At 30.1% G+C, this 54,706-nt stretch carries 52 protein-coding genes (1 of these 52 only partly in view); 49 read left to right on the top strand and 3 right to left on the bottom strand.

Annotated elements, in window-relative coordinates:
* Positions 1-587: 587 nt before the first annotated feature.
* From LQK79_RS00945 to LQK79_RS00740, 42 genes are all read left to right on the top strand, one after another.
* Positions 588-1,271, top strand: coding sequence for an HAD family hydrolase (locus tag LQK79_RS00945; RefSeq protein ID WP_231015108.1), 684 nt, complete (start codon positions 588-590; stop codon positions 1,269-1,271).
* Positions 1,272-1,431: 160 nt separating this feature from the next.
* Complete coding sequence (locus tag LQK79_RS00940; RefSeq protein WP_231015106.1) at positions 1,432-2,988, top strand: GxxExxY protein; 1,557 nt, start codon at positions 1,432-1,434, stop codon at positions 2,986-2,988.
* 142 nt (positions 2,989-3,130) lie between these two features.
* On the top strand, positions 3,131-3,898 hold the full coding sequence (locus LQK79_RS00935) for a glycosyltransferase family protein (RefSeq protein WP_231015287.1): 768 nt from the start codon (positions 3,131-3,133) through the stop codon (positions 3,896-3,898).
* 430 nt (positions 3,899-4,328) lie between these two features.
* The gene (locus tag LQK79_RS00930; protein WP_231015104.1) at positions 4,329-5,270 is read left to right on the top strand and encodes an ATP-grasp domain-containing protein; all 942 of its coding nucleotides are present in this window, start codon (positions 4,329-4,331) and stop codon (positions 5,268-5,270) included.
* 19 nt (positions 5,271-5,289) lie between these two features.
* Positions 5,290-6,342, top strand: a complete 1,053-nt coding sequence (gene pseI, locus LQK79_RS00925; RefSeq protein WP_231015102.1) for a pseudaminic acid synthase — start codon at positions 5,290-5,292, stop codon at positions 6,340-6,342.
* A gap of 165 nt (positions 6,343-6,507) precedes the next feature.
* Positions 6,508-6,876, top strand: a complete 369-nt coding sequence (locus LQK79_RS00920; RefSeq protein WP_231015100.1) for a four helix bundle protein — start codon at positions 6,508-6,510, stop codon at positions 6,874-6,876.
* Between the two features lie 346 nt (positions 6,877-7,222).
* Positions 7,223-8,215, top strand: coding sequence for a UDP-2,4-diacetamido-2,4,6-trideoxy-beta-L-altropyranose hydrolase (gene pseG, locus LQK79_RS00915; protein WP_231015099.1), 993 nt, complete (start codon positions 7,223-7,225; stop codon positions 8,213-8,215).
* 191 nt (positions 8,216-8,406) lie between these two features.
* A complete protein-coding gene (locus tag LQK79_RS00910) occupies positions 8,407-10,179 on the top strand; it encodes a glycosyltransferase (protein WP_231015096.1) in 1,773 nt (590 codons plus the stop codon).
* A 20-nt stretch (positions 10,180-10,199) separates the two neighbouring features.
* Complete coding sequence (locus tag LQK79_RS00905) at positions 10,200-11,210, top strand: glycosyltransferase (RefSeq protein WP_231015095.1); 1,011 nt, start codon at positions 10,200-10,202, stop codon at positions 11,208-11,210.
* A gap of 31 nt (positions 11,211-11,241) precedes the next feature.
* Positions 11,242-12,708, top strand: a complete 1,467-nt coding sequence (locus LQK79_RS00900) for a glycosyltransferase (protein ID WP_231015094.1) — start codon at positions 11,242-11,244, stop codon at positions 12,706-12,708.
* A 16-nt stretch (positions 12,709-12,724) separates the two neighbouring features.
* The gene (locus LQK79_RS00895; protein WP_231015093.1) at positions 12,725-13,888 is read left to right on the top strand and encodes a glycosyltransferase family 2 protein; all 1,164 of its coding nucleotides are present in this window, start codon (positions 12,725-12,727) and stop codon (positions 13,886-13,888) included.
* Between the two features lie 47 nt (positions 13,889-13,935).
* A complete protein-coding gene (locus tag LQK79_RS00890; protein ID WP_231015286.1) occupies positions 13,936-14,949 on the top strand; it encodes an SDR family NAD(P)-dependent oxidoreductase in 1,014 nt (337 codons plus the stop codon).
* 27 nt (positions 14,950-14,976) lie between these two features.
* Positions 14,977-16,743 carry a motility associated factor glycosyltransferase family protein gene (locus LQK79_RS00885; protein WP_231015092.1) on the top strand — a complete coding sequence of 589 codons (1,767 nt, stop codon included), beginning with the start codon at positions 14,977-14,979 and terminating at the stop codon, positions 16,741-16,743.
* On the top strand, positions 16,744-17,052 hold the full coding sequence (locus LQK79_RS00880) for a hypothetical protein (RefSeq protein WP_231015091.1): 309 nt from the start codon (positions 16,744-16,746) through the stop codon (positions 17,050-17,052).
* 38 nt (positions 17,053-17,090) lie between these two features.
* Positions 17,091-18,098 (top strand): GDP-mannose 4,6-dehydratase, encoded by a 1,008-nt coding sequence (locus LQK79_RS00875; protein WP_231015090.1) that lies wholly within the window; start codon positions 17,091-17,093, stop codon positions 18,096-18,098.
* Between the two features lie 195 nt (positions 18,099-18,293).
* Positions 18,294-18,695 (top strand): flagellar basal body rod protein FlgB, encoded by a 402-nt coding sequence (gene flgB / locus LQK79_RS00870; protein WP_053240963.1) that lies wholly within the window; start codon positions 18,294-18,296, stop codon positions 18,693-18,695.
* A 27-nt stretch (positions 18,696-18,722) separates the two neighbouring features.
* Positions 18,723-19,154: a flagellar basal body rod protein FlgC gene (flgC, locus tag LQK79_RS00865; protein ID WP_231015089.1), complete on the top strand. Its 432-nt coding sequence runs from the start codon at positions 18,723-18,725 to the stop codon at positions 19,152-19,154.
* A gap of 13 nt (positions 19,155-19,167) precedes the next feature.
* On the top strand, positions 19,168-19,494 hold the full coding sequence (gene fliE, locus LQK79_RS00860; protein ID WP_053240962.1) for a flagellar hook-basal body complex protein FliE: 327 nt from the start codon (positions 19,168-19,170) through the stop codon (positions 19,492-19,494).
* Positions 19,495-19,511: 17 nt separating this feature from the next.
* On the top strand, positions 19,512-21,137 hold the full coding sequence (gene fliF, locus LQK79_RS00855; protein WP_231015088.1) for a flagellar basal-body MS-ring/collar protein FliF: 1,626 nt from the start codon (positions 19,512-19,514) through the stop codon (positions 21,135-21,137).
* Positions 21,138-21,142: 5 nt separating this feature from the next.
* The gene (fliG, locus tag LQK79_RS00850) at positions 21,143-22,159 is read left to right on the top strand and encodes a flagellar motor switch protein FliG (RefSeq protein ID WP_231015087.1); all 1,017 of its coding nucleotides are present in this window, start codon (positions 21,143-21,145) and stop codon (positions 22,157-22,159) included.
* Entirely contained in the window at positions 22,143-22,916 is a 774-nt protein-coding gene (locus LQK79_RS00845; RefSeq protein WP_231015086.1) for a FliH/SctL family protein, read from the top strand. The genes fliG and LQK79_RS00845 overlap by 17 nt, the downstream gene beginning before the upstream one ends.
* Before the next feature lie 13 nt (positions 22,917-22,929).
* Complete coding sequence (gene fliI, locus LQK79_RS00840) at positions 22,930-24,240, top strand: flagellar protein export ATPase FliI (RefSeq protein ID WP_231015085.1); 1,311 nt, start codon at positions 22,930-22,932, stop codon at positions 24,238-24,240.
* Between the two features lie 21 nt (positions 24,241-24,261).
* On the top strand, positions 24,262-24,699 hold the full coding sequence (gene fliJ, locus LQK79_RS00835; protein ID WP_053240958.1) for a flagellar export protein FliJ: 438 nt from the start codon (positions 24,262-24,264) through the stop codon (positions 24,697-24,699).
* 4 nt (positions 24,700-24,703) lie between these two features.
* Complete coding sequence (locus tag LQK79_RS00830) at positions 24,704-26,173, top strand: flagellar hook-length control protein FliK (protein WP_231015084.1); 1,470 nt, start codon at positions 24,704-24,706, stop codon at positions 26,171-26,173.
* Between the two features lie 11 nt (positions 26,174-26,184).
* Positions 26,185-26,820, top strand: coding sequence for a flagellar hook assembly protein FlgD (locus LQK79_RS00825; RefSeq protein ID WP_231015083.1), 636 nt, complete (start codon positions 26,185-26,187; stop codon positions 26,818-26,820).
* A gap of 27 nt (positions 26,821-26,847) precedes the next feature.
* Positions 26,848-27,240 carry a TIGR02530 family flagellar biosynthesis protein gene (locus tag LQK79_RS00820; RefSeq protein ID WP_053240955.1) on the top strand — a complete coding sequence of 131 codons (393 nt, stop codon included), beginning with the start codon at positions 26,848-26,850 and terminating at the stop codon, positions 27,238-27,240.
* Between the two features lie 108 nt (positions 27,241-27,348).
* Positions 27,349-28,590: a flagellar hook-basal body complex protein gene (locus LQK79_RS00815; protein ID WP_053240954.1), complete on the top strand. Its 1,242-nt coding sequence runs from the start codon at positions 27,349-27,351 to the stop codon at positions 28,588-28,590.
* Between the two features lie 176 nt (positions 28,591-28,766).
* On the top strand, positions 28,767-28,961 hold the full coding sequence (locus LQK79_RS00810; RefSeq protein ID WP_053240953.1) for a flagellar FlbD family protein: 195 nt from the start codon (positions 28,767-28,769) through the stop codon (positions 28,959-28,961).
* Positions 28,962-29,016: 55 nt separating this feature from the next.
* Complete coding sequence (locus tag LQK79_RS00805; RefSeq protein ID WP_053240952.1) at positions 29,017-29,559, top strand: flagellar basal body-associated FliL family protein; 543 nt, start codon at positions 29,017-29,019, stop codon at positions 29,557-29,559.
* Between the two features lie 21 nt (positions 29,560-29,580).
* The gene (locus tag LQK79_RS00800; RefSeq protein ID WP_231015082.1) at positions 29,581-29,937 is read left to right on the top strand and encodes a flagellar biosynthetic protein FliO; all 357 of its coding nucleotides are present in this window, start codon (positions 29,581-29,583) and stop codon (positions 29,935-29,937) included.
* 2 nt (positions 29,938-29,939) lie between these two features.
* Positions 29,940-30,719, top strand: coding sequence for a flagellar type III secretion system pore protein FliP (fliP, locus tag LQK79_RS00795; protein WP_231015081.1), 780 nt, complete (start codon positions 29,940-29,942; stop codon positions 30,717-30,719).
* 5 nt (positions 30,720-30,724) lie between these two features.
* Positions 30,725-30,994, top strand: coding sequence for a flagellar biosynthesis protein FliQ (gene fliQ / locus LQK79_RS00790; protein WP_053240950.1), 270 nt, complete (start codon positions 30,725-30,727; stop codon positions 30,992-30,994).
* Positions 30,995-31,003: 9 nt separating this feature from the next.
* The gene (locus LQK79_RS00785; protein WP_231015080.1) at positions 31,004-32,836 is read left to right on the top strand and encodes a fused FliR family export protein/FlhB family type III secretion system protein; all 1,833 of its coding nucleotides are present in this window, start codon (positions 31,004-31,006) and stop codon (positions 32,834-32,836) included.
* 10 nt (positions 32,837-32,846) lie between these two features.
* Positions 32,847-34,913: a flagellar biosynthesis protein FlhA gene (flhA, locus tag LQK79_RS00780; protein WP_053240949.1), complete on the top strand. Its 2,067-nt coding sequence runs from the start codon at positions 32,847-32,849 to the stop codon at positions 34,911-34,913.
* Positions 34,910-36,064 carry a flagellar biosynthesis protein FlhF gene (gene flhF / locus LQK79_RS00775; RefSeq protein WP_231015079.1) on the top strand — a complete coding sequence of 385 codons (1,155 nt, stop codon included), beginning with the start codon at positions 34,910-34,912 and terminating at the stop codon, positions 36,062-36,064. Before flhA ends, flhF begins: the two co-directional genes overlap by 4 nt.
* Positions 36,061-36,924, top strand: a complete 864-nt coding sequence (locus LQK79_RS00770; protein WP_053240947.1) for a MinD/ParA family protein — start codon at positions 36,061-36,063, stop codon at positions 36,922-36,924. Before flhF ends, LQK79_RS00770 begins: the two co-directional genes overlap by 4 nt.
* 12 nt (positions 36,925-36,936) lie before the next feature.
* Positions 36,937-37,599, top strand: a complete 663-nt coding sequence (locus LQK79_RS00765) for a flagellar brake protein (protein WP_053240946.1) — start codon at positions 36,937-36,939, stop codon at positions 37,597-37,599.
* Positions 37,600-37,610: 11 nt separating this feature from the next.
* Positions 37,611-38,336, top strand: coding sequence for a FliA/WhiG family RNA polymerase sigma factor (locus LQK79_RS00760; RefSeq protein ID WP_053240945.1), 726 nt, complete (start codon positions 37,611-37,613; stop codon positions 38,334-38,336).
* 13 nt (positions 38,337-38,349) lie between these two features.
* The gene (locus LQK79_RS00755) at positions 38,350-38,838 is read left to right on the top strand and encodes a DUF6115 domain-containing protein (RefSeq protein WP_231015078.1); all 489 of its coding nucleotides are present in this window, start codon (positions 38,350-38,352) and stop codon (positions 38,836-38,838) included.
* 17 nt (positions 38,839-38,855) lie between these two features.
* Positions 38,856-39,020: a hypothetical protein gene (locus tag LQK79_RS00750; protein WP_231015077.1), complete on the top strand. Its 165-nt coding sequence runs from the start codon at positions 38,856-38,858 to the stop codon at positions 39,018-39,020.
* 17 nt (positions 39,021-39,037) lie between these two features.
* Positions 39,038-39,814, top strand: coding sequence for a flagellar hook-basal body complex protein (locus LQK79_RS00745; RefSeq protein ID WP_053243192.1), 777 nt, complete (start codon positions 39,038-39,040; stop codon positions 39,812-39,814).
* Positions 39,815-39,854: 40 nt separating this feature from the next.
* On the top strand, positions 39,855-40,625 hold the full coding sequence (locus LQK79_RS00740) for a flagellar hook-basal body complex protein (protein ID WP_231015076.1): 771 nt from the start codon (positions 39,855-39,857) through the stop codon (positions 40,623-40,625).
* A gap of 85 nt (positions 40,626-40,710) precedes the next feature.
* Here LQK79_RS00740 and LQK79_RS00735 read toward each other — a convergent pair whose 3' ends face one another.
* The gene (locus tag LQK79_RS00735; RefSeq protein ID WP_231015075.1) at positions 40,711-42,360 is read right to left on the bottom strand and encodes a putative manganese-dependent inorganic diphosphatase; all 1,650 of its coding nucleotides are present in this window, start codon (positions 42,358-42,360) and stop codon (positions 40,711-40,713) included.
* Between the two features lie 240 nt (positions 42,361-42,600).
* Between LQK79_RS00735 and LQK79_RS00730 the strand changes: the two genes are divergently transcribed.
* Complete coding sequence (locus LQK79_RS00730; RefSeq protein ID WP_407928492.1) at positions 42,601-45,138, top strand: calcium-translocating P-type ATPase, PMCA-type; 2,538 nt, start codon at positions 42,601-42,603, stop codon at positions 45,136-45,138.
* A 33-nt stretch (positions 45,139-45,171) separates the two neighbouring features.
* On the opposite strand, the gene LQK79_RS00725 is transcribed toward LQK79_RS00730, so the two are convergent.
* On the bottom strand, positions 45,172-45,591 hold the full coding sequence (locus LQK79_RS00725; RefSeq protein WP_231015074.1) for a hypothetical protein: 420 nt from the start codon (positions 45,589-45,591) through the stop codon (positions 45,172-45,174).
* Positions 45,592-45,826: 235 nt separating this feature from the next.
* Here LQK79_RS00725 and LQK79_RS00720 point away from each other — a divergent pair, with 235 nt between their 5' ends.
* Entirely contained in the window at positions 45,827-48,121 is a 2,295-nt protein-coding gene (locus LQK79_RS00720; RefSeq protein WP_231015073.1) for an AAA family ATPase, read from the top strand.
* 380 nt (positions 48,122-48,501) lie between these two features.
* Here LQK79_RS00720 and ychF read toward each other — a convergent pair whose 3' ends face one another.
* A complete protein-coding gene (gene ychF / locus LQK79_RS00715) occupies positions 48,502-49,599 on the bottom strand; it encodes a redox-regulated ATPase YchF (RefSeq protein ID WP_231015072.1) in 1,098 nt (365 codons plus the stop codon).
* Between the two features lie 238 nt (positions 49,600-49,837).
* Between ychF and mraZ the strand changes: the two genes are divergently transcribed.
* The 5 genes from mraZ to LQK79_RS00690 all read left to right on the top strand — a co-directional run.
* Positions 49,838-50,266, top strand: a complete 429-nt coding sequence (mraZ, locus tag LQK79_RS00710) for a division/cell wall cluster transcriptional repressor MraZ (protein ID WP_231015071.1) — start codon at positions 49,838-49,840, stop codon at positions 50,264-50,266.
* Positions 50,267-50,280: 14 nt separating this feature from the next.
* The gene (gene rsmH, locus LQK79_RS00705) at positions 50,281-51,213 is read left to right on the top strand and encodes a 16S rRNA (cytosine(1402)-N(4))-methyltransferase RsmH (protein ID WP_231015070.1); all 933 of its coding nucleotides are present in this window, start codon (positions 50,281-50,283) and stop codon (positions 51,211-51,213) included.
* Between the two features lie 34 nt (positions 51,214-51,247).
* Entirely contained in the window at positions 51,248-51,757 is a 510-nt protein-coding gene (locus LQK79_RS21015; protein WP_231015069.1) for a septum formation initiator family protein, read from the top strand.
* A 5-nt stretch (positions 51,758-51,762) separates the two neighbouring features.
* On the top strand, positions 51,763-53,958 hold the full coding sequence (locus tag LQK79_RS00695) for a stage V sporulation protein D (protein ID WP_231015068.1): 2,196 nt from the start codon (positions 51,763-51,765) through the stop codon (positions 53,956-53,958).
* 230 nt (positions 53,959-54,188) lie between these two features.
* A protein-coding gene (locus LQK79_RS00690; protein ID WP_231015067.1) for a UDP-N-acetylmuramoyl-L-alanyl-D-glutamate--2,6-diaminopimelate ligase crosses the window boundary here: on the top strand, positions 54,189-54,706 show its beginning. The gene runs 931 nt beyond the window's last position; 518 of the gene's 1,449 nt are visible here — the first part of the coding sequence; its start codon is at positions 54,189-54,191; its stop codon lies off the right edge, out of view.

Below are 54,706 nucleotides of genomic sequence, written 5' to 3'. Positions count from 1 at the left end.
CTATAACCATAAATAAACACTCTGTTGGCAACACAGAAATACTAAGAATTGATGCTAGCTAAGGATACGAGGTTTGGGCTTTGCCCATTATCCTTCTATAACCATAAATAAACACTCTGTTGGCAACACAGAAATACTAAGAATTGATGCTAGCTAAGGATACGAGGTTTGGCAAATATAGAGACATGTTATATATAAGTTAAGAAGGATAATGGGATTACATCCCAAACCTCGCAGATGATCGTTATCCTTCTATAACCATAAATAAACACTCTGTTGGCAACATAAAAATAACTAAGGATTGGCACTAACTAAGGATACGAGGTTTGGCAAATATAGAGACATGTTATATACAAGTTAAGAAGGATAATGGAATTACATCCCAAACCCCGCAGATGATCGTTATCCTTCTATACTATAAGTAAGCACTTTGTTGGTAACATAAAAATACTAAGAAAATTATTGATAACTAAATATTACGAAGAGTACTCTTATTAGTTTTAAAATGGTAATTGGTTAACGCCAAAACGCTATGTATTACAGAGAGTACTCTTTTATTAATTTACTTTTTGTGAGGAACTTTATATATGATAAAATTAATTGTATTTGACCTAGATGATACATTGTATAATGAATTTCAGTTTGTACAGAATGGATTTAAAGCAGTAGCAGAATACTTATCACATAAATATTTAATTGATAGCAAGGAATTGCAAAGCAAAATGCTGAACATTTTAAATGAATATGGCAGGGGTAAGATTTTTAATGTGCTGTGTGAAAAATGTGGATTTATTGAAGCGATGAATGACTTGGTTTTTATATATAGAAATGCTAAGTGTAAACTTAATTTATATGATGACGCATATTATATTTTAGAAAAATTGAGATATAATTATAAACTGGGACTGATAACTGATGGAAAAGCGTCTGTGCAGTGGAATAAAATAAAGTGCTTAGGAGTAGAAAATTACTTTGATAAGATAATTGTGACCGATGATTTTGGAAGAATGTATTGGAAGCCACATGAATATTCCTATAAAAAAATGCTTGAATATTTTAAATGTGAGCCGCAAGAAGCCATATATGTAGGAGATAATCCAACTAAAGATTTTATTGGTGCAAGAAAGGTTGGCTTTTTTACTGTACGAATTATAAGAGAATTTGGTGACAATATGAAACTTAAAGAAGAGAAAGGCTATGAAGCTGACTTTACAATAAATAATTTAAAAGAATTAATAAATATAATTCAACTTTTGCATTTAAAAAAATAGCAACCATAACTCTCAATTCTCCACTTTCCATTTTTAACTAATAAAAGACTGTATGGAATATAAATTTCATGATATACTAATAATAAGAAAATAAAAAAACAATTCTTAAATTGAGAATTGTTTTTTATTTCTCTATTTGTCTTGCATTGAGGTGAATAAGATGAAACGATTTAATACAACTGGTGTTTGTATTCCAGAAAAGGATTTTATGGTAGATGTTACTGGTAAGGTAAATCAAGTTGAAAGTATGATTGATAGAGGGGAATATTTTATAATAAATAGACCAAGGCAGTATGGAAAGACCACCATATTATTTCAATTATATAGGAGACTTAAAAATAAATATTTAATTATTCGAACCAGTTTTGAAGGCTTAGGTGACCTAATTTTTAAGGACGAGGAGATATTTAGTAGCAGAATTTTAGATGTATTTTCAAAAGCATTAAGATTTACAGATAAAGGGAAGTCAGAAGAAATAAAACTCATGAGTAAAAATTCAAGGAATTTAGAAGATGTTTCTGAGGCTATTACAGAATTTGTAGTGAATTCGGAAAAGGAAGTAATTCTTTTTATTGATGAGGTTGATAAAAGCAGTAATAATCAATTATTTTTAAGTTTTTTAGGCATGCTTAGAAATAAATTTTTACTTTCAAGAGATGATTTGGATTATACTTTTAAAAGTGTCATATTAACAGGAGTTTATGATGTTAAAAATTTAAAATTAAAGCTTAGGCCAAGGGAAGAAAGGAAATACAACAGCCATTGGAATATTGCGGTAAATTTTGAAGTGGATTTGAGCTTTAAACCTAAAGAAATTGAATCTATGCTTCATCAGTATAATGAGGAAAGAAATATTACTATGAACTATGACGAAATTGCAAATAAACTTTATTATTATACTAACGGATACCCATTTTTAGTAAGTAGATTATGCCAGATTATAGATGAAAGGATACTGAAGCCTGAAGAAAAATCATGGACTACTCATCATATTGATGAAGCAGTTAAGTGTATTTTGAAGGAAAATAATACTTTATTTGATGATTTGGTAAAGAACCTAGAGAATAATAGCGATTTATATGGGGAAGTTTATAGTATTGTTATAGACGGTGAAGTAAGAGTTTATAATAATTTAAATCCTACTATTAATATAGGAACAATTTATGGAATATTTAAAGAAGATGATAATAAAGTTACTATTCACAATAGAATTTATGAACAAATAATTTATAACTATATGATTTCTAAAATTGAGGCAAAGGTAAAAATGAGCAATTATAATTTTAGAGATAATTTTATTATAGACAATGATGCGCTTGATTTACAAAAGATACTTCTAAAATTTCAGCAATTTATTAAAGAACAATATTCAGAAATTAACACAAGCTTTTTAGAACGAGAAGGTAGACTTATTTTCCTAGCATTTTTAAAGCCAATTATAAATGGAATAGGTTTTGATTTTAAAGAAGTTCAAATTTCCCAGGAAAAGAGATTAGATGTAGTTGTTACTTATGGTAAAAATAAATATGTTATAGAACTTAAAATATGGCATGGAGAAGAATATCATAAAAAAGGATTACAGCAGCTTTATGATTATTTGGAAATTCAAAATTTAGATAAAGGATATTTACTTATCTATAATTTTAATAAGAATAAACAGTATAAAAATTCTAGCGTGAAGTTAAATAATAAAGAAATATTTATGGTATGGGTATAAACGAAAACTAATTTTATACGATAACTTAAATAAGGCGGGAATAGAGGGTTGTTAATTCAACTATGTAGTTCCCGTTTTTTATTTGTGTGTAGAATATAACCTAACTGTGAATTGTGCACTGATTAAAAATGGGGTGATTACTATAAAAATAACATGTATTGTTCAAGCAAGAATGGGCTCAGAAAGACTTCCTGGTAAAGTTATAAGGAAAGTTCTTGATAAACCAATGATAATTACTGTACTGGATAGACTAAAAAAATCAAGATATATAGATGACATAGTATTAGCTACATCAACATCCGAAAAAGAAGAAGTACTGGTGGACAAATGTGAACAATATAACTATAAGGTATTTAGAGGTTCAGAGGCTGATGCACTTGAAAGATATAAAGAAGCAGCAGACATATATAATAAAGAGAAGGATGGTATAATAATAAGAGTTACAGGAGATTGCCCTTTAATTGATGCTGTTATATTAGATAATGTAGTGACTAATTTTATATATAATGATTATGATTACATAAGACTCGATGTTCCAGAAACCTTTGTAAGAGGTTTTGACGTAGAGGTGTTTTCTAAAGCTGCACTTGATAAGGCATATTATGCTGTTCATGAAAATTATAAAGGTATTTCAAAAGAAGAAATAGATATGTATAAGGAACACGTAACTCTTTATATGTATAGAAATCCTGATAGATTTAAAATAGGATATGTTAAAGGAAGCAGCTTTTATAAAAAAAATTACAGATTATGTGTTGACACTGAAGATGATTTTAAACTGATTAGTGAAATATATAATCACTTTAAAGATGAATTTGTATCTTCAAAAGATGTAATTAAATTTTTGGATAACAACAAAGAACTTGCATTAATTAATTCCGACGTAAAACAAAAAAAGGTTTGTAAATGAACAGACTACAATTTGAAAATTATAAATTTCAAGTTAATCTTGATAAATTAGAATTTGTAGAGGACTGCAGTGAAGGGTTTTACGATGCTGTGCACGTAAAAGGTTAACTTTTTTACCTTCGATAAAAAGTTAAGGGTGATTTTCCTCCGTTTTACTGTGGAAAATCTTTAACTTATTTAAATTATTTATTTTTCGTAGTGAAGCGGAGAAAAATATTCCTTAACTTTTTGCTGTGGCAAAACCTTTCACCTTTGACAACCAAAGCTATGTCAAACCCTTCACTTTTCACATAAGTGAAAAAGTTAGTTTTTTAATGAGCAGGGCGAGTTAAAACCCTTCACTCTGTTTTACAAGTTTTAATTTATTAGTATAAGTTTGGTATTTGCAATTTCTATGTTTCAAGTCGTACACATACAGAGAGGAGATTGGTATGAATATACTTTTAACAGCTATAGGCAAGAGAGTACAGCTCATTAAGTGGCTTAAAAATAGCTGTAAAATTATAGGCACAGATGCATCTGAAATGGCACCAGCCAGATACTTTGTAGATAAATTTTACAAGGTAAAGAAATTTAGCGAAGAAGGGTACATAGAGCAAATTTTAAATATATGTGAAAAAGAGAAAGTGGATTTTCTTGTGCCGCTTTATGAAAAAGAATTTTCAATGCTTTGCGATTATAGAACATGCTTTGAAGCAAAAGGAACAAAATTAATTTTAAGCGGTAAAGGCATTATTGAAATTTGCAATGATAAATGGAAAACATACGAATTCTTTAAGAAAAATAATATAGAGTGTCCCAATACATATTTAAAAAATAATATACCTTATGATGTGAAATTTCCTCTTATAATAAAGCCTTTTAATGGTATGGGAAGTCAAAGTGTATTTAAAATAAAAAACCAAAAAGAGCTGGACTTCTTTTTAGAATATGTGGAAAATGCAATAGTACAGGAATTTATTGAAGGCACAGAATTTACTGTAGATGTTCTTTGTGATTTAAAAGGCAGTGTTATTTTTGCAATTCCAAGAGAAAGATTAGAAGTTAGAGCTGGTGAAGTTTCTAAAACAAGAACTGTTAAAAATAAAATAATAATTGAAAAGGTAAATGAATTATGTGAGAAGCTTAAAAAAGAATGTGTAAATGAAAACCTCATGGGACCTTTGACCATGCAGTGCATATTGAATGAGAAAGGTGAGGTATACTTTATAGAAATTAATCCTCGATTTGGTGGAGGGGCACCACTTACCTTTAAAGCCGGTGGTGATTATGGATTATATTTTAATAAGATGAAAGAAGAAGCTCATATAGAGCCAATTGATAACTTTGAGGAAATTACAATGCTTAGATATGATGAAGGAATATACTTATAGAGTTAACTGAGGAGGAAGCATGAATAAGGTTATAGATATAAACGGTATAAAAGTTGGCGAAAATCAAAGAACATTTATAATAGCTGAAATGTCAGCAAATCACAATCAGAGCTTTGATAGGGCAGTAAAAATAATTAAAGCTGCTAAAAAAGCAGGAGCAGATGCTATAAAACTTCAAACCTACACTCCTGATACCATAACATTGGATTCAGATAATGAATATTTTCAGATAAAGCAAGGTACAATATGGGATGGAACTACATTACATAAACTTTACGAAACAGCATATACTCCATGGGATTGGCAGCCAAAACTTAAAAAGATAGCAGAAGAAGAGGGAATTATATGTTTTTCATCACCCTTTGATAATAGCGCAGTAGATTTTTTAGAAGAAATGAATGTTCCAGCATACAAAATAGCTTCTTTTGAGCTTACAGATATACCATTTGTTGAGTATGTTGCATCAAAAGGTAAACCCATTATAATGTCGACTGGAATCGCTGAAATAGGAGAAATTCATGAGGCACTTGAAGCCTGCAAAAGAGTGAATAATGAAAATGTTATTTTATTAAAATGCAGCAGTTCCTATCCAACACCTTTAGAAGATATTAATCTTAAAACAATTCCTAATATGAGGGAAACTTTTAACTGCAGTATAGGACTTTCCGATCATACAATGGGATATTCTGTTTCTACAGCAGCAGTAGCCCTTGGAGCATCCGTTATAGAAAAACATTTCACATTAAGTAGAAGCGATGGTGGTCCTGATTCTGCTTTTTCTATGGAATCTTCTGAATTTGAGGCAATGGTTAAAAGTATAAGAGAAGTTGAAAAAGCACTTGGAACTGTAACTTATGAACTCACTGAAAAACAAAAAAATAGCAGACAGCACTCAAGGTCATTGTTTGTTGTAAAGGATATAAAAAAAGGTGAGAAATTTACAAATGAAAATGTCAGAAGCATAAGACCAGCCTTTGGACTTAAAACGAAATATATTAATGATATTATTGGCAAGGAAGCGAGGACTGACATAAAAAAAGGTACTCCTATCAATTGGAAATTGATAGAATAGATGAAGGGTTTGACGATGCTTTGCACGTCAAAGGTGGATTTTTAAGCTAAAGCCAAAAGTTAAGGTGTATTTTTCTACGTTTTACTACGAAAAATAAATTATAAGATTAAAAATAAATCCCGTGGTTATAATTTAGGTAGTATTTATAATTATGAGGTGAGTATTGTGGAAAAATCTGCTTTATTGAAAGAAAGTTTTAATGTTGCTTTAGAATCTATTAATGTGTATAAATATCTTTCGGCTAAGAATGAATATGTTTTGTCAAAGCAATTTTTTAGAGCTGCTACCAGCATTGGAGCTAATATTAGAGAAGCGAAGTATGCAGAAAGTAAAAATGATTTTATTCACAAGTTTCGCATTGCATTAAAGGAATGCAATGAAACCTTGTATTGGTTAGAACTCATTGAAGTTAGTGAAGGACAGAAAATAAAAGAAGTTGACTATATTCGCAAAAAATGCAATTCTATTTTAAGGATGATAGTATCTTCTATACAAACATGTGAGAAAAATTTAGAAAATGCTAATAGAACTTAAAATCAGAAAAATTTAACATAGATAAATTTAACATAGGAAAATTTAACGTAGTTAAATTTGAAAGACCTAAAATTAAAGTAGATAAATTTAACGCAGTTAAATTTGAAAGACCTAAAATTAAAGTGGATAATTTAACGCAGTTAAATTTGAAATAGTTAAATTTGAAGATTTTCCGCAGCAAGGCGGAGGAAAATCAACCATAGCATTTTATTGCAGATAAAATAATTCACCTTTAACGAGCGAAGCAAAGTTAAACCCTTCACTTTTCGCTTCAGCGAAAAAGTTAGTCTTTTAACGAGCAAGGCGAGTTAAAACCCTTCACTTAATAATAAAAGGGGATAGAAAATTGAAAATTTTAATTAGAGCTGATGGTGGTAACAGCATAGGTATGGGCCATATTATGAGGACACTCACCCTTGCTAAAGAATTAAAAAGATATTTTGATGTAGAATACGTATGTAGAAATGGAAATAAATATTCTGAAGGTATACATAAAGTTCAAGTGTCAGGTTTTAAAATTAATATAGTGGGAGAAAAAAGTTTTTTAGAGGATTTAATCAAGCTAAAAGGAGATATACTTATAACTGATAGTTATGATGTAGATGATGAATATTTTTCAGCAACTAAAAAAATATTTAAAAAAACAATATACATAGACGATATGGGCTTGTATTCTTTTAAAAATGTCGATATTGTTATAAATCAAAACATAAATGCTGAGGATTTAACTTATGATTTAGCTTCTAAAACGCAATTTCTTTTAGGCTGCAAGTATACTATACTCAGGTATGAATTTATAAATTTGAGACATAAATTAATAAAAAGAAAAGTGAAAGATATAATGATTACTTTAGGTGGTTCAGATCCATTTTTGGTAACACTTAAAATGCTTTATTATGTGAAGGATCAGCAGTACAATTTTCATGTTGTTATAGGGCCTGCTTTCAATGAGGATTATGTCAGTAAACTTAAAAGCTATGAAAAATATTCTAATATGCTTTTGTATTACAATGCTGATATGAAATCTCTAATGGAAAAATGTGATATATGCATATCAGCGGCAGGAACAACGCTGTATGAACTTTGCGCAGTTGGAATCCCATCGCTTTCTATAACAATCGCAGAAAATCAAGATAGAGTTGCAGATAAATTTGATGAGCTTAAAATTATAAAAAACTTAGGATGGCATGATGACATAAATAAAGAGAAGATCTTAAGTGAAATAAATTTGTTAAATAAAAATTATAGTATGCGGAAAGAAATATCAGAAAAGTCTAGTAAACTTATAGATGGAAAAGGAACCTTAAGGATAGTTGAAAGAATTTTGGATATGGTATGAAATAATTGTCAAGACATAGCTAATAATACCAATAATTAACTATATTGTATAAGAGTTTCAAATTACAGATAAAAACTAATTTTCATAAATTAATTTAATACACAAGTTTCAATTTTTGAAATTTGTGTATTTTTTTAATATTTCACCAATATTCTGTTATAATAGATTACAAAGGGGTTGAAAATTGTAATATGGAGAGAAAAAAAGCAATAGTATTTGGTGCATCGCGTTTAGGCGAAATTGCTTATAATGTCCTTAAAGATAAATATGAAATATGTTATTTTAGTGATAATGATTTAACTAAATTAGGAAAAAGATTTTGTGGCGTAGAGGTAATTAATCCTAAAGTATTGATTGACTATCCAAATTTTAATATTATAATTGCAAGTATGTATTATGGACCAATATCAGTACAATTAAAAAATTATGGTATAAATGATATTTACATTTTCTTTTATATTGATCCAAGTGACATAACATATAAAAAAGCTTATTGTCTGGAAAAAGCTTGTGATATAGATAATTATAAAAATATTAAAATTGATAGAAAATTTAAAAAAGAATATAGAAATGAATTTAGTCTTATATATGGTAAAAATAACAGTAATGTAAAAAATAAAAATCATATAAATCATAAAAAAAGAGTATTAATAATTTCATATATATTTCCACCAATTGGAGGACCTGGTGTTCAAAGAACTTTGAAGTTTGTAAGATATCTAAATAAATATGGTTGGAAGCCTATAATAATTACTTGTGGAAGGAACTTTTTTCAAGATGGTGAGGACAAAACACTGGTGGATGAAATACCGAATGACACGCAAATAATTAGAGTAGATGATGAATACTTCAATTCTGAGAGATTAAGTAAAATCCAGATTCAGCAAATTGTAAATTTATTATATGGGTTAATAGATAGCGATGAGTTAATGAATGAATTTGTAAATTATATTAAATTAAACAATTGTATGAATAGAAAAGAAATATTAACACCAGATACCTGTATATCGTGGGTAAATTCTGTAATGGAAAAAATAGAACAGGTCATTGATTTTAATAATATTGATATGATATATACAACGTCTGCACCTTGTTCTTCACATATAGCTGGCTATTATCTAAAGAACAAGTATAATTATATACCATGGGTGGCAGATTTTAGGGATGAATGGACATACAATCCCTATTCAAATAGAGATGAAAATGATATAAGGTTTGAATTTGAAAGAGAATTAGAAAAAAGCATATTAAATTGTGCAGATAGAGTAGTTACGGTTACCCCAATGGCAGTAGAAAATTATATTTGTAATTTTAAAATACCTAAAGAAAAAGTTGTTAATATCACTAACGGATTTGATGAAGAAGATTTTTATTTTATGAGCAATAAAAAGGAATACAATGATAAATTTACGATAATTTCAAATGGATCTTTTTATTTGGAAATAACACCATATTCATTTATTACAGCTGTTAATGAATTGATTAGGGAATGTAAAATAAAAAAAGAGGAATTATATATAGAGTTTGTTGGAAAAGTTCAAAGTGAAATTCAAACTAAAATTAATGAATTAAATACATACAATTTAGTGAAAATAAAATCCTATGTTCCGCATATAGAAAGTTTGATTAATGCAAATAAGGCGAATTTGCTTTTATTAGTTGTTGGAAATGATGAAAAGGTTAAAAGAGTATATACTGGAAAAATATTTGAATATTTAAGATTAAAAAAAGATATATTAGCTTTATCTCCACAAGGTAGTGTAATTGAAGGCTTGCTAAATGAAACAAAATGTGGCAAAAACTTTGAATATAATGATATATCAGGTATGAAAAAATATATTTTAGATTGTTATAATTTATGGAAAGAAAATAAAACCTATAATGAGTTTGATGATAGTAAAATTCAAAAGTATAATAGACAAGCACTTACGGGGGATTTGGTAAATGTGTTTGAAAGCTTGTAAAATTTTATGGAGTGATTTATTTGAATGATGTTGAACTATCAGTGTTAATGTGTACATATAACTCCGAAGAATATATTTCGGAAACTATTGAAAGTATTTTAACTCAAACCTTTGATGCGTTTGAGTTTATAATTGTGGATGATGGGTCAACGGATGGAACAGAAGCAGTTATAAAAAGCTTTCAAGACTCAAGAATAAAGTACTATAAGCTTTCAAAAAATGTTGGGGTTGGTAAAGCTTCAAATTATGGGCTTAAAAAAGTTATAGGAAAATATATTGCAAGAGTTGATTCAGATGATAAATATGATAAAAAAAGATTTGAGAAGCAAAAAGATTTTTTAGATAAAAATAAAGATATTTGTATTGTAGGATCATTAAGTGAATATTTTTGCGGTAATAAAAATAGTGAAAGGTATAAATATTGTAAGAACTATATAGAAAAACAAAATAACAGTATTTTAACAGAGAAAGATATGCATGAAAAACTATATTGGTACTGCTGTTTGATTAATTCATCTATAATGGCAAGAGCTGAAGTTATAAAAAAATATGGATATGGTAATTTTAGAATAGGGGAAGATTATAAATTATTTTATGAGTTAAATAAGAAAGGATATAAAATAACTAATATCAATGAAGTTTTGTGTGAAATTCGTGTGAGTGATAAATCTGTATGTTCTACTAGTACGCTGGAAGTATATAAAGTACTTTATGAAATAAAAAAGGAAGAAATTAAAAATTTATTTAAGAGTGATGATCGTGAGATTTATATATGGGGTGCTGGAGGACTAGGAAAGAATTTATATAATATATTTAAAGAAAATGGATTTCAAATTAGTGGATTTGTTGATGGAGCGGAAGAAAAATGGAATACAACGATTTTTAATATGACAGTAAGGTCACCATATGAAGTTATAAATAGCAGTAAAAATATTAAGGTGGTTGTTGCTTCAGAGCCAGGAAGGTTTAGCATAGTAAAATACTTAAAAAGTGTGAAATACAATAATTTGATCGATTATTTAGCATTTTAAATGTTAATGTGGAGAGGATATACTTATTATGATGTATAGTGACAAAAAAATATTAATTTTTGGAGCCTCTAAATCAGGAGAAAGGGCATATGAAATATTAAAAAATTTTAACTTCAAAATAGTTTTTTTTATAGATAATAACGATATCAAGTTTGAAACCTTTTTTTGTGGTATAAAAGTAAAATCTCCTAGTATTTTAAGTGAAATTAATATAGATGAATATTTAATAGTAATTGCAAGTATGTTTTATGACGAAATATCCAGTCAATTAAATAGTTGCGGTTTGGTAAAAGAAAAAAATTATATTGAAATAAATAAATTAATGAAGTATATGCTAAAAGCTAATATGTCGGAAATTACTAAAAGATTAAAAAATACATTAGAGCCATCTTTAACTGAAATGAGTTATGAAAAAATGCAGCTTAAGGATAGCTGTTGTAATATATTGATTACATTGCCTCGTGGACTTATACTTGGAGGCATAGAAAACTGGTCAATTACAGTAAATAGAGGAATAAAAAATCTTAATAAAAATTCGTACTTAGTTAACTTAAAACCGAGTATAACTTCAGAAATTAAGAATGCTTATACTAATAATAAAATTATAAATTTAAATTTTGATAAAATTGATTACTTTGATGCATTAATTAATGCTTGTAATGAGCTAGCAAAATATTTACCTTGTACAATTATAAATAATGATTCATTTGAAATTTTACAAATATCATATATTTTAAAGGAAATGTATACTGACCAAGTAAGGATAATATCAGTTTTACATGGAGATATATTTATGACATATTATCAAAATGATATGTACAGTAAAATAATTAGTAAGTTTGTATGTGTAAGTCAAGAAATAGAAAGCAGTTTAATAAAATGTTTATCTGAAAGAAAAAACGATATATCTAGCAGAACATCTCCTGTAGAGCTTAATAATATAAAAAAGGTTTACTCATATGAGAAAGAACCTATTAAAATTGGATTTGCAGGTAGGCTAGTTAAGGAACAGAAAAGATGTGATTATTTATTAAAGTTAATTGAAAAATTGGAATTGAAAAAGGTGAATTATGAAATTCATATAGCTGGCGTTGGCCCATATTATAGTATAATTAGTGAATTTATTATAAAGCAAAATTTAAAACATAAAGTAAAATTATATGGACTTATCCCACATTATAAAATGAATGATTTTTGGAGTAAACTTGATATATATTTAAATCTTTCAGATTATGAAGGCACAAGTATTTCTATGCTAGAAGCTATGGGGAATGGAGTGATTCCAATTGTTACAAATGTTAGTGGAGTAGATTTATTTGTAAAAAACGAAATAAATGGATTTGTTATAAATAAAAGAGATATAGAGACTGCGGAAAAAATAATTTCGTATGTATATGGGAATAAAAATTTGTTGCATATATATGGAGCTATTAACAAAGAAATAATAAGACAGCAATGTTCAGTAAATAATTATGTGAAATATTTATTAGAACTATAATTTAAGGAATGATAAAATGAAAATTTCAGTTATAATACCGTGCTATAATTGTGAAAGATTTATTCAAGAAACAGTTTATAGTATATTACAACAAAGTGTTTTACCAATTGAAATAATATTAATTAATGACAGTAGTTCAGATGATACACTAAAAATTTTACATGAATTGAGAAAGTCTAATAATATGATAAAAATATTTGATTTTAAGATTAATATGGGCGTCTCATTTTGTAGAAATTATGCTGTTGATAGGTCAAATGGTGATTATGTGATGTTTTTAGATTCAGATGATTTAGCACTGCCAAATTTAATTGAGGAGTCTCAAAGAAAACTTAATAAACTAAATGCCAAATTTAATGATAAATATGTAATGTCATATTGTAGTTATGTTCAAATAGATGAAAATGATAATATAATAAGTGAAGAGATGAGGGGAATACAAACTGAACCGCAAGAAATTTTAGGATACGAATTTTTAAGAAATTATATATCGACTAGTGGTGTGATTTTAAAAAAAGAATCTTTTTATAAAGCATGTAAGTTTAATGAAAAATTAACTTATGCTGAAGATTGGGATTTGTGGCTTAGAATAGCTCAAGTAGGTGGTTTTTGTTATATTGATAAGCCATTAATTAAAGTTAGAAGAAGAAATAGCAGTTTGTCTTCTAATTTGGAAAATATGAAAATTGGTGAAAAGGCAATTTTAAAACAGTACAATATTAATTTTATAGAAGATGCTATTAATAAAAGAAACCTTCCTAAGTATATTAATGTATGTGATTTTGTTTTTATGATGTTTAGATTTGGAAATTACGATGAAGGCTTCAAGAAGTTAAAAGAGCTTAGTAAAAATTATGAATACTATAATATATATTTTTTGCTTGGATTATACTACATAAAAAATAGGAAGATAGACTTATCCATAGATAATTTTTTGAAAACTATAGGGTTAAAGAAGAACCATGGTGCCGCGTTGAATAATATTGGGGCATTATATATGTTAAAAAAAGATTTTATTAGCAGCAAAGATTTTTTAAAAAAGGCATTATTATATTTTCCTAATTATATGGATGCAAATTATAATTTAAGTTTATTAGGTAGTAAAAAAGATAATATAAATTTTGAAGATGTTAAATTTACATGGAGAGAATTAAGAGAAAATTTATTAAAATATTCTTAAGAGTATTTTTTATAATAGAATGTGGCAATAATGGAGGTACTGAGATTTTGGGATACTATACAGATAAAAAAATTTTGATAATTGGTGGAACTGGTACCATAGGAAGAGGTCTTGTTAATGAGATTATAAAACAAAACCCAAAGGTTATCAGAATTTTTAGTAGAGATGAATATAAGCAGTTTGTAATGCAAAATGAAATAACAGATAGAAGCAAATTTAGATTTTTAATTGGGGATGTAAGAGATTATGAAAGAGTTGAAAGGGCGTCTAATGACATAGATGTTATTTTTAACCTTGCTGCAATGAAGCATGTACCTGCTTGTGAGTATAATCCAGATGAAGCTATAAAAACGAATATAATAGGGATGGAGAATGTAATTAAGGCAGGAGCATACCATAATGTAGAAAATGTGATATTTACTAGTTCTGATAAGGCAATTAATCCAGCTAACTCATATGGCGCTACAAAGCTTTTAGCGGAAAAACTTGTACAAGCAGCAAATTATAGCAAGGGTGCAGTAAAGACTAAGTTTGCAGTTGTAAGATTTGGAAATGTCATGGGTTCAAGAGGGTCTGTAATACCGCTTTTTAAAAAGCAAATAGAAGAAAATAAAAGAATTACCATAACTGACCCTAAAATGACTAGGTTTATGATGACTTTAAGTCAAGCTGTTGAACTTATTATGAGAGTAGGAGAAAATGCTAAAGGTGGAGAAGCTTTTGTATTAAAAATGCCTGTTATAAAGCTGTACGATCTCGCTGAAGTTATAATTGAGGAGACTGCTAATAAATTAAATATAAAAAAAGAAGACGTGAATATTACAACCATAGGTTTGAGAGCTGGAGAGAGAAAATATGAGGAACTTATGACTAGGGAAGAATCAGAATTTGCATTTGATTTGGGAAATATGTATGCGGTTTTGCCAACTTACTATGAAAGCATAAAAAATTATTATAGCAAATTTAAAAGTGCTAAAATTGGAAGCTACAATTCAAATGACGTTAAACCAATTGAAAAAGATGAAGTGAGAAAAATTTTAAGAGAAAATAAACTGTTATAAATTGATGAACTTGTGCGAGGTGATACTGTGAGTAAAATATACGATGAAAATTTGAAATACATAAAAATTATAGATGAAATTTTATATAATAAGATGATAACTTTACATAATAAAAGTGCATATATTGAAAGTAGCTTAAATGGTAATTCTAATATAGTGAAATTATATAAAGGAAGAAAGTATAGAATTTACAGTAAGGTAGATCCAATGGAAATGGCAGATTGTATAAGTGATACTGCCTTTAGTGAAGAAGCTGATATTATATTTATTTTTGGATTTGGGCTTGGTTATGAACTAAAAAAAATGCTGGAAAAAGATGAAGAAAGGACTTATATAATTGTTGAACCTGATGAGGATATATTTAGGGTTATGATTGAAAATGTAAACATTGATTTCATGATTAATAGTCCTTATGATATAGGAATTTACGTAGGTAAAGATTTAACACAAATAATGAATTTACTCGATAATGTAATAAACAAATTAAAAAGCCTTAAAATAAAGCTTGTAATTTCACCTATGTATAAAGCTATATATTATCAACTCTATAAAAGAATAATAGAAAGTTTGAGATTAAAATTAAACAGATATATTTCAAATATTAGGTCAATTAATTTAAGCGATAAGGTTTGGTATAAGAATTATGCGAAAAATTTAAATTACATAGGGGATACTTGCCCAGTTAAAGTCTTAGATGGAATATTTAAGGACGTACCAGCTGTAATTTGTGCCGCAGGACCTTCTTTGTCCTACCATATAAAGAAGTTAAGAGAGATCAAAGAAAATGTTTTAATTGTTTCAGTTGGAACTGGAATAACGATTTTGGAGTCCAATGGAATAAAAGCTCATATAGCAGGAGCGATGGATGGTAATGAATCAGAAGGAAAGCTTTTTGAAAATCTTGTACTAAATAAAGATGTGAATTTATTTTATTCTCTTCAAGTGTACGATAAAGTACTAGAGTATACGGGAAAATACAAGTTTGCTATGAATCAAACTAATATGGATTTATATGTAAGTAAACGCTTTGATTGGAATACATATGGAAAATTTAGTGGAAATTCTATTGCTAATGTCATGGCGGAAAACTTGGCTAAATTAGGCTGTAATCCTATTATTTTTTTGGGTCAGGATCTATGTTATAGTAGAAATAAGAATTATGCTGAAGGCGCAGTTTCTCATTATGAAATAAGTAATGAGAAATTTGAAAGTTCTAGTGAATACATAAAAGTTAAAAATAATAAGGGTGAGTATGTGTATACTAAACCATCATTTATTTCCATGCGAGATGTTATGGAAAGAATAATAGCATTAAATCCAAATACAGAATTTTTTAATGGTTCGGAAGATGGATTGAACATAAAAGGTGCGAAAAACATAAATTTCGATGATTATTATGATGAAAAACTTTCTATATTGCCAGAAAAAAACTTTAATAATACTATAAAGTACTTGCATAATAATGCCATTTATGAGAATATAAATAGTGAATTTATAAAATATTTTTTAAAAGAATTAAAAAATACACTTAATAATATTATAATTATTTGTGAAAGTACGATAAATATAATTGAAAGTGATCATATAATAAGTACTAAAGAAAAATATATAAGGGATTTTGAAGATAAACTTAATCAAATAGGTTTTTATAGGGAGGTTTTAAAATTTTCTGTAGAAAACATAGAATTTTTGACTCCAAAATCTTATTTGGAAAGAAAACTCAATGTGTATTTATATGTACTTGATAAATGTTATATAATGCTAAATAATATTCAGGAAGAGGTGCATTCTTAATTGGAAGAGGGTTACCTACAGAATAAAATTAACAATGTTGTTTTAAAGCTAAATGATTCATGGACAATGTTTATAATTTCAAATTTTGATGAAGCTGTTAATGTTTTGAAGAGTGCTATAAATGAAATAAATGAAATTGCTGATTATTCAGTACAAAACAAAGTAGCATTAAATTTAGATTCAAAAAGAATTTCCTATTCACTAAAAAAAATAAATGACTGCCTTAAAAAATCTCAATTTGTAGAGGCGGCGGATATCTTAAAGTATAAATTGCTTGAAGATTTTAAGACAAGTTGTAAACTAAATTAAAGTACTATCCACTAACTAAGGAGAGGAGGCTGATTTGATTGAAGATACTTGTTACTGGTGGCGCTGGATTCATTGGAAGATGGGTTGTCAAAAAACTTGTTGAGGATGGTCATAATGTAACTATATTCGATAATCTTTCAAATGGAAGAATTGAAAACATAAAGGAATTTGATAGAAACAAGGTTAAATTTGTTAAAGGGGATATAATAAATGACTGTGATTTAGATAGTTTATTTAAAGAAAAATACGATATAATATATCACCTTGCTGCATCCATAAATGTTCAAGATAGCATAGATGATCCTCAGAAAACCTTTTTTAATGATACGGTTGGAACTTTTAAAATATTAGAAAAAGCTAAAAAACAAATGTTTGGTGAAAAAGGAATAATGAAAGGGCTAAATTGGAAATCTGATGTAAGACAAAACACTTACCCTTGTAAAGTTGTCTTTATGAGCACATGCATGGTTTATAATATGTCTGATGAGGATGGAATAGATGAAACACATGCTGTTAAACCTGTGTCACCCTATGGGGGAAGTAAAATAGCAGCAGAAAATATGGTCCTTTCATATTATAATGCGTATAAATTACCTACGGTTGTAATAAGACCTTTTAACACATATGGACCATTTCAAAAGACAGGAGGTGAAGGAGGAGTAATATCTATATTTATAAAGAATTCCATTTCTGGTGTTCCTATAAATATATATGGCACAGGGGAACAAACTAGGGATTTTTTATATGTAAAGGATTGTGCAGATTTTGTTGTACTTTCTGGATATAAAAGCGCTGTGAATGGTGAGATAATAAATGCTGGAACTGGAAGGGATATTTCTATAAAAGAACTTTCTAATCTTATATCACAAAATAGGGTGCCAGTTAATTTTGTGGAACATATTCATCCTCAAAGTGAGATATTGAAGCTAAAGTGTAATTATTTAAAAGCAAAACAAATTTTAGGCTGGCAGCCAAAATATTCACTTGAAAAAGGTATAATTGAAACCGAACAATGGATTAAAAAATTTGGTCAAAATTTAACATAAAATGTCTGTAGAATATTTGAAAATATTACTAAATAATAGTATAATATAATGCATATATGAATTTAAGGACAATTTATTACAAAAAACATATTAGATAAAGATTTTTCTCATTTTTAGAAGGATTTTTAAATTTATTGTCAAATAATATTTAATGGGTGGTTAATGGTTAAATAAATATAGGGAGGTATTGAGAAAGTGGATATAAGTGGTATGTCACAAAGTCAATTTACATATGAACTTTTGAAAAAAGGACTTGATGCATCATCTGAGAGACAAAATGTAATATCTAACAATCTAGCAAATATAAATACAAAAGGATATAAGAGATCTTATGTTACTTTTGAGGATAATTTGAAAGATTCTGTGGATAATCTTGAAATGATAAGAACTGATTCAAGACACATAAATGATGGTGCAGAGTATGGGGGTATAGAAGTAAAAACAGATAATACCACCAGCATGAACGAGGATGGAAATAATGTAGATATTGATACGGAAATGACAAATGAAGCTCAAAATACTTTGAAATATTATGCGCTAACAAGTGAAATTAGCAGAAGAATTAGCATGACTGGCAATGTTATTAATGGAAAGTAGTTAATTTAATAGGAGGGAGTTAACGCAATGGGTGCTTTTAATTCATTTAATATAAGCTCAAGTGGTCTTTCAGCAGAAAGATTGAGAATGGACACAATATCATCTAATATAGCTAATATTTCGACAACAAGAACTGAAGATGGTGGACCATATAGGAGAAAAATTGCTACTTTTGAGGAGAATTTTGAAAATGTGTTTAATTCTCAAACCGGCAAATATGAAAAAAAATTATTAGGGGTTAAACCTACTCAAATAGTTGAGGATCAATCTCCATTTGAGGAAAAATATGATCCAGGTAATCCAGATGCTAATGCGCAGGGATATGTTGAAATGCCTAATGTCAATATATTGACAGAAATGGCGGATATGATGGCTTCTACAAGGGCATATGAGGCAAATGTAACGGCTATAAATGATGAAAAGGGTATGTTTACAAAAGCTTTAGAAATTGGTAAATAAGGAGAATTAATTTATGAGAGTAGATGAATTTATACCGGACAATGTAAAAAATGTTCTTCAAACTGGACAAAGTAGTCAAGTTAATTTAAATGGTAGCGATGCTAATAGTGAGAATAATAATGTTGATTTTGCACAAGTACTTGAAGATAAGTTGTCTTCGGTTAATGATAAACAGGTCAGTGCTCAGGAAATTTCAAAACAGTTTGTTGAGGGTGACGATGTAGATGTTCACCAAGTAATGCTTTCAACTGAAGAAGCTCAGCTGTCATTAGAGTTGGCTATCCAAGTGAGAAACAAATTAGTTGACTCATATCAGGAGCTTAGTAAAATGCAGTTATAGAGTTGGGAGTGCTTGTAATGAATAAACTGTTGAATTTTTTTAAAGGCTTATTTAGTAAATGGAAGGCATTGAGCAAAAAGAAAAAGGTGGCATTTATAATCTTAATAGTAGGAATTTTAGCTGCATTGTCTTTAATAATTATGTCGAAAACAACTACTAAATATGGAGTTTTATTTTCAAAGCTGGATTCAAATGATGCTGCTACAGTTATATCCAAATTAGATACATTAAAGGTAGCACATAAGGAGGATTCAAGCACTAATACTATTTATGTTCCTAAGGATAAAGTTGATAATTTAAGATTGCAATTGACTTCTACTTTAACAAATGGAAGTAAAGGGTTTGAACTTTTTGACGCTTCTAATAGTAAATTTGGAACTACAGATGCTGAGTTTAATGTTGAGTACCAAAGAGCACTTCAAGGAGAACTCGAAAAAACAATAAAGAGTTTAGATGGAGTTGATGATGCAAGGGTTACTCTTGTTATGCCCAAAGATTCTGTTTTTGTTAAAGATTCGACAAAAGCAACTGCTTCTGTGACTATTAAAATGAAGACAGGCTCATCTGATTTGAGTAAAAGTCAGGTTATGGCAATTGTTAGCCTTGTGTCAGGCAGCGTAAGCAATCTTCCAAAGGAAAATATTCAAGTTATTGATGATAAAATGAATCTTTTAAGTAAAGATTTATTTAAAAGTGATGACGGTAGTGATAGTTCAGAAACAGCTGAGGACAGGAATAAAGTAGAACAGCAGAAAGATGAATATTATGAGAAAAAAGCTCTTGATGTTCTTGAAGATGCATATGGTAAAGGCAAAGTAAAGGTAAAGGTAAATGTTGAGCTTAATTTTGATGCTTCACAAACTGACTCTGAGACATATTACAATAATCCTACAGATCAAAAGGATACAAAAAATCCAGTAGTTGTAAGTGAACATAATACTAGTAATTCAAGCTCTGGCACAAATGCTGCATCTGGAAGTCCAACAAATAACAATAATTCAAATACCATTACTAATGGTGGAAATAATACTTCTACGAGTACCGATTCTACAAAAAACTATGATGTTAGCAGTGAAAAAACTAAAACAGTAAAATCGCCAGGAGATGTTAAAAGGTTGACTATATCTGTTTTAGTGGATGGAAATGTAGATGCTAATACTCAAGATAAGGTATCTAATATTGTTGGAAATGCTGTTGGCTTTGACACTAAAAGAGGAGATTCTATAAGTGTTGAAGGTATGTCATTTGATAACAGCGCTCAAAAGGCTGCTCAAAAGGCGTTAGATGAGATGAAAGCTGAAGAACAAGCTGCTAAAAATCAAAAAATGTATATTGCTATAGGTATAGCTTCAGCAGTTGTGCTTGCTGCACTTATAGTATTAGGTGTTCGTTTAATTAAAAAGAGAAGAGCTGCTAAACTTCTTGCGGCTGAAGCAGAGGCAGAAGAAGATGAGACTCAAAGTATTGACGTTGTTGTTGATGATGAGGCTGTTAAAGAGAATAAGCAGAAATTTGCACCTATTAATTTTGAGAGAGAAGATGAAAATTCTCATGTTGAAAATGAAATTAAAAAATATGCGGCAAACAAACCTGAACAAGTTGTAGATATAATAAAGGCTTGGCTTGCCAGTGATGAGAGGTGATAGTTTTGGCTAGTAAAGAAGTAAAGCTAACTGGGGTTCAAAAGGCGGCCATACTATTTATCACCCTTGGCCCGGAGGCTTCAGCTAAAATAATAAAAAAACTTCCTGAAAGAGAAATCCAAAGAATAACTTATGAAATAGCAAATATAACTTCCGTTAAATCAGAAGTAAAGCAAGATATACTCAAAGAATTTATAGATATGAATAAGGCTAAGGATTATATTCTTGAAGGTGGCATTGATTATGCAAGAGATTTACTTTCAAAAGCTTTAGGACCACAAAAGGCTATGGAAATTTTAGACCAGGTAGCTGAAGCTACAGAGCAATATAGACCTTTTGCAATTGCAAGAAAAGCTGATGCACATCAATTATTAAATGTAATAACCAATGAACATCCTCAAACAATTGCACTTGTATTATGTTATTTACAGGCTAATAAAGCTGGACAAATTTTGTCCGCGCTTCCAGAAGAAGTTCAAGGTGATGTCGCATTTAGGCTTGCTACTATGAGTAATACTTCTCCTATGGTTATAAAAGAAATAGAAAAAGTTTTGAATAGCAAATTGTCATCTGTTGTAAGGTCTGATGTTACTGTTATTGGTGGTGTTCAAACTCTTGTTGATATATTAAATCAGGTTGATAGAACAACAGAAAAGAATATCAGAGAAGGACTTGAAAGAGAAGATCCAGAACTTGCAGAGAAGGTCAATGAGTCTATGTTTGTATTTGAAGATATTGTTACTCTTGATGATGCATCAATTCAAAGAGTTCTTAGAGAAATTGATACAAAGGATCTTGGTATGGCGCTTAAAGGATGCTCAGAAGATGTTTCAAATGCGATTTATAAAAATCAATCAAAGAGAGCTGCAGCTGCTTTAAAAGAAGACTTGGAATTCCTTGGACCAGTAAGACTTGTGGATGTTGAAAAAGCACAACAGAAGATAGTTAGTGTTATAAGAAGACTTGAAGATGCTGGAGAAATAATAGTTTCGAGAGGTGGAGAAGATGCTATTATCGTCTAGAGTTATAGATAATCTAAGGGTTGTTCAGCAAGATAAGCATCAAGTCATAGCTGTAGAGGATATAAAAATTCCAGAAAAAGAAGAAAAGTCCTCTATAAAGAACGCTGAGAAAAGGTTTCAATATGAACAATATGAGAATATAGCGACTTCTATAATAAAACAGGCAAAGTTAGAAGCTGAAAATATTAGAAAAGCTGCTATAGATGATTCGAGGATTATTGAAGAAAATGCATATAAAGAAGCTTATGAAAGAGGACTCAATGAAGGAAGAAAAAAAGGTTATGAAAATGCTTATAATGAAACTGTCGTAAAGGGAAAAATGGAAATTGAAAATTTAAAATCCCTTGCACAGCAAAATGCTTCGAATATTGTAAAAAGTGCAAGATATGAGTGCGAAAAGTATTATGAAAGTAAAGAAATTGAGATAAAAAGGCTTATTGTTGAAATAGCATCTAAGGTTATAAAGGAAAGAATTAAAAGAAGTGATGCTATAGATAATATGGTATATGAGGCAATAAAACTTTCTAAAGATGCTAAAACTATAATAGTAAAATGCAATGATAAGTATGTAAAAAATGTTAAAAATAATATTTCAACATGGAAAAATGAGCTTCCTTATAATGGAGAAATTTTTGTTATTGAAGATAATGAAAGAAATGATGGCTCTGCAGTTATTGAAAAGGATAATGGCAAAGTTGAGGTTAATGCAGATGATGCTATTGATAAAATTAAAGAAATAATATTGAAATCAGAATAGTATGGGGGATTACATGATTTATATTGATTTTGATGCTTTGACTAAAGAGATTTCTGAATGCAATACAGAATATACAGAAGGCGTTGTTAATAAAGTTATAGGTCTTACTATTGAAGTAGAAGGCATTAAAGCATTTGTAGAAGAAGTATGTGTAATTTACAATGAAAAAAATAGAGCTATCCCATGCGAAGTTGTAGGTTTTAAGGAACAGAGTGTAATACTTATGCCTCTCGGTGAACTTGTAGGAATATCCCCTGGATGCAGGGTTGTTCCTACAGGTAGACCATTAAGCGTTAAGTGTTCTTCGGAACTTTTAGGTAAGGTTTTAGATGGACTTGGAAATTCAATGACTGGTGAGGAGTTTAATAAGGGTGTATTTTATAGACTTGATAAAGAGCCACCAGATCCTTTAAAAAGAAGAAGAATTAAGAGTATAATTGCAACTGGAGTAAGAGCTATAGACGGTTTTTTAACTTGCGGTGAGGGGCAAAGAATAGGTATTTTTGCAGGAAGTGGTGTTGGTAAAAGTACAACCCTTGGTATGATAGCAAGAGAAGCCAAAGCTGATGTAAATGTAATTGCACTTATAGGCGAAAGAGGAAGAGAAGTACGTGACTTTATTGAAAAAGATCTTGGTGAAGAAGGTATGAAAAGATCTGTCATTGTTTGTGCAACCTCTGATAAACCTGCTCTTGTTAGACTAAAAGGTGCTTTTACTGCAACAGCTATTGCTGAGTATTTTCGTGATAAAGGTAAAAAAGTAATACTCATGATGGATTCTGTAACTAGATTTGCCATGGCACAAAGAGAAGTTGGACTAGCTATTGGTGAACCTCCAGCTACAAAAGGGTATACTCCGTCCGTATTTGCTAAGCTCCCAAGACTTATGGAAAGGTCTGGAATGTCTGATAAAGGTTCCATAACAGCATTTTATACAGTGCTTGTTGATGGAGATGATTTTAATGAGCCTATAGCGGATGCGGTAAGAGGTATACTGGATGGACATATTATTCTTTCAAGGGATATAGCTGCTAAAAATCATTATCCTGCTATAGATGTTTTAAAAAGTGTTAGTAGACTTATGTCTGAAATTGCAGATGATGAGCATAAAAATGCAGCAGGTATTGCAAGGGATTTACTTGCAACCTATAAGAATAATGAAGACTTAATAAACATAGGTGCATATGCTAGAGGAAGTAACAAAAAGGTCGATGCAGCAATTGCATATAATGATAAGATAAATTCTTATTTAAAGCAGGGAATAAATGAAAAGGCACCTATTGAGGAAAGTATAGAGAATTTAAAAAATATGTTTACAAGCTAATCTTATGAAAAGAGGGCTGGCATGGGAAAATTCAATTTTAGACTTCAAAAGCTTTTAGATTTAAAATTTCAAAAAGAAGAACAAAGTAAAATTGTATTTAAGAAAGCACAAGAAGAAAAATTGCAGGTGGAAGAAAAACTTAATTTATTAAATGATAATTATAGGAAATATAGTGAAACTATGATGTTTGGCACTGTTATCGAACAAAAAATCACCCATAATTATCTTAATTCACTAGTTTCTTGTATAGATGAAACAAAAATTGAATTATATAAAAAGAATGAAATGCTTGAACAAAAAAGAAAAGAGCTTGTAGAAAAGCAAATTGAGAGAAAAACTGTTGAAACTTTAAAGGAAAAACAAAAAGATAAATTTGAGTTAGAAACTAAATTGGTAGAGCAGAAGTTTAATGATGAACTTGCTCTATACGGATACATAAGAAAACTTGAAAGGGGGTGAGAAATTGGAAGGTATTTATGCTTCAAAAATTATTAATTTAGTAAATGTAAATAATAGCAGCTCTAAAAGTTCATCTGCAAGTGATACTAAACCTAACAGTTTTGATAGCTACTTGAAGAGTTATTCTACTAATAAGGATACTACAAGTGCAGACAATGATAATTCAAATGATGCTAATTTAAATAACGTCAACTCAAGTGATGCAAATTCAAGTAGCACTGAGCCAAGTGATATAAATTCAAATAAAAATGTGCAAGAAAAAAATTCAAATAAAAATGTTTCAAGTGATAAAGCTAAAAATAAAGTTAGTGATAAGAATTCTGAAGCTAAAATCGATTCTGATGTAGATAAATGTAAGGATGATACTACAGGTGAACAAACTAATGTGCAAGCTATACTTACTGCTGTACTAAATTGCTATGATGGCAATTCAATTGATTTTACTAAACTAAAGAGTCAACTTGAAAAATTAAACATTTCACAGGATTTTCAAAAGGATATACTTGATATTGCTTCTAAACTTCAAGATTTATTCAAAGGAAAAAGCAGTAGTGACTTTGTAAGTTTTTTAACTTCTAAGATAAATAACGATACAGCGTCAAATGAACATGACAAGCTTATAAACAATATAATTGACGTTTTAAAATCAAAGTTAAATAAAGATGAAGTAGTAAAAGTAGATAAAAGCAGTAATATTTCTAATTTAGTAAGCCAATCAAGCAATAAACCTATTGCAAATTCTGAAATACAACAAAAAAGTGTAGAAAAAGCTAAGATTAGTACTTCAAACGACAATATAGGAGATACTAAAAGTAATGCTGTAAATGAAAATTTTCAAGATAGTCTTGATATCGATGATGAGAGCAAGGCTTCTCAAAATTATGAAAAAAACGATGATACAAGTAAAAACGAAGATGAATTTTTAAAGAAGTTATTATCACAGGATAAAAGTGATAGTAAAATGTCAAAGATGACTACATTTATGAATCAATTTTCAACCATAAGCAATACAAGCACTCAAGCGCTAAAAGGTGAAGTTCAAGTAATAAATAAGAACAATTTTGCAGCTGATATTGTGAAGTCAGTAACATATATGCAAAATAACAACATTAAAGAACTTACAGTAAAAATAAATCCTAAAGAACTTGGGGAAGTTGTAATAAGACTTTCAATGGAAAATAACATTATGAAAGCAAGTATTTCCGCTGAGAATAAGGAAACTTATGCTCTTTTAAATTCAAGTCTTGGAGATATAAATAATAGTTTAAACAATCAAAATATAAAAATTCAAGCGTTTTCTGTAAATATATACGATGATACTACTTATTTTGGGGGGGGCAGCAGCGAAAAAAATAATGAAAATGATGCAAGAGAACAAAATAAGGGCAATAGCAATAAGGAGAATGTGGCTGAAATTAAAAATGAATCTAACAACATAGATTTGAATGAAGGAAAAGTAAATATATTAGCTTAAGAGGTGAAAATATGTCAAATTCATTTAATGATTTGAATACTATTGATACTAGTAAAATAGCTTCAGGCAGTAGTAGCAGTACTAGAAAAACGTCTAATACTTTAGATCAAGATGCTTTTGTAAGAATACTTACAGCTGAGATGGCAAATCAAAGTCCTGATAACAGCCAGGATGCAACACAATTTGTAGCTCAGATGGCTCAATTTTCAAGTGTGGAGCAGATGCTTAATTTAAATAGAACAATGACATTTAATGGAGCATCATCTCTTATAGGAAAAGTGGTAACCATGAAATCAGCAGATAGTGATGGAAATCCTTATAGAGGTATTGTTGAAAAAGTCACAAGAAATGGTGACAGTATGAAGGTTTATGTAGATTTGCTTGACCAAAATGGCAATCAAATCTATCAAGAAAAGTTTGATGATAAAGGAAATCCTGTAATTAAAGATGGAAAACCTGTATATCTTACTGAAAAAAAAGAGAAGGTTGATTCAGATGGAAAAGTAGTTACAGATCCAACAACTGGACAGCCTGTATATGAAGATGTTCCAATTAATAAGGTTATGACATTTGATTATTCAGATGTAGATAGTGCAAGTGGTATAGCTGTTAACATTGTAGATACAGGTGAAATTCAAAAAAGCTAATTTTAAGATATTGATAGGTGATAACTTATGGTATATAGAGTTGTTAATGGAAAATTAATTAATGTAGAGAGTATTTCTAATAGCTCTAATAATTTCACAAAATATAATTCTAAAAAATCAGATACAACATTTGAAAAGATATTAGATGACAATTTAGGTAAAAATGCAGGATTTAGCATTTCTAATCATGCTGCTGCAAGAATTAAATCAAGAAATATTGAATTTAATGAAGTTGATATGAAAAAAATAAATAAAGGAATAAATGACGCAGATGAAAAAGGTGCTAAAGATTGCCTTATATTGTATAAGGATGTTGCACTTATAGCAAGTATAAAAAATAGAACAATAATAACTGCTGTTGATAAAAATAGCAGAACAGGAAATGTATTTACAAATATAGATAGTGTAGTTTTATTGTAAGCTGGACCTAAATAAAACCATAGAAATATGAGTTTAAATGAGGAAGCTTAAACTGTGGAATGACGGAAGCAGGAGGTAAACTACAAAAATAATTTTGGAGGTAGTTTTATGTTAGGATTATTTAGTGCTGGTATCAGTGGAATGAGCACAAGTCAAGATAAATTAAATGTAACTGGTAGTAATATTGCAAATTCAAGCACAACTGCTTATAAATCTCAATCTGTTAATTATTCGGATACCTTTAGTGAAACTATTAGTGATGCTACATCAGCAACTAGAAATTCAGGAGGTACAAATGCGAAGCAGGTTACACTTGGTACTCAGGTCTCAAGCATTTCTACTGATATTTCAAAAGGATCATTAAATCCAACAGGTAGAAATCTTGATGCTGCTATTACTGGTGAAGGTTCGTACTTTATGGTTGCAAATGGTCAGACTATGTTTAATGAGGATGACTGCATTAAGGTTGACACGAATAATCATTCTATAACCACAGTGCCAACTGGAACAGCTGTTTCATATACAAGGGATGGTAGTTTTCAACTCGATGATCAAGGCAACCTTCTTACATCTGATGGACATAGAGTTCTTGGATATTCAATGATTGGAAGAAATGAAATTGGTTCGGGTTATTACGCAGATGTAGTTAGTATATCAAAGAATCAAGGCGAAAGTACTGGAAATGTTTCGACAGATTCTTCAGTTATTACAGCAGATGGTGTAACTACTTTAGATGGTGCAAATTCAGTAGTTATTTCTAGAGCATCTGCAGTTACTACAAATGGAGAATCTTCATATATTGCGGCTGGAGATGTTGCTTTTGTAGATACAGAAGATCCTGATTTGAGAGCAGATGGCAGCAATCTTCATACTTTAAGAGTACCAGATTCAGTTAAGAAAATTTATCATGATGCCAATGGTACACATGTTAAGAGTGTAAAGGTAAAGAGCTTTTCTATAGGACAAGATGGAATAATAACAGCAGTATTGGATGATAATACTACTGCAGCTCTTGGACAGATTGCTATGGCTACATTTAAGAATCCTGAGGGACTTACTAAGGATGGTTCAAATTTGCTTAGCGTTTCTCCAAATTCAGGAGCGGCAATTTTAAGGTCTGGTGCGGCAAATGATATTAAAGGGCAAGATGCATATAATAAGTCTATAGCAGCGCACGATAATTCGTCAGGCTATCCTACTATACAAGGAGGAGCTCTTGAAGAGTCAAATGTTGATCTTGCAAAAGAATTTACTAATATGATAGTTGCATCAAGAGCATTTCAAGCTAATGGAAAAAGTATAAGTACTGGTGATGAAATTTTGCAGAGTTTGGTTAATCTCGTAAAATAATTGATACAATTTCTGGTTTTCAATGTATATAGATAAACTGCTTCAACTATTGAAATTTATGTGCACCAAAATGCCCAGAAGACGGCATTTTGGTACAAATAAATTTTAAGTTTCAAGGTGGTTTATCTTTAGAAATATACATTGAAAACTATAAAATTTATTAAAGGAGTGAGGCTATGATAAAACTTAGGGGGATGAATGGAAAAGACTTTGTACTCAATGATAGTCAAATAGAGAAAATTGAAGAAGTACCAGAAACAGTAATTACACTTGTAAATGGAAATAAGTACATTGTTGAAGAAACTGTAGATGAGGTTATAGATAAGGTGATAATGTTTAAAAAACAAATATTTAAAGGGACCTTTAAATAGGGACCTTTATTTATACATATATTGTTATTTATGATATAAAGGGGATGAATTAAGAATGGCTGACGATAAAAAGAACGATGAGGCTAAAAAAAATGGGAAGGGTTCAAAAATCATAATTATATTCTTAATTGCTGTAATAATAGTATTATTAGTATTTGGAATATTGTACTTTTTTGTATTTTCAAAAAAAGGTGGAAGTACTACTAATAATACAAATGTAGATACAAATCAAGTACAACAAACCAGTTCTGGAAGTATTACTACAGTAGATGTAGATGAACAAACTTATAGTTTTGATGATATTACAACTAATTTATCAGATAAAGATACTGAAAAATTTATAAAGGTTAGTGTTGCATTAGGATATGATGGTAATGTTAATAAAAAATTAAAGTCTGAATTGGAAGATAAAAATGCCGTAAAAACGCCAATACTGCAGGCTGAAATAGTAGGAGTTTTAAGAAGTAAAGCTGCAGCAGATTTTGCTGATCAAAAAAAGGTAGAAGAAATAAAAAAAGAAATTCTTGATAAAGTTAATATGCATTTAAAAAATGGGAAGATTTCAAATATATATTTTAGTAATTTAGTTATTCAATAAATACTATTAGGATGGTGTTGTATGATAGATACAGCAGGGATGATAATAAAATTTATAATATTTTTTCCCATGATTATACTGTTAATTTATGTTTCACTAAAATATGGGGGCAGTAAATTTCAGGGTATGCAAAATGAAAAATATATTAAAGTACTAGAAAAGACGTCTCTTTCAAAGGATACAAGTCTTTTGGTTATTAAAATTGGCTCAAAGGGATATATTATGTCTAGTACTACTTCTAAAACAGAAATTTTAATGGAGATTGATGGTGAAGAATTAAGCGCCATTGAAAAAGTGAAAAAAATACCACAGTATAAAAGTTTAGATGAGTTTTTTAAAGATATTAAGAATAAGCTTGGGATGAAAAAGGAAGATTAGCTATGAAAAAGAAAAAAATGATATTTTTAATGGTGTTTTTTATATGCGCTTTTTATTTTGGAAATAAAATTTATGCAGCGCCAACAACTTCGCAAACTTTAAATGTACCTAAAGTAGGTATTTCTATCGATAATAGTTCCAGTAATCCAAGTGATCTAGTTGATGATATAAAACTTCTTCTAGTACTTACAGTTTTAACTTTGCTGCCGTCTATAATTGTAATGATGACAAGTTTTACTAGAATAATAGTTGTTTTTGGATTCTTGAGAAATGCTATGGGTACACAGCAATCTCCACCTAATCAAGTGCTTGTAGGGTTGGCTTTATTTCTTACTATGTTTATAATGATGCCAACGTATAATACTATGAATAAAGATGCTATACAACCATATTTAAATAAACAAATAACACAACAAGAGGCGTATACGAGAATTAAAAAACCATTAAGGCAGTTTATGCTTAAAAATACTTATAAGAAAGATTCAAATTTATTTATTGAATTGGACAAGTCTAAAGGTAAATACACTGCAGTAAATATGCCTATGCATATAGTTATTCCAGCTTTTATTATAAGTGAGCTTAAGACTGCATTTACAATTGGATTTTTACTGTATATACCTTTTCTTATAATAGACCTTGTAGTAGCAAGTATCCTTATGTCAATGGGAATGATGATGCTTCCACCAGCTATGGTATCAATGCCATTTAAACTCCTTTTGTTTGTAATGGTAGATGGATGGTATATGGTAGTTAAGTCACTTGTACTGAGTTTTGCGAGGTGATATAGATGACGGAAAATATGATAATAACAGTAATGAAGGATGCGGTATCAACAGGGCTTATGATTTGTGCACCAGCACTTATAGTATCAGTAGTAGTAGGCCTTATAATAAGTATATTTCAAGCAACAACTCAAATTCAAGAACAAACTCTTACATTTTTACCTAAGCTTTTGGCTATAGTCTTAGTTGGATTTATGACTGGAAGTTGGATGCTTCACATGATGACGGGATTTATGAGCAGAATATTTGATATGATTTCAAATATAACAAGTTAGGTGTGATAAATGGTGGATATTACTTATTTAACATCATTGTTTCTTATATTTTTAAGAATACTATCGTTTTTTATTGCACTTGAAGTTATATTTCCTAAAAGTTTTCCTAATATAGCAAAAATAATGATTTCATTGGCGATTTCCTTTTGTGTTATTCCATACATAAATTTATCAAATGCTACGGCCCTTAATAATGGTATTTTATATGTTTGGCAATGTGTATGTGAGATTATGACAGGACTTATACTTGGTTTTTTTGCAAATTTAACCTTTATAGGTGCAAGAATTGGAGGACAGCTTCTTGATTTTCAGATAGGATTCTCAATGATGTCATCTTATGATCCTACAACGCAAACTAATGCTTCATTATTTGAGAGACTTTTTTATATGTTTTCAATTGTTTTTTATTTTACCATTGATGGACATATTATGCTCATAAAAGAATTAGTTAATAGTTTTGCTGCTGTTAAGCTTGGAACTTTTGTAGTAAATTCTCAAAGTGTCATGACTTCCTTTAATGTTTTTACACAATTTTTTGTTATAGGTTTAAAAATAGCACTACCGGTTATACTTGTCCTTTTAATTACAGATTTAGTTTTAGGGCTTATGTCTAGAACTGTTCCGCAGTTAAATGTAATGATTTTAGGAGTTCCTATAAAAATATTGCTTGGATTAGTATGTGTTATGCTTACATTGCCAGTTATAATAAAATTTATGGTTTCATCCTTTAATTCGTTACCTGATATTTATAAAGGGTTTTATAAGCTTATTCCAGCTGCAATTATATTTGCAGATTCGGATAAAACAGAGCAAGCTACTCCTAGAAAACTTGGAAAAGCAAAAGAAAAAGGTCAAGTACCTAGAAGTAAAGAGGTACCGCTTGCAATTACACTTATAACCATTACAATTATATTGTCAGTATTTGGTGATACCTTATTTGGATATCTTAAGGATATAATGTATGAATTTTTACAAAATTATTTAAAGCCTAATTTAACTGAGGTTGGTTTGAAAAATGTATTTGCATTTTCAATAATAAACTTTTTTAAAGTGATTTTAATTTTTATTTTACCAATAATGATTTTAGGTGTTGCTGGAAATATAATTCAAGTAGGTTTTATGCATACAATGGAACCTTTGAAGCCTAAGTTTGAAAAAATAAATCCAGCCGCAGGATTTAAAAGAATGTTTTCTATGAGAACATTAGTTGAGCTTATTAAAGATATGTTCGTGGTTTTTATAGTTGGAATTGTTGGATATCAATTTTTGATGAGTAATTATGGAGATATTGTACAGCTTAATAATTTAGTTGTAAATTATATTCCTCATGCTTATCTATCATATGTAGTTGATATATTTAAGCGCATAAGTTTAGTAATGCTTACAATTGCTATAGTTGATTTTGCGTATCAAAAACGTCAATTTAAAAATGATATGAAAATGACTAAGCAGGAAATAAAAGATGAATTTAAGCAGGATGAAGGAGATCCAGAAGTTAAGGGTAAAAGAAAACAGAGAATGAAAGAGATTATTTCTAGAACTATGATGAACAAGGTACCTGATGCTACTGTTGTAATTACAAATCCTACTCACGTTGCTGTAGCTCTTAAATACGAGAAAGGTGTGGATAAGGCACCTATGGTTGTTGCTAAAGGTGTAGATAGAACTGCACTTAAGATAAAAGAAATTGCAAGTGAAAACAATGTTCCAATTATAGAAAATAAACCTCTTGCTAGACTTATATTTTCAAAAGTTGATATAGATGAGGCAATACCAGTCGATATATATCAAGCTGTTGCCGAAATTCTTGCTTTTGTATATAAATTAAAAAAGAAAAGATAGGAGGATAATGTTGGAAGAAGGTAGAAAGTTAAATATAAAAGATAATATTGATATTATAGTATCTTTGGCTATTGTAGGAATAGTGTTAATGTTAATTATTCCTATGCCAGCAGCTTTATTAGATGTTTTTATTGCGATAAATATATCAGCCTCTGTTATAATAATACTTGTTTCGATGTTTACAACTGAAGTGCTTCAGTTTTCAGTGTTTCCAACATTGCTACTTATTACTACCCTTTTTAGAATCGCACTTAATATGTCATCGACAAGACTTATACTTACTGATGGATATGCAGGTGATATAATAAACACCTTCGGTAGTTTAGTTATAGGAGGAAATTATGTTGTTGGTATAGTAATATTCCTCATAATAATAGTAGTTCAATTTATTGTAATAACTAATGGTTCTGGAAGAGTTGCAGAAGTAGCTGCAAGATTTACATTGGATGCTATGCCTGGAAAGCAGATGACTATAGATGCTGATTTAAATTCAGGACTAATAACTGAGGAAGAAGCTAAGAAGAAAAGAAGGGATTTGCAACTTGAGGCGGATTTTTTTGGATCTATGGATGGTGCGTCTAAGTTTGTAAAAGGTGATGCGATTGCGTCAATTGTAATAGTTGCAATCAATAGTTTAGGAGGCATAATAATTGGGGTACTCATGAGAAATCTACCAATAGCTCAAGCAGCACAGGATTATATAAAGCTTACTATTGGAGATGGTCTTGTAAGCCAGATCCCAGCGTTACTTATTTCAATATCAACTGGTATAATTGTTACTAAATCTAAAAATGGTGAAAACCTTGGAAATAACCTTATTAGCCAATTAACTGCTTTCCCTAAAGTACTTGGGATGGCATCAGCTGTTTTACTTGTAATGGCAATGATACCTGGCTTTCCGCATGCTGTATTTATTATTTTGGCTGCTGCAGTGGGGGTATCTGCATTTATTTTGTATAAAGATGATTTAGGTAAGCAAATGGCTGCTATTGAAAGTGAAACTAAAAAGAACATTGAAACCCAAAGTAAGGAACCTGAAAATGTAATGAAGCTTATTTCAGTTGAACCTATGGATGTAGAAATAGGTTATGGATTAATACCACTTGCAGATGAAAGTTCAGGAGGTGATCTATTTCAAAGAATTGCGTCTGTTAGAAGGCAATGTGCAATTGAAATGGGTATTGTTGTTCAGCCAATAAGAATAAGAGATAATTTGCAGCTTAATACAAATGAATATATATTTAAAATAAGAGGTACGGTTGTAGCAAAGGGAGAGTTAATGCCTAACATGCTTCTTTGTATGGATCCAACAGGTGAAAATTCCGATATACCTGGAATAAAAACTACAGAGCCAACTTTTGGACTTCCAGCTATATGGATTAATAAGGATCAAAGAGAAGAGGCTGAAATAAAAGGACTTACAGTTGTTGATCCTGTAACTGTTATGATTACTCATCTTACAGAAACAGTAAAAGCACATTCATATGAACTTCTTGGAAGACAGGAAGTAAAGGATATAGTAGATTCTATGAAAGAAAAGTATTCAGCTGTTGTGGAGGAGCTTATACCTGATCTTATGACTATAGGTGAACTTCAAAAAGTTCTTCAAAATTTACTTAAGGAAAAAGTGCCAATTAAAGATATGGTTACCATAATGGAAAACCTTGCAGATAATTCTAGAACAACCAAAGATACAGAAGTTTTGACAGAGTATGTGAGAATGGCACTTGGAAGAACAATCTGCAATGGAATAATTGATGATAGTAACAGTGTAACAGTTGTAACTTTATCACCAGATATAGAAAATCTTATTGCTAATAATATTCAGAAATCAGTTAAAGGATCTTTCCCAGCTATTGATCCTGATAGCACAACCAAGATTCTTAGGTCGGTTAAAGATACTATCGATTCAGTTAATTTCAATGATGGGCAGCCAGTTATTTTAGTATCTCCTAAAATAAGACCTGCTTTTAGAAAACTTACAGAAATGGTATTCCCAAATGTAAGCATTATATCGTTAAATGAGATTCCAAATGAAATTGAAATAAAGACTGAGGGAGTTGTAAGGTTACAATGATAATAAAGAAATATATAGTTAACGATATGAATGAAGCTTTAAATAAGATAAAGTTAGAGCTTGGATCCAATGCTGTAATAATAAGCAGTAGGAAAATAAAAAAAGGTGGAATTTTTGGTTTTTTTTCTAAAAAGCTTATAGAAGTTACAGCTGGTGTTGATAAGTCTCAAAAATATGATGATTATGAAAGTAATATAGAGTCTTCTAGTATGGAAGAGAGTATAAAAGCATTAAAAAAAGCTATGGAGAAGCATTCAAGTAAAGCTTTATTATCAGAGAATAACTATGTAAGAAAAAGTCCAGAAGTCCCGAGTATACAAAAAAATAGTGAAAAAGAAATTTTAAAAGAAATGAAGGAAATGAAAGAGCTTATTAGCAGTCTTTCAAATGAAAAATCTCACGGTGATTCTTTAACTGATAAAATCAAAAATGAATTTAGAGCCATGGATATAAATGATAGGTGTATAGAAAAAATGTTATCAGATTTAAATGGTGAATATGACGAAGATAGTATTAAAAAGACTATAAAAAATAATATTAGTATATGTGATATTGAGGAGAATGGTATCATTGCACTTGTAGGACCAACAGGTGTTGGAAAGACCACGACTATAGCAAAGCTTGCAGGAAGATTTGCACTTATAGAAAAGAAAAAAGTTGGACTTATAACTGTAGATACTTATAGGATAGGAGCCGTTGAACAGCTTAAGACATATGCTGATATTATGGGAATACCATTTAGAGTTGTAATTACACTTAAGGAAATGGACGAAGCCATAAAGAGTATGAGTTATTGTGATGTGATACTTGTTGATACTACAGGAAGAAGTAGTAAAAATGAAATGCAAATATCAGAGCTTAGAGCTTTTGTAGAAAAGACAGGGACTCAAAATATAAGCCTTGTAATTAGCTGTACTACTAAAGATAAAGATATTGAAGCTATTGTTAAGGGGTATAGAAAATTAAACTATAAAAATGTAATTATAACAAAGTTAGATGAAACTACAACTTATGGTTCGATTATAAATATAATAAATTATGCAGGTAAACCTGTTAGTTACTTTACAATTGGTCAAAATGTGCCTGATGATATAAAAAAGTTATCAATAGAAAAACTTAGTAGTATTATATTGGGAGAGGATAGTATATGATGGATCAGGCACAAAAGCTTAGATTTATGGCTATGGAAAAAGAAGAAAATATAAATTATAATAAACCTAAGGTTATTACTGTTACATCTGGAAAAGGTGGAGTAGGCAAAAGCAATATGGTGGTGAATTTATCTATAGCACTTCAAAAAATGGGAAAAAAGGTACTAATTTTTGATGCAGATATTGGTATGGGTAATGATGATGTTCTTATGGGGTTCTTACCAAAATATAATATATTTGATATAATATATAATGATAAGACTGTTGAGGAAGTTATAGCAGAAGGTCCATTTGGTGTAAAGCTTTTACCGGGTGGCACTGGGATTACAAAATTAAGCGAATTATCTAAATTTCAAATAGATAATTTCCTTAAAAAAATTTCAAGTTTAAATGATTTGGACTATATAATAATGGATACAGGAGCAGGAGTTAATAGAAGTATACTTGGTTTTATTGCATGCTCAGATGACCTTGTTATAGTTACAACACCAGAACCAACTTCATTGACAGATGCTTATAGTTTATTCAAAGCTGTGGTACATTTTAATATAAAGACAAGTGCTAAAATAATAGTAAACAGGGTATTAAATCATAAGGAAGGAATTGATACATTTAACAAATTTCAGAAGGTTGTAAGGAAATTTATCAAGGTGGACATCGAATTTTTAGGAAGTGTTTATGAGGATAGTAATTTGGTGTTAGCTGTTAGAAACCAAGAACCTTTTGTTATTGGAAAACCAAACTGTAATGCGACTAAAGATATTGAGAATATAGCAAAAAAAATAATAGGAAATACTTATGGAAAATCAGGTAAGGGAATTGAGGGGTTGTTTAAAAAGTTTTTCAGCATTTTTTCATAAGGAGTTGTGGTTATGTCTAATTCATCTATTAATATTAATGACAAATGTGAAATTATATGGGAAAAGGATGTTTACAAAAGTAATGTACAGGATATAACGGATAAGTATATAGCTATAAGTTTACCTGTAGCTAGTGGCAGTTATGCAAGTCTTATAACCGGGGATAATGTTGAGGTTATTTATAGTGATGACAAAAATATTTATTCTTTTTATTCAGTAGTAATTGGAAGAAAAAAAGATAAGATACCATTGATATTAATATCTGTACCTACTGAGGACAAAATAAGAAAAATACAAAGAAGAAAGAATTTTAGAGTTGAAATTGTAAAGGAAGTAAAGTACAAAGTCATAGGCAAGGAAAAGATCACCAAGGCATTATTGAATCACTCTTTGAAGCATCTTGAAGAATTTTCAGAAGGGACAATGCTTGATTTAAGTGGCGGCGGTGCAAGAATTACAATTAATGAAAAACTTGATAAAAATGACATTATTATTATTTACTTACAACTTCATGATAAGAATATACTTGTTCCTTGTACATGTGTAAGGTGCATTAAAAATCAAAGTGGAACCTATGTATGTGGCTTTAAATTTCATGAAATTGATGGCAGTCAGAGAGAAAATGTAATCTTGTATACTTTCGATATTATGAGGGAACACATGAAAAAAAGGTAGGGGGGACTTATATGGCAATAATCGGTGTTTTAGATGGTAGAGAGGAAATGATTAAGAAGTATATACCGTTAGTCAAATATATAGCATCTAGAGTAATAGTTGGAAAGAGTAAATATATTGATTACGAGGATTTAGTTGGGTATGGTATGATAGGGCTTATAGATGCACTTAATAAGTTTGATGAAAGTAAAGGTATGAAATTTTCAACCTATGCGTCTATAAGAATAAAAGGAGCAATGATTGATGAACTAAGGAAAAATAGTCCTATTTCTAAAGGAGCTATGGACAAGTTAAATAAATATAATTTTATAGTTGAAAAACTTCAAAAAGAACTTTTAAGAGAACCTACATATTTTGAGATAGCATCTGGTTTAGGTGTTGAGGTAAAGGATGTTATTGAGGTTGAAAGTTACATAAACTACATATCTGTAATGTCACTTGAGGATTTAATATTTTCAGAAGATGATGATATGCCGCTCATAGGAACTATTGAGGACAAAAAGAGTCCAAGCCCTGAAAGGTCTCTTGAAGAAAAGGAAGAAATAGAGTATCTTACAAAAGCCCTTGATTTAATTAATGAAAAGGATAAGACGGTGTTATCATTATATTATTATGATGGACTTACATTAAAGCAAATAGGAAGTATTCTTGGAGTTTCAGAATCAAGAGTATGTCAGCTGCATACTAGAGCAATAATGCATCTTAGAAAGCAACTCAAAGTACTGAAATATGAATAATTGAGGTGACTTAATGTCTATAGTTATTTTGCTTGCAATTGGATTAATTTTAATATTTATAAATATTAGAGTTATAAAAAGAGATAATAAAGATTTATTTGAGGAAAAATTAGACAGAATATCTCCTAATTCAGAAGATTATAATTTTGAAATTGGTGAATTAAGGAAGGAATTTGGAGAAACAATATTTGAATTACAGAAAGAAATAGAAAGCTTAAAGGAAGAAATTGAGTCAATAAAAAAGTTAAATTTAAAAACTAAGGAAAAAAATTTTACTGACGATAATATAAATAAAAGTAACCATGAAATACATAAAAAAATAGATGTTGTGGTAGACAATAATATCACAGATGAAGATAATGATATGGGTGAGGAAGAAAACTTAAAAGCTAAAGAGATAAAAAAGCTTATGAAAGATGGATTATCAACAGATGAAATATCTCAGAGACTTAATATTGGTAAGGGGGAAGTTCTATTAATTCAAAAGTTATATATAAAATAAAAGAAGTTTTTAATTTTTTGTTTGATAGAAAAGTTTTACTTGGCATTGGTATTGGCATGGTTTTTGCAACAATTGCAATGTATAGTATAAATTCAGGTCATACTATGTCAAAGGGTGAAATTGAAGAAAAAGCTTATCATTATGGTATGAAATATCCTAACGACATGAAAGTTATTAAGTAAATGGAGGTAGAGAATTTATGGTAAGAGCATTTTATACAGCTATTAGCGGCATGATGACACAGGAAGCTAAACAGGAAGTTATAAGTAATAATCTTGCTAATATTGATACTGTTGGCTTTAAAGGTGACAACTTATATTCGAGATCCTTTGATGATGTGTACGTTCAAAATTATTCTAGTATAAAAAACGGTGTTCCAACTAGAACAGTATTGGGTAAATTAAATCTTGGGCAGCAGACAGATAATACTATTACTGATTTTACTGGTGGAGAAATAGAAGGTACTGACAGCAGCACAGATTTTGCAATAGAAGGAAGAGGTTTTTTTACAGTATATAGAGGCGGTGTTGGTGGAAAAAACTATTATACTAGGGATGGTCATTTTCATGTAAATATGAATGGATATCTTGTTAATGATTCCGGAGATTATGTTATGGGAAAAAACGTTAATACGGGAGCTGACGAGCCTATAAAAGTAGGTCAAGGTACACTGGGTTCAGATAACTATGGAAACATAACCATAAATGGAAAAGCGGCATATAAATTAGATTTAGTGGATTTTAATGATTATAATTCTCTTAAAAAAATTGGGGATAATTTATACGATGGACAAAATCCTATTCAAAATGCTCAGGTATTTGTGCGAAATAAAGCACTTGAAAAGTCAAACGTCAATCCACTAACAAGCATGACCGATATGATGGCTACTATGAGAGTATTTGAAAGTGATCAAAAAGTAGTTAAAAATATAGATGAAACTGTAGAAAAAGCAGTTAATGATATTGGAAAAGTGTGATGAAAATACCATATTTTAATTTTTAATGAGGTGAACTTTTATGTTTAGAATAATGTGGAATGGTACAAGCGGTATGTATGCAGAACAGGAGAAGCTTGATGCTATAGCTAATAATTTAGCTAATTCAAGTACAGTAGGGTATAAAAGTCAATCTGTTTCTTTTAGTGATTTAGTTTATGAAACCCTTAATGGAAGGGAATATCCAGTTTCAAATGGCAATGATCCAATTAATGGAACCGGAGTTAAAGCAAATGATTGGATGAGAGATAATACTCAAGGAACTCCTTCTGAAACAGATAAAAAAACGGATTTTGCTATTTTTGGTGATGGTTATTTTAGAGTTACAAGACCAGATGGTTCAAAAGCATATGAGAGAAATGGTCAATTTTCTGTTGATGGTAATGGAAGAATTGTTGATTCCAGCGGAAATATTTTAGATATACAGTATAAGGTTAATCCTAATTCTGTACAATTTTCAGATAGCAATATTGTCTTAGCTGAAAATGGTGAAATAGGAATAAGAATTAATGAAAATCAAATTGAGGATGTTGGAAAAGTTAACTTATATAATGTAGTTGGTGATGATTCTATGACTTCTATAGGTGATAACTTATTCTCACCTAAAAATGGAGCTCAAGTTTCTGTAGTGGGAAATCCACAAATTAAGCAGGGATTTGTTGAAGAGTCAAATGTAGATATGGTTACAGAACTTACGGGCATGATAGTGGCACAAAGGGCATATGAATTTTCGTCAAAAAGCTTAAAAACAGCAGATGAAATGTGGCAGCTTGTAAATAGTCTGAGTAAATAAAAGTAATACTATGTTTTAAATATGTTTTAAATGAGGGAGTTTATTTTAAACTTAGCCAAAAATAAAAAGCACTAAAAGTGCTTTTTTATTTTTCATTTAAAGCTTCTATAGTTGAAGTTAAAGGTGGTATTACTTGCTTCTTTCTTGAAAGTACTCCAGGAAGATATGCACTGTCTTCTTTAAGTACTACGTTAAAGGCTTTACCTACAACGTCCTTGTGGCTACCAGCTGCTAGGGCAAGGGAAGCTTCTTTTAATATATCAGTGAGAAGTAAAAGAAGTACATCAAATTGCTCATCATTAGCTTTTTTATTCATATATTCAAACATTTCTTTTCTATACTTTTCAAAACCTTCAAGATCCATTGTACTTACCTGAGATACACCCACTTTTTTACCAGCTATTTTGAATATTTTATAGTCTTGATTGAAAATTTCTTCAACAGTTTTTCCATCAAGGGATGTTCCTGCTTTAAACATTTCACTTGCATATTTTTCTGCATCTATGTTAGCAATTTCACATAATCTTTTTAAAATCTCTCTGTCAACAGGAGTTGTCGTTGGAGATTTAAAAAGAAGAGTATCTGATATAATAGCAGAAGCCATTAGACCAGCTGCTTTTTTAGATGGTCTTATTCCATTTTCAAAGAATATAGATGCAATTATAGTAGATGAACAACCTACAGGTTGATTTCTAAAGTAGATAGGATTTCCTGTTTGCATTCCACCTATTCTGTGATGGTCAATGATTTCTAATATTTCAGCATCTTGAAGTCCATCTATCGCTTGAGACATTTCGTTATGATCTACAAGTATGACTTTCTTTTTGTGTTGTGAAATTAAATGATATCTTGATATAGAACCAACTACTTTTTCGTCAGCATCAATTACAGGATAACTCCTATATCTTGTTTTTAGCATTACATCTTTTATATCTTCAACAAGATCTGAAGTCCTAAAATAAACAATGTCCTTTGATTGCATTACATAACCTATTGGTATACTTTGAACTATTAATCTTGAAGCTGTAAAGCTATCATATGGTGTAGAGATTATTGATACCTTTGAGTCTTTTGCTTTTTTCAATATTTCATCGCTTACAGTATGATTTCCTGCAATAATCATAAGAGATGCTTTTGAATCTATAATTGTAGTTTGAGCATCTTTTCTATCACCGCAAATTACAATGTCGCCTTCTTCAATATGTTCTTCAGCACTGCTTGGTTGCATTGCTACTACTAATATTTTTCCAGGAAATTTAGGATCTTTTTCACTTAAATATATTGTTTTAGCAGCAAGAGTATCGATTATATTTTCAACTTTTGTATTGCTTTTTGCTAAGATATTATTGTCCCATATATCCATATATGTTGAAGTAAGGTTGGATACAGAAGCTATCCCCTTTAACTTTCCATCATCATCAACTATCGGCAAAGTTTTTACATTGTACTTTTTCATAATTGACCATGCCATTTTTAAAGATATTTCAGATGAGATAGGAGCAGTATTGTCAAAGTCGAGATCTGAAACACTACATTTTAAAGTTGGCATTAATTCAGGTGCAGTAACACCAAAATAATCTAAAGCAAACTGAGTTTCTCTGCTAACTTCTCCAAGTCGTATAGGTATGGCAGTAGTTGATCCAATTCTGTTCTTAAATTCTGCATAAGCTAAAGCTGAACATATTGAATCCGTATCTGGATTTTTATGTCCAGTTACGTAAATAACGTCTTTCATTTTTTACACATCCTTTCGTTTGAACATCAAAACTTTTAAGCAGACTGTTTTAAAAGGTTCAGCCAGCATTAAAAGTTGTTTATCTTTAGTATGTATTTATTTTATAATCTTAAGGAGGAAATGTAAAGGGTAAAAGCGGTATTTCTGCATAAAATGGATATGTACAAGCATAGATTATAGATATAGAGTGAAAAAATTAATTAATTTAGCTTAGGCGGAATAAAGTGGGAAGGTGATAAGGTGATAAATGAGAATGAATTAATTAGTGGACTTAGGGAAGAAGAAGTTGAGAAAAGGAGAAAAAAGTATGGTTTAAATACTATACAAAAAAGAAAAAAAATTTCACCTGTTAAGATATTTTTGTCTCAATTTAATGATTTTATTATATGGGTTTTAATTGCCGCAACTATAATATCGGGACTTATGGGTGAAAAAGGAGATACTGTAACTATATTAATAATAGTATTTATGAATGCTATTTTAGGTTTTGTACAGGAGTTTAAAACAGAAAAATCATTAGAGGCACTTAAACAAATGGCAGCTCCTACATCAAAAGTAATAAGGGATAAAATAATAAAGATAATACCTGCAGAAGAACTTGTGCCAGGTGATCTTGTGCTTATAGAAAGTGGCGATAGAGTACCAGCGGACTGCATAATAGCAGATGGATCAAATCTTGTTGTGGACGAGTCACTTTTAACAGGAGAATCCGTTGGAGTATATAAAAATGATAAGTATAGTAGTATTTATATGGGAACTATAGTACTTACAGGTAAGGCACGTGCAAGAGTAGAATCAACGGGTATGAGTACTGAAATGGGAAAAATAGCAAATATGCTTGAAAATATTGATGATGAAAAAACACCTTTAAAGCAAAAGCTTGCCTCACTCGGCAAAATACTAGTGGTTGCATGTATACTTATTTGTGTAATTGTCACTGCTTTAGGAATAATGCGAGGGCAGGACAAATATCAGATGTTTTTAGTAGGAGTAAGCTTGGCTGTAGCTGCTATACCTGAAGGCTTACCAGCAATAGTTACTGTTGCGCTTGCACTTGGTGTATCTAGAATGCTTAAAAGGAATGCATTAGTTAGGAGGCTTCCAGCAGTTGAAACACTTGGTTGTACATCTGTTATATGCAGTGATAAAACAGGGACTTTAACTCAAAATAAGATGACAGTCAAAGAAATATATCTTAATGATAGAACATATGAGAGAAGCATTTATACTGGAAGTGAATTTGAATTACTTAGAAGAAGTTTTGTATATTGTAATGATTGCGACTACGATTTTAATAAAAAAAGTATGGATGAATGTCTTTTTGGTGATCCAACAGAGACAGCACTAATAAGAGCCTTTTTTGATAATGGTAAAGAACTTAAAGATTATCTTTCAAAGGAAAAAAGATTAGGAGAGATACCATTTGATTCAAAGAGAAAAATGATGTCCATCATAAGTAGAAGTTCTCATGGAGTATGCTGTTATGTAAAGGGTGCACCTGAGAGAATCATAGAAAGATGCAAATATATTTATATTGATGGAAAGGTTCAATTATTTACTTCGGATTATAAGATAAGAGTTAATAGACAAGTTGAAAGTATGTCAAGAAAAGCGTTAAGGTGCATTGCTGGGGCCTATAAAGAGCATGACATAGGCGAAAACCAAAGAGAAAAAAATTTGATTTTCATTGGAGTTGCAGGGATGATAGATCCACCAAGGCCGGAAGTTAAAAATGCAGTTATAGAATGTAAAAAAGCCGGAATAACTCCAGTTATGATTACAGGAGATCATAAAAACACAGCTTTTGCTATAGGAAAGGAACTTGGTATATGCTCAGACATATCTGAAATTATGGGTGGAGACGAACTTGAAAGAATAAGCGATGAGAACTTGACTAAAGCCGTAAATAAAATAAAGATATTTGCAAGAGTTAGCCCGGAACATAAATTAAAAATAGTTAGAGCTTTTAAAAGAAATGACAAAATTGTAGCAATGACTGGAGATGGAGTAAACGATGCACCAGCTGTAAAAGAAGCTGATATTGGGGTTTCTATGGGTATTTCAGGAACAGATGTAACTAAAGAGGCATCTGCTATGATTTTACTTGATGATAATTTTGCTACAATTATATCAGCTGTTGAAGAGGGGAGAGTTATATATAATAATATAAGAAAATTTATAAGATATCTTCTTTCGTGTAATTTAGGAGAAGTTTTAACTATGTTTTTATCATCATTATTTTACCTGGATACGCCACTTTTACCTATACAGATTTTACTAGTTAACTTAGCTACGGATGGACTTCCAGCCATGGCATTAGGAGTTGATCCTCCTGATAAAGATATAATGCTTCAAAGTCCAAGAGATAAAAAAGAAGGTATTTTTTCCAGAGGATTAAGTGAAAAGATTATAGTAAGAGGATGCCTTATTGGTATATGCACGGTTTTTTCTTTTATAATTGCAATGTATTTTGGTCTTGATTTAAAGAGCAGCAGAACTGTTGCCCTTGGAACTTTAATTATGTCACAGCTCATACATGTTTTTGAATGCAGATCGGAAAACCATTCAATTTTTGAAATAAAGCTTTTTACTAATTTATATTTAGTGGGTGCAGTAGCAATTTCAATAGCTATGCTTGTATCAGTTATATATATTCCGTTCTTTCAAGGCATTTTTCATACGGAGCCATTAGGAATGTTTGAATGGTTAATTGTTATATTTTTCTCTGGATTTATTTCACTTGTTAATAGTGTATACCTTTATTTTAATAAAAAATAGATATTATAAAAAATAGAGCCCTTATATGGAGCTCTATTTCATTCTTCTTACTTTCTTTATGGTTTTAACTTCACCAGAATTTCCATCTATATGTACTAAGTCTTTTTTGGTGCTTAAGTTTCGTATGTTCATTATCTGTATAAATTCTTTTTTATCGCCCTTTTTACCTGAAGTACTTTTTAGACCTTGAACTATAACTAAATTACCTTGGTTTAAAGTCATAAACTCAGGTTTTTTAAACCATCTGTTTCTTTTATAAATACATCTTACTATGTTTCTACTTCTATCAGGTTTTACTAAAACAGTTGCAGTTAATTTATGAAAAATCCATAATACAGCTTTTTGTTCAACCTTTACAGAAATTATATTACCCTGTACTTGAGTTAATCTATCACCATTTTTTTTCATAAAACTATCTGCGTAATACTTTTGCATTTTTTCTTTAAAACTCATTTTAAAAACTCCTTTTACATAAATATTTAAATATTATTTCATATTTGAAGAAGCTCAATTGCTACAATCTTAAGTATAATAGGAAAATTTACATATTATCTTGTTTATTATAGCATAGGTAAATCCATTTGTGAACGATAGATAATATTAAAAATAAAAAAAGTTCCTAAAATGAGCTTTTAAGAATATTAATATATAGAGACAATTTATGTGTTAAGTAGGGGAGGTATATTATATGTATAGAAAATTGGTTCCTGAAGATATAATTTATAATGCTAAATACAATGAAGATACACCTTATGATGAAGAGAAATGTTCCAATAAGGATAATGAATTTTATAACAATATAAAAAAGGGACTTAATATAAATAAGATTGGATACAATATTTATATTGTAGATAAATTTAGTGAACATAAACTTGAGGGTATCATAAATTATGTAAATGAGGTCTTAATAGATAAACATAAACCGTATGATATATGCTATATTACCTTTGATAATTCAAAAAACGTTGAAGGTATGATAGTTCCAAATGGATATGGTAATAAATTTTATGAATATTTAAATATGATAAAGAAATTATATATTAAGTTAACCTATAAGTTTTATAATGACTCAGACGATATGGAACATAATAAAATAATAGAAAATGTTCAAAAAAAGAAAAACTACATTTTAAATGAAATAATAAGTGAATCGGAAAAGCAAGGCTTTCAATTTAAAGTTACTGAGGGAGGATTTAATTTTATTCCGCTTAAGGATGGAGCTGGAATGACTGAAAAAGAATATGATACATTGAGTCTTGATGACAAGGAAATAATACTTGATAAAATAAAAGAGCTTAAGAAAAAAACCAATATTGCATTTGATAAACTTAAGGAAATAGAAACTGATGAAATAAGTAAGCTTAAAAAATATTTCGAAAATTATCTCATAAATGAATCCGAAGGTACTAAGATCAAGTTTTTTCCTGAATTTAAAGAATCTAAAGAGATAATAGATAAATTGAATAAAATATGTGAGAAAATAGAGAAGGAATTAGTTGAAAATTATAGCATGAATTATGAGAATGATGAGGCTAAAATATTAAATGCAATATCAAAATACTATATAAATGTCATTGTTGACAATAATAAAAATGAAACTCCTCCAATAATTTATGAAGATGACCCAAATCTAGAAAATCTTATTGGAAGTATTAAATATGAGAATCACAACGGAACTTATGTAACAGATATAAGTCTTATAAAGGCAGGGGCTATTTTGAAAGCTAATGGTGGATGCCTCATAATACGTGTGAATAATTTACTTTCATATAATGCATCTTACTATTATTTAAAAAAGATACTTTTGAATGGAAAGGTTAAGCTTAATTATAATCGTGGATATGCTGAAGCGGTAAGTCTAAATGGAATAGTTCCCGAGCCAATTGGTGTTAATCTTAAGGTTATTTTGATAGGCGATTATGATTCTTACAGCTTGATGTATAATTATGACAGAGATTTTAAGGACATATTTAAAATAAAAGCAGAATATAATCCGATTTTTCCAATAGAAAGTGAAATTCAAAATACTGTAATTAAAACTTTAAATAGTTTTTGTGAAGGTAATAAATTAAAAGAACTTTCAGTGCCAGCTTATAAAGAAATAAAAAAATATATGTCTAGAATGGCTGAAAGTAATAGAAAGTACTATATTGATACTGATGATATATTTAACATACTTACTCTCTCGAACTTAGAGGCTTGTGAGGAGAGAGGAGAAGAAATAACTGAAGATAATGTTAGAAAAGTTATTTATAGCGAAGATTTAATTGAAAAAAGAATAATGGAGAGCTACAAAGATAAGAAAATGCTTATAGAGGTTAGTGGTAAAAAAATTGGTCAAATTAATGGACTATCTGTAATTGACTTAGGATATTCAACCTTTGGAAAACCAATGAAAATAACCTGTAATTGTTATAAAGGTGATGGAAATATAATTGATGTTAATAAGGAAAACAATTTGAGTGGCAACATTCACTGTAAATCTATAAGTATACTGAAAGGTTTTATAAATAAAACATTTGGTATTTATAGTAAAATTCCAATTGACTTTCATTTATCTTTTGAGCAGCTTTATGGAAAACTTGATGGCGATAGTGCATCTGTGGCAGAAACGGTATGCATGCTTTCAGCACTTTCTAAAATACCTATAAAACAAAATATAGCAGTGACAGGATCAATTAATCAATTTGGTGAAGCTCAGCCTATAGGAGGGGTTAATTACAAAATTGAGGGCTTTTATAAGGTATGCAGCATATATGATGACAATGTGGAACATGGAGTTTTAATACCGGAAGCTAATATAGATAATATCGTATTAAACGATGAGGTTGAAGGAGCTATATTAAATAACAAGTTTTCAGTTTATTCTATGGATAGTATTAGCGATGCAGTTAATGTACTTATGGATGTGGAATGGGAAGATATGATAAGAGCAGCTAAAAGTGAGCTTAAAAAGTATGTAACTAAAAGAGAAAAGCACTGATTATTATTTGGAGTTTTACCTGTAGTTTAAAAATACTGAGAAGTAATAGTGAATTTTTTTCGCCTGAAAAGAAGGCGAAAAAGCTAAAGGTGAAGGGTTTTAACTTGCACTGCTCGTTAAAAGGTGAACTTTTTTACCTTTAGTAAAAAGTTAATGATGATTTTCCTCCGTTTTTCTATGGAAAATCTTTAATTTAAATTAATAATTTTTCCGCAGCAAAGCGGAAGAAAAATTACCTTAACTTTTGACTTTAGCCGAAAAGTTCACCTTTGACGTGCAAAACATCGTCAAACCCTTCACTTTTCACATAAGTGAAAAAGTTAGTTTTTTAACGAGTAAAGCGAGTTGAAACCCTTAACTAGAGTTACTTCGTAATATTTTTAAACATTGAATCTAAAGAATACAACGTCGCCTTCTTGCATTATATAATCTTTACCTTCAAGTCTATATAATCCTTTTTCTTTTGCAGCAGTTTCAGAACCACAGGCAATAAGATCATCATAGGAGATAACCTCTGCCCTTATAAAACCTCTTTCAATATCTGTATGTATTTTTCCAGCAGCTTTTGGAGCCTTAGTACCAGTTGCTATTGTCCAAGCTCTTACTTCATCTGGACCAGCAGTTAAAAAGCTCATAAGACCAAGGAGCTTATAGCTCTTTTTAATAAGTCTGTCAAGTCCAGAGGATTCAAGACCATATTCTTCTAACATTTCTTTTTCTTCATCTTCGTTAAGAGAAGAAAGTTGTTCTTCAAGGCTTGCACAAATAGGAATAACTTCAGAATTTTCTTTTGCAGCATAATCCTCAACTAGTTTTACTAAGTCGTTTTCAAGATTACCTGAGAGTACATCATCTTCAGAAACATTTGCCGCATATAAAATAGGTTTAGATGTAAGAAGAAACAAAGTTTTCACAAATTCTTCTTCGTCTTCTGAAAATTCTAAAGTTCTTACAGGTTTTCCAGCTTCAAGTTGAGCTTTTATTTTATCAAGTGTTGTCATCTCCTGTTTAGATTTTTTATCACCTGAACGAGCAGTCTTGATAGTCTTTTCTATTCTTCTATCAATTATTTCTAGATCTGATAGAATGAGTTCTAAGCTAATAGTTTCAATATCACGAATAGGATCAATACTTCCGTCGACATGTACTATATTGTCGTCTTTAAAACATCTTACTACATGGACAATGGCAGCAGATTCTCTTATGTGTGCAAGAAACTTATTTCCAAGACCTTCTCCTTTACTTGCACCTTTTACAAGACCAGCTATATCGTAAAATTCTATACTTGTGTATACTTTTTTCTTCGAATTATACATTTTTTCAAGCACATCAAGTCTGTTATCAGGAACAGCTACAACTCCAACATTAGGTTCTATAGTACAGAACGGATAATTTGCAGATTCTGCACCAGCTTTTGTTATAGCGTTAAATAAAGTACTTTTGCCAACATTAGGCAGTCCAACAATTCCTAATCTCATTTATATGTAACATCCCTTCTAAACTTATTAATCTTTATAAATTATACTCTACAATATATATTAATTCAAGAATGGGAAAAAACGTGTTTGTTAAATTATAAAAAAGTTTGCAAAAAAAAGTTTAAAATTTTTAAAGTTTTCACTTTAAAAGGAGGGGATTTTATATTATTATAGAATATATATATAGTGGTTAAAAGTGGTTGAAAGTGGTGAGCATTTACATAATTGGGGTGAAAATATGTTTATAGGTGAATATGAGCATGCATTAGATAGTAAAAATAGAATAATAATCCCCGCTAAGTTTCGTGACGAGCTTGGAGAAAGTTTTGTTATTACAAAAGGTTTAGATGGATGTCTTTATGCTTATACTATAGTAGAATGGAGATCACTCGAGGAAAAGTTAAAAAAATTACCACTAACAAATCGTAATGCTAGGGCGTTTGTAAGATTTTTCTTTTCAGGGGCCAATGAAATTAATATTGATAAGCAGGGGAGAGCTTTAATCCCTCAAAGTCTTATAAAATATGCCTGTATAGGTAAAGAAATTGTAAGTATAGGAGTATCTACAAGAATTGAAATATGGAGTAAAGAAAAATGGGATGAATATAATGAATCCGATATTGATATGGAAGAAATAGCTGAAAAAATGAGTGAACTTGGGATATAAAAAGGAGAATAAAGATGGAATTTAAACACGTTTCAGTGCTTTTAAATGAAACAATTGAAAAGCTCAATATAAAAAAAGATGGAATATATGTAGATTGTACGTTGGGAGGTGCGGGTCATTCCAGTGAAATATTAAAAAGATTATCGGAAAAAGGAAGGCTTATAGGAATAGATCAAGATACAGATGCAATAAATGCAGCAAAGGAAAAACTTAAAGAATATAAAAATGTAACTTACGTACATGATAACTTCCATAATATAAAAAATATATTGGATAAACTCGATATAGAAAAAGTAGATGGAATCTTAATGGATTTAGGAGTATCCTCGTACCAGCTGGATAAACCGGAAAGAGGATTCAGCTACATGCATGATGCACCTCTTGATATGAGAATGAATAAAGACAGTAATTTTTCTGCTTTTGATGTTGTAAATGGTTACGACGAAAATAAATTATATGAAGTAATAAGAAATTATGGAGAAGAAAAATTTGCAAAGAGAATTGCTCAGTTTATTGTAAACAAAAGAAACGAAGGAGATATAAATTCTACCCTTGAGCTTGTTGAAATAATAAAAAGTGCCATTCCAGCTAAGTTTAGAAGACAAGGACCACATCCAGCTAAAAGAACTTTTCAAGCAATAAGAATTGAAGTAAATGGTGAACTTGAAATATTAAATAGTACTATTGAGGATGGTGTTGATAAGTTAGCAGATAGTGGAAGGATGTGTATAATTACTTTTCATTCCTTAGAGGATAGAATTGTGAAAAATAAATTTAAAGAACTTAAGAATCCATGCATATGTCCTCCAGATATTCCAATGTGTGTATGTGGTAGGATACCTAAAATTGAAATCATAACCAGAAAGCCAGTTGAGCCTTCTGAATATGAAATTAGTATTAATCCAAGAAGCAGAAGCGCGAAGTTAAGGGTGGCAGAAAAAATATAAAGAGTAGTTATAATATTTATGAGAGGTGAATAAAGTGATAATAACAAATAAAAAATTTTCTGTTGAAGGAAGTACAGCATTAAGTCCACAAAAAAAAGAAATAGGAAATACTGAAGATGACAAATACAAAAAAATAAAAGAGTCTCGAAAAAATGTACTTAGAAGAAAAAAACAGATAAGATTAAAAAGGCAAGCTAGAATTATTGCATCTATTTTTATCACTTTTATATTAGGGTTTACTATTATATACAGGTATTCAACAATCTATACATTACAAAGGGAATTGGCAAATGTACAAGATAAGTCAAATGTTTTAAAAAACCAAAATGATGATTTAAATAGGAAACTTATGACGTATAGTAATATTGATGAAATACAAAGTAAGGCTACAGAAAAATTACATATGATTCAGCCAGATAATACTAAGGCTGTTTTTGTAAATTTAAATAAAAGTAGTGTGAAAGTAGAGAAAAATGACGGCGAAAGCAACCAAGGAAAAAGTATTGTGGAGGTAATTGAAAGCAAGCTATTTTTTTGGAGGTAAACTATTTGGCAAAAAAAGTTTTATTTGATAGGGCTAATATAAAAAGCAGATTACTTGCAGTATTTATAATATTGATAGTACTTGTCTGCTTTTTATGTTATAGTCTGTTTAAAGTTATGGTTATGATGTCACCTAAATACAAAGCTATGGCTATAGAACAATGGACAAGCGAGGTTAAAATTGCTGCTAAAAGAGGAAAGATACTTGATAGATTTGGAAATGAACTTGCAGTAAGTGGAAATGTATATAGAATTGATTTGGATTTAAATACTATAAAAAACTACATTGCAAAGAAAAAGACTATTACTCTTAATGAACTTTCAGAGGAACTATCAAAAGATTTAGGCATGGAAAAGAAAAAGGTTGATAAAGAACTCAATAAAAAATTTAAAGATGGTAGGTCAATGGGCTCTGCAATTTTAGCCAGACGTGTTGAAAAATCAAAAGCAGATAAGGTAGCTGCATTAAAAATTGATGGAGTTATTGTTTCACCTGATACAAAACGCTATTATCCAAATGGCAATTTTTTATCTCAGATAATTGGACATACGAATTCAGATGGTAACGGACTTACTGGAGTAGAACTTGAATATGATAAGTACTTAAAAGGAATTTCAGGAATGAGAATTGCTGAATTAGATAGAAACAGTAAAAACCTACCATATACTATTTCTGAATATACTAAACCTGTAGATGGAAAAGATGTGATTTTAACTATAGATAAAAACATGCAGTATTTTGCAGAAAAGTCTGCTCAGGAAGCATTAAATGATAATAAAGCTAAGGCAGTTACTATTGTCATAATGAACCCTAAAAATGGTGAAATATTAGCTCTTGCAAATAAGCCTGACTATAATTTAAATGAACCTTGGGATAAGACTAAAACTAGCAATGAACTTCAAAAGCAGTGGAGAAATAGAGCAATAAGTGATACCTTTGAACCAGGCTCTATCTTTAAAGTAATAACTTCTGTTGCTGCTATGTCTGAAGGAGTAGTACATGAAAATGATGAATTTAACTGTGGAGGAAGTATTGTAGTTGCAAATAGAACTATTCACTGCTGGAAGCGTACAGGACATGGTAAGGAAAGTTTTATAGATATACTGAAAAATTCATGCAATGTTGGTTTTGCTACAGTTGGAGAAAGACTTGGAGGGACATTATTAAATAAATATATAAGCAAACTTGGTTTTGGCAAAAAAACTGGAGTTGACTTGCCAGGTGAAGCAAAAGGTATAATAAAACCTACTGCTAAGATAGGACCTGTTGAAGCAGCTACAATTGCATTTGGACAAACAGATACAGTATCTATAATGCAGTATATGCAAGCATTTAATGCTGTGGCAAATGGTGGATATCTTATAACACCACATGTCATGAAAGAAATAGACCATGAAGACTCTTCTAATAAAGAAGTTTTGGATAAAGCTTATGGCAACTATAATAAAACGAAAGTAATAGACAGCAGTATTGCTAGTAAATTAAGAGGTTACCTAGAAAAGGTTGTATCTGAAGGTGGAGGTAAAAAAGCATATATAGCAGGTTACCACATAGGAGGGAAAACTGGTACAGCACAAAAACCTAACCCAAATGGTGGTGGATATGAAGGTGGAAAATACATTGCTTCTTTTGTTGGAATGGCACCAGCCAATGATCCTCAGGTTACAGTTTTTGTATCCATAGATGAACCAGATCCTTCAAATTATTATGCAGGACAAATTTCAGCACCTGTAGGTCAAAAAGTTTTTAACGATATATTTAATTATTTAAACATAAAACGAGATGCTTCTAGCGATGAAACTGCAAAGAGCCTGCTTAAAGATGTTGTATTACCTAATATAAGAGGTATAAAAAAAGAAGATGCAATAAAAACACTTAAAAGTTTGAATATTGATTGCACTATAGAAGGCAGCGGAACGTATGTTTCAAACATGTCTCCTCTTCCAGGTATGACTGTCAAGGAAGGTACTAAAATTATACTTTACACAGGGGATAGTGCAAACTATAATAGTAATGGTGAAGTTATAGTTCCTGATCTTACAGGTTATAGCAAAGAAAATGCTGAAAAGCTATTAAATAGTCTTGGTCTTAAAGTTAAGTTTACAGGAGCAGGTATGGTTGATGAGCAGGATATTAAGCCTAATACCCATGTTCATAAAGATAGCACTGTAAATATTACACTTGAAGAGACAGGAGACTAATAACAGAGTACAGTTGACAGAGTACAGAGGGCAGTTATGGATGATTTTCTTCCGCTTTATTACAGAAAATCTTAAAATTTAATAAAATAAGGTAATGTTTTCGTTCAGCATAGATGAACATCATTTGAATTTATATAATTTTAGATTTATCTGACGGTAGGAAGACAAATTAACGTTAACTGTGCTCTGTACTTTGTACTCTGTCCTCTGAATTTAAAAGGGGTGGTATTATGAAACTTAAAGAAATATTAGCTGGTGTTAGCTATGAGGTTATAAATGGCAGCATTGAGGACGACATAACAAATATTCACTACGATTCAAGAAAAATTGAAAAGAATGGATTATTTTTCTGCATTGAAGGTTATCAAAGCGACGGGCATAATTTTATTGGGAAAGCTGTAGAAAATGGTGCTTCAGCTGTTATATGCACAAAGAGTTTAAAATCTATTCCTAAGTGTACAGTTATCAAGGTAGAGGATGGAAGAAAGGCTATGTCTATTTTAAGTGCAAATTTTTATGGAAATCCAGCAAAAAAACTTAAAATTATAGGCATCACCGGAACTAATGGAAAAACTACATCTACATATATGATGAAGTCCATGCTTGAAAGTGCAGGGTATAAAGTTGGACTTATAGGAACAATTGCAAATTATGTTGGAAATAAAAAAATAGAAACTCATAGAACTACACCAGAATCAACTGAACTTCAAAAGTTGTTTTCGGATATGGTGTCAGAAGGAATAGAATA

It is taken from the genome of Clostridium guangxiense (assembly GCF_021043395.1).
GTDB lineage: Bacteria > Bacillota > Clostridia > Clostridiales > Clostridiaceae > Clostridium_S > Clostridium_S guangxiense.
This window is presented reverse-complemented; position numbering and strand designations above follow the sequence as displayed.

What these genes read in the sequence shown, in the direction of transcription:
- LQK79_RS00945 (WP_231015108.1), top strand. Translation starts at nt 588, where the DNA reads ATGATAAAATTAATTGTATTTGACCTAGATGATACATTGTATAATGAA.
- LQK79_RS00940 (WP_231015106.1), top strand. Translation starts at nt 1,432, where the DNA reads ATGAAACGATTTAATACAACTGGTGTTTGTATTCCAGAAAAGGATTTT.
- LQK79_RS00930 (WP_231015104.1), top strand. Translation starts at nt 4,329, where the DNA reads ATGAATATACTTTTAACAGCTATAGGCAAGAGAGTACAGCTCATTAAG.
- pseI (WP_231015102.1), top strand. Translation starts at nt 5,290, where the DNA reads ATGAATAAGGTTATAGATATAAACGGTATAAAAGTTGGCGAAAATCAA.
- LQK79_RS00910 (WP_231015096.1), top strand. Translation starts at nt 8,407, where the DNA reads ATGGAGAGAAAAAAAGCAATAGTATTTGGTGCATCGCGTTTAGGCGAA.
- LQK79_RS00900 (WP_231015094.1), top strand. Translation starts at nt 11,242, where the DNA reads ATGTATAGTGACAAAAAAATATTAATTTTTGGAGCCTCTAAATCAGGA.
- LQK79_RS00895 (WP_231015093.1), top strand. Translation starts at nt 12,725, where the DNA reads ATGAAAATTTCAGTTATAATACCGTGCTATAATTGTGAAAGATTTATT.
- flgC (WP_231015089.1), top strand. Translation starts at nt 18,723, where the DNA reads ATGGGTGCTTTTAATTCATTTAATATAAGCTCAAGTGGTCTTTCAGCA.
- fliE (WP_053240962.1), top strand. Translation starts at nt 19,168, where the DNA reads ATGAGAGTAGATGAATTTATACCGGACAATGTAAAAAATGTTCTTCAA.
- fliF (WP_231015088.1), top strand. Translation starts at nt 19,512, where the DNA reads ATGAATAAACTGTTGAATTTTTTTAAAGGCTTATTTAGTAAATGGAAG.
- LQK79_RS00845 (WP_231015086.1), top strand. Translation starts at nt 22,143, where the DNA reads ATGCTATTATCGTCTAGAGTTATAGATAATCTAAGGGTTGTTCAGCAA.
- fliI (WP_231015085.1), top strand. Translation starts at nt 22,930, where the DNA reads ATGATTTATATTGATTTTGATGCTTTGACTAAAGAGATTTCTGAATGC.
- fliJ (WP_053240958.1), top strand. Translation starts at nt 24,262, where the DNA reads ATGGGAAAATTCAATTTTAGACTTCAAAAGCTTTTAGATTTAAAATTT.
- LQK79_RS00825 (WP_231015083.1), top strand. Translation starts at nt 26,185, where the DNA reads ATGTCAAATTCATTTAATGATTTGAATACTATTGATACTAGTAAAATA.
- LQK79_RS00820 (WP_053240955.1), top strand. Translation starts at nt 26,848, where the DNA reads ATGGTATATAGAGTTGTTAATGGAAAATTAATTAATGTAGAGAGTATT.
- LQK79_RS00815 (WP_053240954.1), top strand. Translation starts at nt 27,349, where the DNA reads ATGTTAGGATTATTTAGTGCTGGTATCAGTGGAATGAGCACAAGTCAA.
- LQK79_RS00810 (WP_053240953.1), top strand. Translation starts at nt 28,767, where the DNA reads ATGATAAAACTTAGGGGGATGAATGGAAAAGACTTTGTACTCAATGAT.
- LQK79_RS00805 (WP_053240952.1), top strand. Translation starts at nt 29,017, where the DNA reads ATGGCTGACGATAAAAAGAACGATGAGGCTAAAAAAAATGGGAAGGGT.
- LQK79_RS00800 (WP_231015082.1), top strand. Translation starts at nt 29,581, where the DNA reads ATGATAGATACAGCAGGGATGATAATAAAATTTATAATATTTTTTCCC.
- fliP (WP_231015081.1), top strand. Translation starts at nt 29,940, where the DNA reads ATGAAAAAGAAAAAAATGATATTTTTAATGGTGTTTTTTATATGCGCT.
- fliQ (WP_053240950.1), top strand. Translation starts at nt 30,725, where the DNA reads ATGACGGAAAATATGATAATAACAGTAATGAAGGATGCGGTATCAACA.
- LQK79_RS00785 (WP_231015080.1), top strand. Translation starts at nt 31,004, where the DNA reads ATGGTGGATATTACTTATTTAACATCATTGTTTCTTATATTTTTAAGA.
- flhF (WP_231015079.1), top strand. Translation starts at nt 34,910, where the DNA reads ATGATAATAAAGAAATATATAGTTAACGATATGAATGAAGCTTTAAAT.
- LQK79_RS00770 (WP_053240947.1), top strand. Translation starts at nt 36,061, where the DNA reads ATGATGGATCAGGCACAAAAGCTTAGATTTATGGCTATGGAAAAAGAA.
- LQK79_RS00765 (WP_053240946.1), top strand. Translation starts at nt 36,937, where the DNA reads ATGTCTAATTCATCTATTAATATTAATGACAAATGTGAAATTATATGG.
- LQK79_RS00760 (WP_053240945.1), top strand. Translation starts at nt 37,611, where the DNA reads ATGGCAATAATCGGTGTTTTAGATGGTAGAGAGGAAATGATTAAGAAG.
- LQK79_RS00755 (WP_231015078.1), top strand. Translation starts at nt 38,350, where the DNA reads ATGTCTATAGTTATTTTGCTTGCAATTGGATTAATTTTAATATTTATA.
- LQK79_RS00745 (WP_053243192.1), top strand. Translation starts at nt 39,038, where the DNA reads ATGGTAAGAGCATTTTATACAGCTATTAGCGGCATGATGACACAGGAA.
- LQK79_RS00740 (WP_231015076.1), top strand. Translation starts at nt 39,855, where the DNA reads ATGTTTAGAATAATGTGGAATGGTACAAGCGGTATGTATGCAGAACAG.
- LQK79_RS00735 (WP_231015075.1), bottom strand. Translation starts at nt 42,360, where the DNA reads ATGAAAGACGTTATTTACGTAACTGGACATAAAAATCCAGATACGGAT.
- LQK79_RS00725 (WP_231015074.1), bottom strand. Translation starts at nt 45,591, where the DNA reads ATGAGTTTTAAAGAAAAAATGCAAAAGTATTACGCAGATAGTTTTATG.
- LQK79_RS00720 (WP_231015073.1), top strand. Translation starts at nt 45,827, where the DNA reads ATGTATAGAAAATTGGTTCCTGAAGATATAATTTATAATGCTAAATAC.
- ychF (WP_231015072.1), bottom strand. Translation starts at nt 49,599, where the DNA reads ATGAGATTAGGAATTGTTGGACTGCCTAATGTTGGCAAAAGTACTTTA.
- mraZ (WP_231015071.1), top strand. Translation starts at nt 49,838, where the DNA reads ATGTTTATAGGTGAATATGAGCATGCATTAGATAGTAAAAATAGAATA.
- rsmH (WP_231015070.1), top strand. Translation starts at nt 50,281, where the DNA reads ATGGAATTTAAACACGTTTCAGTGCTTTTAAATGAAACAATTGAAAAG.